Raw genomic sequence first — 55,838 nt, forward strand, 5'->3', positions numbered from 1 at the left:
GGATCGGAGTGCGGGTCGCATGACTCGCGCCATTGGTTCGGTGAGGGGCGCTTCCCCATCACTCGGCACGGGTACAGTGTTCGCGGGAATGAGTACGGGGAGCCCTCGCTGGCGCGGGGGCTCCCTTCTCTTGTTCCTGAGGTCACGCAGTGCGCAGCAGTGCGACCCATTCTGTCCCGGGGAAGGGCAGGTGACCGCGCTCCGGGTGCTTGGAGTCGCGGACCACGGCGCCCCCGGGGATGTCTGCGAAGGCGACGCAGTCACTCCGGTCGCTGTAGCTGGAGGTCCGGAAGTCGAGGACGTCAGGGTTGAAAACGAGGTTCACGGGTGCTCTTTCAGACTGCCTTGAAGATCTCGCGCAGGTAGGCGACGCTCTCGTCGACGCCGAGCGACCTGCTGACGAGGTGGTTGAACAGGTTGCGGTAGCGGATGACTTCGTCTGTTTCCTCCAGGAAGAGGCCGTCCTGGTCCATTTCGAGGTAGACCACGGGATCAGCGGCGTCGAAGTCCATCAGTACGAAGCTGCCCTTGGCCCCAGCGTGGATGCCAGCGCTGAACGGAACCACCTGGATCGTGACGCCGTCACCGTTGTCCGCCAGGTCGGCCAGGTGCCCGACTTGCTCGCGGCACACGTCGGGCGTTGCCCTCAGCCGCTCGATGGCCCCGGCGTCGATCACCGCCCATAGTTCAGTGCGGTCCTCGCCCCGGAGGATCTCCTGTCTGCGGCGTCGCGCATCGACCACACGTTGAATGTCGATGGGGTCACGTACGAGATTCCCTGATCGCGTCAGGAGCTCCACATAGCCCGGAGTCTGCAACAGCCCGGGGATGATCATCGGCTGATACGTGCTGATCGCCGTGGCGTCGGATTCCAAGACCGGGAACTCGTCCGGAAAGACGTCGCTGTACTTGGTCCACCAGCCTTTCTTCCCTGCCTGGCGCGTGATCGCGAACAGGGCTTCTCGCCGCCCTTCGTCGGTGACGTTGTACACGTCGAGCAGGGCGCGCACCTCAACGACGCTGGGGCGAAGTCTGACTCCGGTCTCGATGTTCGAGACTTTGCCGACGCTCCACTCGGTCGCTGTGGCGGTGCTCTCCAGAGTCATGCCAGCCGAGACTCGGAGACGGCGAAGCTCTTCTGAGAGGCGACGCCTGCGAACACTCGGACGTTGTGTGTCGGACATGGGCCCTCTCTTGGGGGTGGTGTCTCTCAGGATGTTACGGCTGGTCGGCTATTCGGGCATCCGGCTACAGAATGCATGAAATCCTCAGGATCTGATGATCAATTATTTCTGAATTCATTGATACTCTGAGGATTTCATGGTTCTCTGAGCTACTCATTCCCTGGCTGGGCTTCCCACCCGGCATCCGAGTACCAGGAGTTCGTCCATGGGTCGATACCTGAATCTGTCCGAGCTGGCGAGTGTGGGCTGGCTGGCTTCCGAAACCATCCGCCCCCGCCGCCCGCGCAGGGCTGGGCGCGTGCGGGGCTACGCCGCGTTCCTCCGCCCGCCGCTCATCCCCTCGCCCCGACGGCCGTTGGACACCGCACCCCTGGACGTCCTCCACGCCGTCCTGGCCGGGCTACGCCGACTGGGGGTGTCCCTCTGATGCTGGACACCTACACCGGGGACCTTCTCGCCGCCGTCGGGGACGCCCTGCTCCCTCCAGCCCGCCTCACCCCTCAGGAACTGGCCGAGTGGCACGCGCACACCCTGCGCAACCGGCTCCCACTGATCCACGAGGCCCTGCGCATAGCTCAGGAGGAAGACGACGCCGAGCTGGCAACCCAGACGATCGACCAGGCCATTACCGACCACCCCCACCTCACGGCCGGTCCCCGGGCTGAGCGACGGGCCCCGCGTGAAGACTCATCCGGCGGTGAGCTGCCCGTCCCGGAGCACGTCCTCTGTGATCTGCTCTACCGGCACTGGGCGCTGACCATCGAGGGGAAGCCACCGCACGAGAAGTACGTGGCGCGTCGACCCCTCGGCTGGGCGGGCGGGGGCGACCCCTTCGAGCGGATCACCGCACCCACCCGAACGGAGCTGCTGAGGCTGCTCGCCCACCGTCACCTCGGCGTGGGGAAGCCGGATCCGGGGCAGTCCACCACCTGATCCCAGCTGCTCGCGCGTCGGAGGGCGCGCGAGCGGCCTCAGTCCTTCGGGGTGCCCACACGCAGACGATTCCCATCGGGGTCGCGGAGTTCGATCTCGCGCGCCCAGGGTGCCTCCTCCACGGTGGTCCCGAACTCGGCCGCGATCGCGTCCACATCCCTCACCCGCAGGTACACCAGGGTGTCGGGGCGAGCATCACCCGTGTGCTCGGAAAGGAACAGCCGGATCGTCCCCCGAACGATCTCCACGAAGGCCGGGAACCCCGGCTCGAAGCGGTGCTCCCACTCCTGAGCGAACCCGAGCCTTCCGTACCAGCGCACGGCCACGGAGGCGTCGGCCACGCGCAGGATGGGGACGACCTCCTCAGGCGTCATCAACCCTGCTCCAGGTCCCACAGACAGCGTCGGGGACCAGGTCGAGCTGTTCCAGAAAGGCCTCCAGCAGCCCGTCGGTCTTGTCGCCGCACCCCGAGTCCGCCCAGGCCTGGAATCCGTTGTTGAGCGTGGCGTAGAACACCGCCGCCACCAGGGCGGGCCGGTGGTCGGTCGGGTCCACTCCGGCGCGTTCGGCGATCACGCGGGCGAGCCGGGACTGGCGGCGGGCGCAGTAGCGCATGTTCACCTCGATGAGCTCGGGGCTCCGTGAGATGAAGTTGGCCGCGCTGCCCTGGAGATGCAGCTCCTCGCGCTCCAGGACCTCCCAGTGGTCGCGCATCGCGTTGCGCAGCGCACGGAAGGGTGGCTCGTCGGCGGGACGGTCGCGCACGAACGCGCAGAGGAGCTCGTCGACCTCCTCGATCGCCTCCAGGACCACGTTCTCCTTGGAGGCGAAGTACCGGAAGAACGTCCGCTGGGAGACCCCCGCGCAGGCGGCGATCTCCTCGGTGGTGGTCGCCTCGTACCCCTTCTCGTGGAAGAGGCGCAGGCCGGACTCGATGAGGGTGTTGCGCAGTTCGGCCTTCTTGCGCTCGCGCAGTCCGACGTTCTCGGGGCTCGTCGTGCTCACGGACGTGCCTCCACTCCCGGGGTGACGCCTTCTTCCTGTCCCTGGAGGATACACGCGAGCAGAAGTGACGTCAGTCACTGACAAAAGTCAGCGATTGTCAAATGTCAGCCGCTGACATAATGTCGCCTGGTACGGGAAGCCAGAGAAGACACGGGGCACACATGACCACCCAGGCCGAGCAGAGTCCACGGGATCCGAGAGATCAGCAGCACCCTCAGGCCGCGACCGAGACCAATCCCCGCCCCCGCTTCACCGAGAGCCCCTGGGCCACCCTGGTCGCGATCGCCTTCGGCGTCATGATGGTCGCCCTCGACGGCACCATCGTGGCCGTGGCCAACCCCGCGATCGGCGCCAGCCTCGGTGCCTCCCTGGCCGAGCTCCAGTGGGTCACCCACGGCTACCTGCTCGGACTCGCGGTCTTCCTCATCACGGCGGGCAAGATCGGTGACCGCTTCGGCTACCGGAACACCTACCTCGTCGGCGTGGTCGGGTTCGTGTTGTCCTCGGTGGCGATCGCGCTGTCGTCCGGTGTCATCATGCTCATCGCCTTCCGGATCGTCCAGGGGATTTTCGGCGCCCTGCTGCTGCCCTCCGCGATGGGACTCCTGCGCGCCAGCTTCCCTCCCTCCAAGCTCGGCCGCGCCTTCGGCGTGTTCGGCAGCCTGATCGGCGCGGCCACGGCTGGCGGACCGATCCTCGGCGGACTCCTCGTCAGCGCTCTCAGCTGGGAGGCCGTGTTCTACATCAACGTCCCGGTCGGCGCCCTCGCCCTGGGTCTGGGCCTGTGGCTGCTGGCCGCCAACCGCGCCACCGACGCCGGGTCCCGCATGGACGTGCCCGGCATCGTCCTGGTGAGCGTCACGATCTTCGCGCTGGTCTGGGCGCTGGTCGAGGCGCCCAGCATCGGTTGGGCGCACCCGGTCACCCTGGCCTCCCTGGGTGTGGCCGTGCTCTTCGGTGCCGCCTTCCTCGTCTGGGAACGCCGCCCCGAACAGCCGCTCGTCCCGCTCGCCCTCTTCGCGCACCCCTCGCTGTCGATCGGCGTGGTCCTGACCGTGGCGATGGCGCTGGGCCTGATGGGCTCGCTGTTCTTCATCACCTTCTACCTCCAGGGTGTGCGCGGCCTGAGCCCCGCCCAGACCGGGCTCCAGCTCATCTCCATGACCGCGATGATGGCGATCACCTCACCCATCGCCGGTCGCCTCCTGGACCGGGTCGGTGCACGCCCGCCCACCACGGCCGGGCTGCTCTCCGCCTCGGCGGGCATGTTCCTGCTCTCCCGGCTGGAGGCCGACACCGGCGTCCCGTACGTCTCGATCGCCTTCGTGCTGCTGGGCGTGGGCCTGAGCCTGGTGATGACCGGCGCGACCGCCGCGATCATCGGCAACGCCCCAGTGCGCTACGCGGGGGTCGCCGCCGCGCTCCAACAGGCCGCCATGCAGCTCGGGGGATCGCTGGGAACGGCGGTCCTGGGTGCGGTGATGTCCGCGACCATCGTCTCCAGGCTGCCCGGGCACTACGCCGTCGCCGGTCTGGCCGAACCCTCCGCCGACGACCTCTCCGCCATGCAGAGCACCGTCGCGCAGGGCGGGGCGGTCCTGCCCGAGGGCGCGGACGCCGCCACCGCCGCCGCGATCACCCAGGCGAGCAACCTCGCCTTCCTGGACGGGCTCCAGCTGGCCTTCGGGATCGCCGCCGTGGTGATGCTGGTGGCGGCCGGACTCTCCCTCTTCATGAAGGCGGGCCGGATGACGGACGGCCCCGCCGTGCACATCTGATCGGATCAGGCCCATGGAACGTGTGAAGGCCCTGGCGGTGCTCCCACCAGGGCCTTCACACGTTCCCGAGTCGTCGTGGCTCAGGTCGTGTAGTCGGCGTTGATCCGGATGTAGCCCTCGGTCAGGTCGCAGCCGTAGACAGTGAAGGCGCCCTCGGCGATGCCCAGGTCGACGGTGATCACCACCTCGTCGCCCTTCATGTGCTGGGCGGCGCGCTCCAGCGTCTCCTCCGTGGCCTCGGTCGGGAAGGTCTCCACGTCCCCGAACACGATCCGCACGTTCTCGGGGAACACGTCGGTCTCGTCCGAGCACTTGCCCACGGCCATCGCGACCCGACCCCAGTTCGGGTCGGCACCGTGCACGGCCGTCTTGACCAGGGGTGAGTTCACCACGGCCTTGCCGATCCGCTTCGCCTGGGCGTCGTCGCGCGCACCGGTGATCCGCACCTCGATGAGCTTGCCCGCGCCCTCACCGTCGGAGGCGATCATCCGCACCAGGCTCAGCGCGACCTCGTACAGGGCGTCCTCGAACTCGGCGACGTCCACCGGACCGGCCAGCCCGTTGGCGAAGATCGCGGCGGAGTCGCTGGTGGAGGTGTCCGTGTCGATGCTCAGGGCGTTGAAGGTCCGGTCCACCACCCGCCGGAACACCGCGTCAAGGACGGGCTGCTCCAGTTCGGCGTCGGTGAAGAACCAGGTCAGCATGGTCGCCATGTTGGGTTCGATCATGCCGACGCCCTTGGCGATCCCGGTCAGGGTCGCGTCGCCGACCTTGGCGGTGGCGACCTTGGGGTGGGTGTCGGTGGTCATCATGGCCGCCGCGGAGCGGTCCAGGTCTGCCGGGGGGAACTCGGCAGGGAGGTCCTCCAGGTAGGAGCGGACCCTGTCCATGGGGTAGGGGCGGCCGATGACCCCGGTGGAGGCGATCAGGATTTGGTCGGGGTCGACCCCGGCGGCGCGGGCCACGCCCTCCTGGACCTCGCGAGCGTCGGCCGTCCCGATCTGGCCGGTCGCCACGTTGGCGTTGCGGGCGATCACGGTGACGCCTCGGGCCCGGCCGTCGGCGGCCGCCTCACGGCTGAGCTGGACGCTGGGCCCGGCGAACCGCGACTGGGTGAACACGGCGGAGACCGCCGTGGGGACCTGGGAGACCACTGTGAAGAAGTCGTCCTGCGGGTCCTTGATCCCGATGTTGCCGGCCACACCGACGAAACCGGCGGGAACGGGGGTCTTGCTGCTCATCGTCCTCCTCGGAACTTCGTGGGCGCCAGCCTACTTCTCCCCACCCGCGGAGTCCGAGGCCGGAGTGGTGCTCAGGAGCCCGTGCTCACCCTCTGTTCACCCCCTGCTCAGCCCCGAGCCCACCCCCCGTGCTCACCCCTCCGTACGGCCCTGGGCAACGCCACGCCACAGCGGTGTGGTTACGGCCATGACCTGCGAGGGTTTCGTACTGTTCGGAGACGGCACGGGTGTGACAAGCCGGAGTGAACGGGGTATCCGCCGAGAAGTGGGGGAGACCGCTCGGGGGGAGGCGTGTTGTGCGTGATGGTGACTGGCTCACGGAGACTGGGGCGCGGATACGTGGCGTCCTGAAGGTGATGGTGGACGCGGACTGGTTGCCAGGCGGGGCCGCCGTGGTCGGCACCGGCGGAATGTGGGAGTTCGTGGCCGTGGGCCGGACCGACGGAGAGCACGACACCGCTCCCGACGTCTCCTACGACGTCGCGAGCCTGACGAAGGTGATGGCCACCTGGCCGCTCGTGGGACGGGCGATCGCCGAGGGGGTTTTGGACATCAACGCCCCGATGTCCGAATACTTTCCCGGTGAGGACCTCCCCGGGGCCTGGGTGACCACCCGGCAGATCCTCACGCACACCAGCCGCCTCAACCCGGTGTCCTGGATGGAGCGGTACGTGGGCACCGACCAGGACCTCGCCGAGGCGATCCTGTCGGACCCGCTGGAGGAACCCGGCTACCAGTACATCGACCGCGGGTTCATCCTGCTCGGCCTGCTCCTGGAGCGCCTGTACGGCGGCACCCTGGATCGGCTGGCCGACGACCTGTGGACCGATCTCGGTCTGCGCTCCACCACCTACGGGCCGCTGGCGAGGTCGCCCAGTGTGGCGCCGACCGAGCGGCGCCTCGTCGGCGCGGCGCCCTCCTGGGGCGTGGTGCACGACGAGGCGGCCGCGCTGATGGGCGGAGTGTCCGGGCACGCCGGTGTGTTCAGCAACGCCATCGACCTCGGTTCCTTCGCCCGGGAGATGCTGCGCCTGCACGACGGCGGGAGTGGGATCATCCCGTCGTCGTTCATCCGGGAGAGCTGGTCACCACACGTGGACGCGGGGGCCCGGCTGTCGAGGGGGCTGGCCTGGCTGGTCACCCCGGAGGGCGTGGTCTACCACAACGGGTTCACCGGCACGAGCCTGTTCCTGCACCCCGAGAGCGGGCGCTACGTGGGTGTCCTCACCAACGCCGTGCACTACGGGCGCGACCGGACCGGTCTGGTGGACCTGCGCTCGGCCGCGCGTTCGGCGCTCACCCCGCAAGCCCACGAATCGTCGCCGTGAGCTGGCCGAGCAGGGTGGTCAGCCCGGCCGGTCCGGGGACGACCAGGTCGGCGGCGTCGGCGACCTCGGTCACCTCGTCGGAGGAGGAGCACACGGTGAGCCCGGGGATCCCGTGTCCGCGCAGGGCCGCCACGGCGGAGAAGGCGGGCAGGTCGCCGAGGTCGTCACCGGCGAAGAGCACGCTCCGGGCCGCTCTCTCCTCCACCAGGGAGGTGAGGGCGGCGCCCTTGTCCACACCCTGTGGACGGAGCTCGATCACCAGCCGACCGGGCTCCACCTGGAGTTCGGCCCGCTCGGCCAGCTCGGTGAGGGGACCGGCCAGTAGTTCCAGGGCCCGTTCGGGGTCGGTGGCCCGACGTGTGTGCACGGCCAGGGATCGGCCCTTGTCCTCGACCCACGTGCCCTCCGGCGCGCCGGAGGAGTCGATGAGGGCCGGGAGCTCCTCCCTGACCAGCGCCACTCCGGGCGGCGGGTCGGCGGCCACCACGCGGCCGTCCGTCCACCGTTCGGCGCCGTAGTGGCCGAGCACGACGATCCCGGGGACCCGCTCCAGGCCGCCGAGCCGCACGACGGTTTCCGCGGGGCGGCCGGTGATGACCGCGACGGTGCCCACCAGGGACGCCAGTTCGGCCAGCGCGGCCACGATCCCCGGTTGGGGAGCGGAGTCACGCGGATCGGCGACGATGGGCGCCAGGGTGCCGTCGAAGTCGAAGGCGACCAGCGCCCGGTCGGGGTCCGAGACCAGTGCGTCGAGCGCGCTGCGACCGGCGTCGGTGGTGGGCACGGGACGGTCGTCTGCTGTGGACGGGGGCATACGGGGACCTTGTCGCTGTCGGGGGCACTGTGGAGTTCCCAGGCGGGTGCGCTGCCCGGGTCGGTGGCCTGCTCCGCGGGTTCTCCGGAGCCCGTGGCCCGCTCGGTCGCCCTACAGGTGGATGCCCAGCTGGCGGGCGTTGCGCTGACGTCTGCGGTCGGCGCGCAGGCGGCGCAGGCGCTTGACGGTCATGGGGTCGAAGGCGAGCGCCTCGGGGCGCTCGACCAGACCGTTGAGCAGTTGGTAGTAGCGGGTCGCGGAGAACCCGAACTCGTCACGGATCGCCTGTTCCTTGGATCCCTCGAACTTCCACCACTGGCGTTCGAAGGCGAGGATGCGCTGTTCGCGCTCGGCGAGGGCCGACTGACCGTCGTCGGACGGACCGATGTTCGGCATGGGACACCCCCTGGACGGGTCATTGGTTTGTCCGGATCGGCGCGACTCATGCTAGCGACTCGCCATGCCGGATGAGGAGCGCGAAACCCAGGACTGGCACCAGGGATACAGTTACGTGTCCTACCCCCCGGGTCACTTGTCCAAGCCTGGATCCTGTGCGCATGACAGAATCGCGAGGGTCCGGGGAGGGCCCGGCGCAGCACCGACCGCAACGTTCGAGGGAGCCTGACGTGCTCGGGGGCAACAGCCGTAGCAGGACACACCAGCGCCACGTGTTGGGCGCCACGGCGGGCGCCTGCGCGGCGCTCACCGTACTGGGACTGACGGCGGTTCCAGCCGCCGCCGACGTACCCGACTTCCGCCCGGAGCAGTGGGCCCTGACCTCCATCGGAGCCCAGGAGGCCTGGGAGACCAGCCAGGGTCAGGGCGTGACCGTGGCCCTTCCGGGGGTCTCCGTGGACGAGGACCACCCCGACCTCCGGGACAACCTGGTGGTCGACACCGAGTTCGGGACGAACGGCAACGACACCGATCCCGGCACGGCGGCGGGCGCGCTGGTCGTCGGACACGGCCACGGCATGGACGCGGACGGCGGGGTGCTGGGCGTGGCCCCGGCCGCGAGGCTGCTGGTCCTGCCCACCGACGACGGCCCCGCGGACGTCATCGGCTACGCCGTGGAGCAGGGGGCCCAGGTCGTCCTGCTCCAGGACGAGGTCGAACAGGACGAGGACCTCCAGGCGGCGACCGCGTCGGCCGCGCGGAGCGGGACATTGGTTGTCGCCCCGGCGGGCGGCGAGGCGGACCCGAACGTCCTGGCGGTGGGCGGTGTGGACGAGGAGGGCGTGCTCCTGCCCGACTCGCCCCCGTCCGAGTCGATCGACCTCCTCGCGCCCGGCGCCGAGCTGTCCACGGCCGGCCCGGACATGGGTCAGACCGACGTGACCGGCACCCCGTACGCCGCCGCGGTGGCCGCGGGTGCGGCCGCGTTGCTGACCTCCGAGTACCCGCAGCTGGGCGCCGAGAAGCTCCGTGAGGCCCTGGTGCAGGGCTCCCAGCAGGGCGGGCAGGGGCTGGCGTCCCTGTACCTGCCCTCGGCCGTCGCGCAGGCCTCAGGGAACGCCCAGGACATGCCGCTCGTCGACGACAACCTGGTGCAGGACGACTCCCCGACCGTTCCGGTGTGGATGTGGTTCGCGCTGGTCGGCGTGGTGCTGGCGCTGATCGTGATCGTGCTGGTGCTGTGGGTGCGCCGGACCAGCAAGGACCCCTACGGGGTGGCGGCCGAGCGGCAGGAGGAGGACCAGCGGCTCGCCGCAGAGCGGGCCGAGCAGGCCCGGGCCGAGGAGCGCCCCTCCCGGCGCAAGGGCGGCCGCCGCCGCAAGAAGTAGGCGCGGCGTCGAGTCGGCTGAGGTCACACGCCCCCTGGCGGGGCGAGCCGTGGCGGATCGGGCGAAAAGCCCGTGACGCCACGGCTTTTCGTTGGTTAGGGTCCTTGCGGCACCACACTTAGCTCGGCTCGGCGACACCTCGACGGTGGGAGACAGCATGGTTCGGATGCGGGACGGCAGCGCGGGCGACGCGGACTACGGGGTCATCGCCCGCACGTACACGGACCACCGGCAACCGGAACCGAGGATCGCCGAACTCCTCCACGCCGCCCTGGGAGACGCCCGGACGGTGCTCAACGTCGGTGCCGGGGCCGGGTCCTACGAACCCGCCGACCGCGACGTCACTCCCGTGGAGCCCTCGGCCAGCATGCGGGCCCGGCGCCCCGGGCACCTGCCCGCGGCGGTCGACGGCACCGCCGAGTCGCTGCCGTTCCCCGACGACTCCTTCGACGCCGCCATGACCACCTTCAGCGTCCACCAGTGGTCCGACCTCGCCAGGGGCCTGGCGGAGGTCCGGCGAGTGACCACGGGCCCCGTCGTGGTGCTGACCTGCGACCCCGCCCTGGTACGCGACTTCTGGCTGTACGACTACTGCCCGGAGGTCCTGGACACCGAGGCGCGCCGCTACCCGGAGCCGTCGGTTCTGGCCGAGGGGCTGGGCGGCACGACCACCGTCACCCGGGTGCCCATCCCGCTCGACTGCTCGGACGGCTTCAACGAGGCCTACTACGCGCGCCCCGAGGTGCTGCTCGACCCCGGGGCCCGGCAGGCCTGTTCGGCGTGGAGCTTCGTCGACGAGGCCGCGCACACCCGCTTCCACGAGCACCTCTCCCGCGACCTCCGCGACGGCACGTGGGACGCGCGCCACGGCCACCTGCGCGAACTCCCCGAGTGGGAGGGCTCGCTCGTCCTGGTGGTCTCCACCCCCGAGGGGCGCTCCAAGGCCTGACCGTCGCGTTCGGTCATGCCGATCCGACGGTCGGTAGTGTCACGTATGCGCGTGCATATGTAAGGCACGTCGAAAGCCTTGACGCGGGTACGCCGGACGGCAAGGCTTTGTGGAATGTCGCCTCTCGAAACGCCCTCTCTGCCCTCACGAGGAGACAGGCGGGTCGCCTCCGACCCCATGGCACGCAACCTGGTGAACGGTCGCGTGCGCCTCTCCGAACCCGACCCCAAGTGGCCCTACCTGTTCCGCCAGGAGGAATCCCGTATCCGGGGTGCACTCGGGGACCGCGTGCTGTCCCTGGACCATGTCGGCTCCACCTCGGTGCCCGGCCTCGCGGCCAAACCCTGCGTGGACCTGGTCATGGCCGTCGCCGACCCCTCCGACGAGGCCGCCTACCTGAACGACCTGGAGAAGGTGGGATACACCCTGGTCATCGCCGAACCCGACTGGTACGAACACCGGGTCCTCAAGGGCCCCAGCGTCAACCTCAACCTCCACGTGTTCGGCCAGGGGTGCGAGGAGATCGACCGCATGCGGCTCTTCCGCGACTACCTCATCGCGGACGCCGGGGCCCGGGAACGCTACACCGCGGTCAAGCGCGAACTCTCCGAGCGCACCTGGAAGCGCATCCAGGACTACGCCGACGCCAAGTCCGGCATCGTCACCGAACTCCTCGCCGAGGCCGAGGCCTGGAAGGCGGCCACCTCCCGGAACCACTGACCGGATACCGGTCGGGCGCCCGGTGACTTACCGGATGACCGGAGTCCGACCGAGAGCCAGCCGGTCGTGGACCGGAACGCGACCCCGCCGAAGGGCGTGTCCAGCACGGGACACGCCCTCGCGTTGTTCCTGGCGTCCTGTCGCTCCTGGTGTTCCGGCGCGTCCCGACGCCCGGCACCCGCCCGGCCCCGCCGAGGCCGAGCGGCCCACGTCGAACCCCGTCAGCCGTCCAGGGAACGCAGCTGGTCCTGGAACCAGCGGCGCGGCGGCAGTGCCACGGCGGCCTCGGCCAGCCGTCCCCGGCGCTCCTTGCGCTCCCCCTCGGGCATCGACAGCGCCCGGTGCAGCGCCTCGGCGGTCTCCACGGTGTCGTAGGGGTTGACCAGCAGGGCGTCCCCGCCCAGCTCGTCCGCCGCCCCCGCCTCACGCGAGAGCACCAGCACCGAATCCCGCTCCGAGAGCACCGGGCCCTCCTTCGCGACCAGGTTCATACCGTCCCGGATCGGGTTCACCAGCAGCACGTCGGCCATCTGGAACGAGGCCAGCGACCGCGGGTAGTCGTCGTTGACCTCCAGTACCAGCGGCGTCCACTCGGGGGTGGAGAACTCCTCGTTGATCTCCTTCGCGATCCGTAGCACGGAGTCCGTGTACTCCCGGTACTCCGGCACGTCGCCCCTGCTCGGGTAGGCGAAGGCCAGGTGGGTGACCCGGCCCCGCCACTCCGGGTGCGCCGTCAGCAGCTCCCGGTACGCCTCCAGACCGCGCACGATGTTCTTGGACAGCTCCGTGCGGTCCACCCGGACGATCAGCCGGGTGTCGCCCACGGCCTCACCCAGCGTCCGCCTGCGGTCCGCCACGGCGGGCTCCGACGCGCTCTCCCGCAGCCCCTCCTCGTCCGCGCCCAGGGCGTGCACGCCCACCTCGACGATCCGGCCCCCGTGCTCCACGGTGCGCCGTTCGAGGTCGACGTCGGCGCGCAGGATCTCGGCGCAGCAGCGCAGGAACGCGTCGGCCCAGCGCGGGCTCAGGAACCCCAGCCGGTCGGCGCCGAGCATCCCCTCCAGCAGCTCCCGGGCCACCTGGGTGGGCAGCATCCGGAAGTACTCGGGCGGGGCCCACGGAGTGTGCGAGAAGTGGGCGATCCGCAGGTCCGGTCGGCGGGCGCGCAGGATGCGCGGCACCAGCGCCAGGTGGTAGTCCTGCACGGCCACGCGCGCGTTCTCGGCGGCACCGCTGACCAGCGCCTCCGCGAAGGCGTTGTTGTAGGCGGCGTAGTCCTCCCACTGGCTGCGGAACTCCGAGCCGAAGGAGGGCTTGTTCGGGGTGTCGTACAGCATGTGCTGCACGAACCACAGGGTCGAGTTGGCCACCCCGGTGTAGGCGCCCGAGAAGGTCGTCTCAGGGATGTCCAACATGTGGACTCGCATGCCGTCGAGGTCGTGCGCGAGGTCCAGACGGGCCCCCGGCGCCTCGGTGGCGGCGCGGCGGTCGGCGTCCGACAGGGCCGCGCACACCCACAGTCCGTCGATCTCGGTGGCCACGGAGATCATCCCCGAGACCAGTCCTCCGCCGCCCCGACGGTGCTCAAGCGAGCCGTCGTCGGCGGTGGAGAAGGAGACCGGGCCCCTGTTGGAGGCTATGAGGATCTGAGCCTTGTCCACGTGGTCGTCCTCTCGACGAAGGATGCTCTGGGGATCACGCACTCCTCCTAGGTCTCGCCTAGGGACAGTCGCCCCAAACCCCCTCGCGGGCAACGGTGGACACCGTCACAGGGGAGCCGGTTCCGTACTCGGGTCGCGCCGCACGTGGACGGTGTCGTCTCAGCATTCGAGCCGCTTTGTGTAATCCGGATCACCCGGCGTGGAAAATCGGTCAGCACCTCAGTTACAGTGACGGTGCGTTCTCGGAGAAGAACCGCCACAACTTCATATTGCTCATCCAGAGGGGTGGAGGGACCGGCCCTGCGAAGCCCCGGCAACCATCTCGGCATGTGGAACCGCGATCAACGCGACCCGTCGAGGCAGGTGCCAACTCCGGCCTGGGGTCAAGGTGGCCACCAGGGAAGATGAGGGGAGACGCCTCGCCATGGCGATTGCCGCCGCTGAACCCACCTCCGTTCGCGCCTTCGGTCCCGGGACCGCGCTGTCCTGTCGGGAGTGCGGTGAGCGCTACGAACTCTCGCCGAGCTTCGCCTGCCAGTTCTGTTTCGGCCCCCTGGAGATCGCCTACGACTTCGGGCCCGTCACCCGCGAGCAGATCGAGAGCGGCCCCAAGAACATCTGGCGCTACCGCTCCCTCCTCCCGGTCCCCGACAACGTGGCCGACCTGCCCAACATGAACCCCGGCCTCACCCCCCTCGTCCGGGCCGACCGCCTCGCCGCCGAACTCGGCCTGCGCTCCCTGCACGTCAAGGACGACTCCGCCAACCCCACGCACTCCTTCAAGGACCGCGTGGTCGCGATCGCCGTCGAGGCCGCCCGCACCTTCGGGTTCACCACCCTCTCCTGCTCCTCCACCGGCAACCTCGCCGGTGCCGTGGGTGCCGCCGCCGCGCGTGCCGGATTCGACTCGTGCGTGTTCATCCCGGCCGGCCTGGAGGAGGGCAAGGTCGTGATGGCCGCCGTCTACGGCGGGAAGGTCGTGGCCATCGACGGCAACTACGACGACGTCAACCGCTTCTGCTCCGAGCTCATCGGCGACGAGGCGGGCGAGAGCTGGGGCTTCACCAACGTCAACCTGCGGCCGTACTACGCCGAGGGCTCCAAGACGCTGGCCTACGAGATCGCCGAGCAGCTCGGCTGGCGCCTGCCCGAGCAGATCGTCATTCCGATCGCCTCCGGATCGCAGCTCACCAAGATCGACAAGGGCTTCCAGGAACTGATCAGGGTCGGCCTCGTCGAGGACCGCCCCTACAAGGTGTTCGGCGCGCAGGCCACGGGCTGCTCGCCGGTCGCCCGCGCCTGGGCCGACGGGCACGACGTCATCCAGCCGGTCAAGCCGGACACCATCGCCAAGTCGCTGGCGATCGGCAACCCCGCAGACGGCCCGTACGTGCTGGACATCGCCAACCGCACCGGCGGGGCGATCGAACACGTGGGTGACGACGAGATCGTCGACGCCATCAAGCTGCTGGCCCGCACGGAGGGGATCTTCGCGGAGACGGCGGGCGGCGTGACCACCGGTGTCCTGCGCAAGCTGGTCCGCGAGGGCAGGCTCGACCCCGAGGCGGAGACGGTCATCGTCAACACCGGCGACGGGCTCAAGACCCTCAACGCCGTCGACTCGGGTGTCACCGCCACCATCAAGCCGTCCCTGGAGGCCTTCAAGGCCGAGGGCCTGGCCTGATCCGGGCCCGCCCCACGTTCACCACCCCGCGCAGCACCCACGTCCCAGGAGTACGAACACCATGAGCGTCAGCGTCCGCGTGCCCACCATCCTGCGCACCTACACCAACGACGCGTCCGAGGTGACCGCCGAGGGCGGCACCCTGGCAGAGGTCCTGGACCACCTGGAGGCCAACCACCCGGGCATCCTCGCCCGCGTGCTCGACGACGGCGGCAAGGTCCGCCGCTTCGTCAACGTCTACGTCGGCGACGAGGACGTCCGCTTCGAGAAGGGCCTACAGACCGAGGTCCGGGACGGCCAGCAGATCTCGATCATCCCCGCCGTCGCCGGGGGCTGCTGACGCACGGGCAGTGGCGAACCACGGGGCGGGCGCCGGTCGGTGCCCGCCCCGCCGCGTGCCCGGACCCTCGTAACCTGGGAGGGAGATTCTCCAGGGGACGAGGGTGGCGATGTCGGCGACGCGGTTGTTGGTGCGGAGAGAGAAGAGATGAATCACGTGGGTCCTTTGGGGTCTCTTGTCTTCGGTGTCCAACTTCTGAGAAGTTGGAAAAACAACCCCTTGCCGCTGGTAAGTTTCCTGTTCAAATAGTCTGCTCCCCGCGCACGCGGGGATGGACCCGACCAGCCCCCCAGGTACGCCCGCCGTCCACCCTGCTCCCCGCGCACGCGGGGATGGACCCGGGTCTCGGGTCAAACGCTCCCCGCGCACGCGGGGATGGACCCGGGTCTCGGGTCAAACTGGCGTACTCGGTGGCCTGCTCCCCGCGCACGCGGGGATGGACCCAGCATCATCCCCGACCTGGTCAACGGCGTGATCTGCTCCCCGCGTGCGCGGGGATGGACCCACCGCGTGGATGTTCTCCAACATGGCCCCGGCCTGCTCCCCGCGTGCGCGGGGATGGACCCAGGGTCACCCTGCGGCCGCGCCGGGAGGCCTGCTGCCCCCCGCGCACGCGGGGATGGGCCCGCTTGCGCGCCAACGTTCAACCAGATGGTGGGCGGGCCCTTGGTTACCGGGCTGGCGGGACCTGGCCACCCGGTTCCACCAGGGGTTCGTCCGTTGTTCGCCGAGCGCTCAAACCGCCCTGTGGAGGGAAGTCCGCGCTGTTCAGGGCTGTTTCCGAAGCTGGGGAAATCGTGACCACATCGTTTGCACTCTCCATGGCCGAGTGCTAAAAAAGGGAGTGGTTAGCACTCACCTATACCGAGTGCTAACCGGATCGAGGCTGCGAGATCGTGGTCCTCCGGCAGCAGGGTTGCCGGTGCGAACGCGGTCGTCCGTCGCGGGCGCACGCCTCGTCCCATCGCGTATCAGCCCGGTCACGGGAGGACAAGAACTCAATGGCAGCCAAACTGATCGCGTTCGACGAGGAGGCCCGTCGCGGCCTCGAGCGCGGCATGAACCAGCTCGCTGACGCCGTGAAGGTCACGCTCGGCCCGAAGGGTCGCAACGTCGTCCTGGAGAAGAAGTGGGGCGCCCCCACTATCACCAACGACGGTGTCTCCATCGCCAAGGAGATCGAGCTCGAGGACCCCTGGGAGAAGATCGGGGCCGAGCTGGTCAAGGAGGTCGCCAAGAAGACGGACGACGTCGCCGGTGACGGTACGACCACCGCCACCGTCCTGGCCCAGGCTCTCGTCCGCGAGGGTCTGCGCAACGTCGCCGCCGGCGCCAACCCGATCGGCCTCAAGCGCGGCATCGAGGCCGCCGTGGCCCGCATCAACGAGGAGCTCGGCAACCTCTCGAAGGACGTCGAGACCAAGGAGCAGATCGCCTCCACCGCCTCCATCTCCGCTGGTGACACCCAGATCGGTGAGACCATCGCCGAGGCGATGGACAAGGTCGGCAAGGAAGGCGTCATCACCGTCGAGGAGGGGCAGACCTTCGGGCTCGAGCTTGAGCTCGCCGAGGGCATGCGCTTCGACAAGGGCTACATCTCGCCCTACTTCGCCACCGACCTTGAGCGCATGGAGACGGTCCTCGAGGACCCCTACATCCTCATCGTCAACTCGAAGATCTCCAACAACAACGAGTTCCTGCCCGTTGTCGAGAAGGTCCTCCAGTCCGGCCGTCCGCTGATGGTCATCGCCGAGGACGTCGCCGACGGCGCCCTGCAGACCCTCGTGGTCAACAAGATCCGCGGCACCTTCAAGTCCGTCGCCGTCAAGGCTCCGGGCTTCGGTGACCGCCGCAAGGCCCAGCTCGGCGACATCGCCGTGCTGACCGGCGGCCAGGTCATCACCGAGGAGGTCGGCCTCAAGCTCGAGAACACCGAGCTCGACCTGCTGGGCCGCGCCCGCAAGGTCGTCGTCACCAAGGACGAGACCACCATCGTCGACGGTGCCGGTGACGCCACCGCCATCGCCGGTCGCGTGAACGAGATCCGCAACGAGATCGAGCGCACCGACTCCGACTACGACCGCGAGAAGCTCCAGGAGCGCCTCGCGCGTCTGGCCGGCGGCGTGGCCGTCATCAAGGCCGGTGCCGCCACCGAGGTGGAGCTCAAGGAGCGCAAGCACCGCATCGAGGACGCCGTCCGCAACGCCAAGGCCGCGGTCGAAGAGGGCATCCTGCCCGGCGGTGGCGTCGCGCTGCTGCAGGCCAGCGTCCCCGCGTTCGAGAAGCTGGACCTCGAGGGTGACGAGGCCATCGGCGCCGACATCGTGCGTCGCGCCATCGCCGAGCCGCTCAAGATGATCGCGGTCAACGCCGGCCTCGAAGGCGGAGTCGTGGCGGACAAGGTCAAGCACCTGGAGCCCGGTTTCGGCCTCAACGCCGCCACCGGCGAGTACACCGACCTGTTCAAGGACGGCGTCATCGACCCGACCAAGGTCACCCGTTCCGCTCTGCAGAACGCGTCGTCCATCGCTGGTCTGTTCCTGACCACCGAGGCCGTCATCGCCGACAAGCCGGAGAAGGCCTCGGCTCCCGCCGGCGACCCGACCGGTGGCATGGGCGGCATGGACTTCTAGCAGGTCCGTGACACCGGGCGTGAGCCCGTAGGCGCCTGAGGTCCGGATACGCGACCTCGCCCGCGACGACCGGGCGGTCCCCATGGGGACCGCCCGGTTTCGCTCTTTCCGGGACCCCCGGGGGTCAATCCTGGGCGGGCCCGTGCGGACGGATCGCGTCGGCCAGTTGGTGCCAGCCCTGCGGTCCCGGGAGCACCTGCGCCGACTCCGGTCCGTAGGAGCCCGCAAGGTAAGGTTCGGGCTCCGTCGCCGAGTCCATCAGCGGGTCGACGATCCGCCACGACTCCTCGACCACGTCGAAGCGCACGAACTGCTCCGGGCTGCCCACCACGGCGCCGTGCAGCACGTGGTCGTAGGCCTCGTGCCCCCGGCCCAGTTGGCGTTCCACGTCGGCCGCGAGCACGAGGCGCGCCGCCGAGTCGCTCTCCGCGCCGGGTTCGTTGAGCAGCATCTCGAAGGTCACCCCGGACCACGGTTCCAGCTGGAACCGGACCAGGTTGGCTGGCCCCGGGTAGAGGTCGGCGGCGGGGCGCTTCAGCTCGGCCACCACCTCCCATGAGGTGAGGGGCATGTGCTTGCCCGAGCGAACGTAGAAGGGCACGCCCGCCCAGCGGCGGTTGTCCACCCACATGCGCAGCGCGAAGAAGGTCTCCGTGGTGGAGCCGGGGCCGACCCCCTCCGTGCTGAGGTAGCCGTCGTAGCGGCCCCGGATCGCGTCGGCCGGTTCGATGGTGCGCACGGCGCGCAGCAGGCGCAGCGTCTCGTCCTTGACCACCGAGGGGTCGGTGGAGACCGGCGCGTCCATCGTGAGCAGCGCGAACAGCTGGAGCAGGTGGTTCTGGAACACGTCCCGGACCGCCCCTGCGGCGTCATAGAACGACCCCCGGTCGTCCACCCCGAAGTCCTCGGCCATGGTGATCTGCACGTTGTCCACGAACGTCCGGTTCCACACGGGCTCCAGCAGGGTGTTGCCGAACCGGGTCACCGGCAGCCCCCGGACGGGTTCCTCGCCCAGGAAGTGGTCGACGAGGTAGAGGCTCTCCGAGGGGAAGCACTCCAGGAGCGCGCGGTGGAGTTCGCGGGCCGAGGCGAGGTCGTGGCCGAAGGGCTTCTCCACCACCAGGCGGGCGTCACGGTTGAGCCCGGCGTCCGCCAGGGCGCGGGCCACCGTGGTGAACAGCGCGGGTGGCACCGCCAGGTAGTGGGCGGTGTGGGAACCGTCGGGCAGGGTCGCGGCGAGGTCCGCGTAGGTGCGGGGGTCGTTGAGGTCGCCGGTGACCAGCGTCATCCGGTCGGTCAGGGACCGCATGACGGACTCGTCCAGGGTGGTGGAGGCCTCGGAACCGGTCTCGGCGAGGTGCTCGGTGACGGCCTCGCGGGTCCGCCGCCGCAACTCCTCTGTGTCCCAGTCGGACTTGGCCACCCCCACGATCCGGGTGCGCAGCTCCTCCCGTTCCGCCAGGTGGTAGAGGGCGGGCATGAGGTACTTCCGGGCGAGGTCACCGGTCACTCCGAAGATCACCAGGGTGTCGGCGTTGGGTCCTGTGGTCATGCTGTCCCCTCGTCGGCGGCCGGTGCGCGGCGGCGCACGTTGGCGGGGGTACCCGGTCCGGGCCGCTGACGTGCCCAAGGAAGGGCCAAGAAAGGGTGACCGGGCCGACCTGGGGCGTCCGCGCCGGGGGCTCCTGCCAGCGTCCAGGAGCCCTGGGCGATCCGGTGCAGGTGGGCCAGCTGATGCCGCAGCCCTCGTCCAGGACGTCGCGCGCCCCGCGGGCCGCCGTCCGGCGCACCACCCAGGGGGAGGGGCGGTCGTCGTGGCTCCACGGATGCCGCAGGTGGGCGGTGCGGGTCCGTGCCGTGGGCGTCCTCGGACCGGCTAAAGAGGGGCTGACCCCGCGTCCCGGCCGTCGAGCCAGGCGCGGACCGCCGCCTTCACCTGCGGGGTGAGGTCGCTGTCCGCGTACTCCTCGGCCGGTATCCAGCGCAGGTCCGTGTGCTCCTCGGAGAGCACCGCCTCCGCGCCGTCGTGGGGGAGCGCGAAGGTGAACTGGCGCTTGCGCACCCCGTGCCGGGAGACGTAGTCGAACCAGGTCACGAACGGTTCGAGGGGCAGCGCGCCGGGTGCCCGGCCGATCTCCTCCCGCAGTTCCCGCGCGAGGCCTTCCAGGATGGCCTCCCCGGGGTCCACCCCGCCCGAGGGGAGGCTCTCCGCGCCGGGGAAGGAGGTGTCGTCGTCGCGGCGGCGCAGCAGCAGGATCTCCCGCCCCGAGTCCCGGTGGACGATCGCGCCCGCCGCGTACCGTTCGACGCCCGCCGCTCGGGCCTGGTCGGCCAGGTCATCGAAGGCCGTCGGTTCCGTGGTGTCCATGGGGTGACCGTACCGAGCGGCGGGGCGGGCCGTCGGTGTCCGGCTCCGGTCGACACCGGAACCGGACACCCGTGCTCTACCGTGGGCCGGTAATGCGCAGGGCCACCAGGGTGGCGAGCATCCACGCGACCCCGGCCACGATCAGCGTGACGGCCGCGGGGGCTCCGACGACGTGGGCCAGGCCGCCGAGCGCGAGAGGGGGAAGGACGGTTCCGCTCAGGGCGAGGAACGAGGCCGAGGCCCGCTCGGCGGGGGAACCGGCTCGGGCTTTGCCCTTGAAGCGGGCCGAGAGCCCCTCCGAGCTGAGACGCGCCTCCATCCCGTAGGTGAAGGGGGTCCGGTCGATGTCGACGTCCGCTCGCGAGCGCGGGGACTCGGCGTCCAGACGGAGTTCCCTCACGTGTGGTTCTTCCCGAGTCTCCCGCTGCTGCGGGGGCTGCCCCGGGGGATCTCCCATGAACGAACCTCCAGCCGTTGGCGTACAGGGGGGGTGGTGCCGCTCCCTGGTTCGATGGGGGCCAGGCCGGCACCTGGTGACGCCGAAGCGCCGAGTGTCCACGCTCCGTAGCCTACCATGTGGGTGTCTTTTGGTGCATGTGATGTGATGACGAATGATGCCTTGACCGCATCTCATATCAGTCTGTTAAGCTTTCCCTAGCCTTACCAAAGTCGCGGAAGTGCTGGGGGGAGATGCCGATGGCCGGGTTCAGCTCATGGACGTGCCCCGGCCCGTGCCGCTGTCGGAGGGATCTCCGCGTCGAGGCGTTCGACCCTCCGTGCGAGCCCCGTCGTTTCCCCGTGCCGACCGCGCCGTCCCGCGTGCGGTGTCTCCGGCACGCTCCGAGTTCGTGTTTCCCGCGGCTCCTCGCGGATCGAGCCCACCGCAGTCAAGCCAGAGAACGAGGTCGCGCCATGTCACCCAAGGGCACAGGAACAGAACTCACCGACGCCTCCCAGGGGCGGGGCCGCCCTGCCGGGAGAAGGGTCGCCGGATCCCCGGCGCGGGTCACCGTCAACCTCACCGCGCGCTCCACGAAGGCGATGGAGGAGGCCGTCGCCGCGACGGGTGACACCCAGACCGACGTCATCAACCGCGCCCTTCAGGTGTACGCCTACCTTGAGTCCGTCATGGCCGAGGGCGACCGCGTCTACGTCGAGAACGCCGAGACCCAGGAGCGGGAGCGCCTGCGCTTCTTCTGAACCCTCCCCTTCGGCGTGCCCGGCAAGCCACGGGTGCCGTGCCAGTGCCCCGACCGTGAGCGCCGAGTGTCCACACCACCGCCGCCCGGTCGGGCGCACGAACGCCGGGAGCAGCCGAACGTCATCCCGGTGTCGTGCGCGGTCGACTCGCCTCAGACCCGTAGCAGGGTGAGGTAGGCGAACCCTTGCGTCTCCCGCTGGGCGTGCACGCGCGCGTGGCGGTGCCGGTCGGCGCGGTCGCGGACCTCGTCGAAGTCGGGGGAGTCGGGATTCTCCCGCAGCCAGTCCTCCCAGCCCAGGCAGTGCCGGTTCTCGAACTCGTCCCACTCGTCCACGGTGGTCTCCGCCAGCGCGATCAGCCGGAAGCCGTGGGAGAGAGCGAAGTCCACCAGCTCTGGCATGGAACGGTACTGGTCGCGCGGGATGAACGGCATGGCCGCCATCTCGGCGTCGGTCGGCGGCCGCTTCCAGAAGCACTCGGCGAACGCCGCCCGGCCGCCCGGTCTGGTCAGGTCGGCCAGGGCCGCCAGGGCGTTGGCCGTGTGCACCACAGGGTCACCGCCCCACACGTGGCTGGCGCCGATGTTGAGCATGACGTCCGCGGGTTCGCCCCGCCACGCGCCGACGTTCCCGGCCACCAGTTCGACCCGGTCGGCCAGCCCGCGCTCCTTGGCGTTGGCCCGGCCGAGCCGGACGTAGTCCTCGCTGAGGTCGATGCCGAACCCGGTCGCGGTGGGTTCGGTCGCCAGTGTGCGGAGCAGCAGTTCGGCCCAGCCGCAGCCGACGTCCACCACGTGGCGATCCGTCAGGGGACCCAGTGAACGGATCAGACGAACGGCCCGCTCGTCGTTGAGCGGGCCGTTGAAGTCGACGTCGCGGTACAGCGGGGGAACCTCGGGGGTGGTCATCGGAGGAGGATCACTCGTGCGAGGGTGGTCTGTCAACGCTTTTCCGGCGCCCGCTTCCCGCGCCCCGTTTCCTACGCCCCGTTTCCGGCCCCTGCCCCGGGCTCAGCCCTCCCCGTGCCAGGCGTTCCACAGTGCCGCGTAGGAGCCGCCCCGGGCGATGAGTTCATCGTGGGTGCCGAGCTCGACGATCCGGCCGCCGTCCACCACGGCCACGCGGTCCGCGTCGTGCGCGGTGTACAGGCGGTGGGCGATCGCGACGACGGTGCGGCCCGCCAGGACTCCGGCGAGCGAGCCCTCCAGTCGGCGGGCCGAACGGGGGTCGATCATCGAGGTGGCCTCGTCCAGCACCAGGACCTGGGGGTCGGCCAGCACGACCCGGGCCAGGGCCAGCTGCTGCACGTGGGCGGGGTCCAGGGCGTCGCGCCCGGAGCCCACCAGGGTGTCCAGGCCGTCCGGCAGCGCGCGCACCCAGGCGTCGGCGTCCACCGCCTCCAACGCCCGCCACAGCCGGTCCCGGTCCACGCTCTCGTCGTCCAGCGCCAGGGCCAGGTTCTCGGCGATCGTGCCCCGGAACACGTGGCTTTCCTGGCTGAGCAGGATCGCCCGTTCCCGGCGCTCCTCGGGGGACAGCGAGGTCAGGTCCGCGCCGCCGACGCGCACGGTTCCGGTGCCGGGCAGGTACACCCCGGCGAGGAGCTTTCCGAGGGTGGACTTTCCGGCTCCGCTCGGCCCGACCATGGCGAGCCGTTCCCCGGGGCGCAGGTCGAGGTCCACCCCGCGCAGCACCTCCGTGCCGGGGGAGTAGCCGAACCGCACACCGTGGACGGCCACGGTGCCGGGCTCACCTGCCTGGGCCTCGGGTTCGGCACCGGGGAACGCGGGCCCGTCTGGTTCCTGGACCCCCAGGAGGCGTCGCATCGCGGTGAAGCCGACCATCATGTTGTCGATCTGGTCGATCATGCGCTCCAACGGCCTGGACATCTGCACGGTCAGGAACACCGCCGTGGCGATCTGTCCCAGGGAGAGCTCGCCCTGGACGTGCAGCACTCCCGCGACGAGGAAGGTCGTGGCCGAGGCGAACATGTACGAGAACTCCAGCGGCGGATACCAGACGGTCCGCAGCCACAGCGTGTACCGCTCGGCCAGGTACGCGCGGCGCACGTCGGCGTCCGTGCGCAGGTCCTGCCACCGCTGGCGGCCCAGCGCCTCCAGCGTGTGCGCACCCTCCACCGTGTCGGACACACCCTGGGTGAGCCTGGAGTAGGTGCCCATCTCGGCCAGGTACCCGTCCGGGGCCCGCCGCGCGTACCAACGCGTACTCACCCAGATGACCAGCGCGGACGGCACCCACGCGAGCAACAGCGCCGGGTGCAGGAAGGCCTGGGCCGCCATGATGACCAGCACCGTGGCCACACCGGTGGCGAACACCGGCAGCGACTCACGCACCATCACGCTCAGCGAGTTGATGTCGCGGCCGGTCCGCGAGACCAGGTCGCCGGTGCCCGCGCGCTCCACGGTGCCCAGGGGCAGCCGCAGCACCGACCGGACGAACTCCTCGCGCAGCTCGGACAGCAGCCCCTCGCCGAAGCGGATGGACTGGGCCACGGCCGCCAGCAGAAGGGCGGCGTTGACCAGCAGGGACGCCACGATGACCAGGGCCATGGCGTCCACGCGCCCCGGCGCGGCGCCGTCACGGACGGCGTCGATGACCGTCCCGAGCACCCACGGGGCGACCAGCGCCGACCCCGTGGCCAGCGCGTACAGCGCGACGACCTGGATCAGGAGCGGTCCGTGGTCGCGGCCCGCGCGGCGCATCCGCCGCCACACCACGGGGACGGGTGCCACCGGGAGGGCCGTCGGGTCGACCGCGACGGTGGGCGGACCCCCGGAAACGGAGGGCGGCGGCGCGGGTTCCTCGGCAGGGTGCCGGGGGTCGGCTGTCTGGGTCATACCCTCTCCTCCTCCAGCGTCGTGCGCAGGACGGTGGCGGCGTAGGCTTCCTCGGTGCGCAGAAGGTCCCGGTGGGCACCCTCTGCGGCCACCCGGCCCTCCACCACGAACTGGACGTGGTCGGTGCGGTCCAGCAGCAGCGGGCTGGTGGTGACCACCCCGGTGGTGCGGTCGGCGCGGACCCCTCGGAGCCGTTCGGCGACGGCGGCCTCAGAGTGGGCGTCCACCGCCGAGGTGGGTTCGACGAGGACCAGCACGTCGGGGTCCCTGAGCAGGGCACGGGCCAGGCGCAGGCGCTGCTGCTGTCCGCCGGAGTACTCGCGGGCGCGTTCGGTGAGTTCGACCTCCAGCCCCAGGGGGGACTGGGCGAGCACGTCCTCAGCCGACGCGGCTCGGAGCATGGCGGTGACGTGCTCGTCCGTGCCGGTGCCGTCGGGGTCGAGTTCGTCGCGCAACCGGCCGGAGAACAGGTGGGCGTCGTTTCCCGCGACCAGCACGCGGCGGCGGACCTCCCGCAGCGGCAGATCGTCCAAGGGGACGGCGGACAGCTCGGCGGCGCCGTTCCGGTAGCGGCCCAGCCGCTCGACCAGCGGGCCCACGTCGGCCTGGTCGGCGCAGACCACGCCGGTCACCCTCCCGTGGTGCAGGAGCACCCCGCTCGTCGGGTCGTGCAGGTCGTGCGGCCCGGTGAGCGCCTGGGCCGGGGCAGCGGATTCCGTGAGGTCGTGCTCCAATCCCAGCACACGCACCACGCGGCTGGCCGCGACCCGGGCGGTCACCAGGTCGGAGGAGAAGAGCATGAAGTAGCGGACGGAGCTCGCCAGCGCGCCCGTGTAGCCGTAGAAGGAGACCAGCTGGCCCACGGTGATCTCGCCGACCAGAGCCAGCCGCGCGCCGTACCAGACGATCCCGACCAGGAGCAGTCCCGGGTAGAGGGTGCGGACGGCCTCCAGCGCGGCGTCCATCCAGCCCACCCGGACGCCCGCGGCCCGTACCCTCTGGGACTCGGCTCGGTACCGTTCGCCGGTCGACCGCTCACCGCCCACCCCGCGCAGGACCCGCAGCCCGGCCACGAGGTCGGTGGCGCGGGTGGTGAGCTCGGCCTGCCGGTCGCGGTGGGCGTGCGTGCGGCGGTTGAGCGGACGCAGCAGCGGGACCATGCCGACGACGATCAGCGGTACCGCCACCAGGACGATCAGACCGAAGGTGACGTGGGAGGTCAGCATCAGGAAGGCGACCATCAGGACCGCGACCATGGAGGAGACGGCCAGGTTGGAGCGTTCGTAGAAAGCGCCGAGCCGGTCGATGTCGTCGGTGCCGACCGCCACGACCTCGCCGGTGGGCAGCCGACGGGTGAGCGTCGGCCCCAGCCGTGAGGAGTGGCGGGTGATGAGCTGCATCGTTCGGTACGCGGACGCGTACCAGTTGAAGCAGCTCGCGCGTTCGAACAGGGGCGTCAGGGCCGCGCCCGCCACGGCGCACAGTCCGATGAGCGCGAACCAGTACATCAGGGTGCCGTATCCGCCGCCGTCCAGCCCGGAGTCGAGCGCCGCGCCGAGCACGAACGACACCAGGATCGTGCTCAGGTAGTACGCGGAGGCGACCAGAGAGGCCCACAGCAGTGAGCGCCACTCCTTGCGGACGAGCCAGAGGAGGTAGCGGTTGGCGGAGCGGTGGTCCGGAATGCCCGGGGGCTGGGGAAGTACGCGCACAGTTACCGCACCCTAACCAGGTCCTCCGGAGGAGACCACTGGTTTTTCCGGCAGGCGGAGAACCCGTCGGCGGTCGTGTTCAGGGGGTTCTCCGGGTGTTCCCGGATGGTGCGAGGCGGCCCCGGAGCGGGAGGCTGGTGCCATGAACGACACAACCCTCCGTGAGGTCGGGCCCGCCCGGCCTGGTCTCCCCCTGCGGATCGCGGTCGTCACCGTCGGCGCCGTGCTGATCTGGGTCGCCATCACCCTGGCCAACGACCTGCTGTTCGTGGAACCCGGGGGCCGGGGCAACCTCACCCACTGGACGAACGCCGGGATCGCCGTCGTCCTGGGGACGGCGTTGGTCTGGGCGGCCCGCCGCCACCTGGATCGCCGCCCGTGGTCCGGTCTGGGGCTGACCGGCCCGCGCGAGGCCTGGTGGCCGCTGCTCGTGGGCGCGCTCGCCTGGCTGCTCCCGGCCGCGCTCGGGCTGGGGTTCGCCCTCGCCCTCGGGGCCTCGATCACCCCGAGCGTTCCCGCGAGCCGGATCGTGCTCTCCCTGGTGCTGCTCACGGTGCTGGTGCTGCTCTACGAGGCCCTGCCGGAGGAGCTGATCTTCCGGGGGTACCTCTTCCGCAACCTCAACACCGCGATGTCCGCCTGGTTGGCGGTGTTCGCGCAGGCGGCGCTGTTCACCCTGTGGGGGACCGGCCTGTGGGTCCTCACCGGCGGGTGGGAGGTCGTCGCCGAGAGGGTGCCGCTGTTCCTCGGTATGAGCGTGGTGCTGGGCTGCCTGCGGGTGGTCACCGGGAACCTCTGGGCCTGCGTGGGCTTCCACCTGGCCTTCCAGGTGGCGGCGCAGGCCGTGCTGAGCTGGGACCTGTTCGAGGTGAACGGGGTCGACACCGTCATGGCGACCGTGTTCCTGCTCCCGTTCGCACTCGGGGTCACCGTCGCCATGCTGATCCTGCGAGACACCGGCAGCTGGACCGGGCGGGTCCCCGACCCGTCGTCCTGAACGCGGCACGGCTCATTGGGGAGGGCGCAACGGCCTGCCTCATTCATGGGCGGTGGAACGGTGTCCGACGCGCACCACCCAGATGATGAGCCGATCGTTCTCCAAGGTGTGGATGACCCGGTGGTCCCCCACACGGAGTCGCCGCACTTCGGGACTACCGGCCAGGGCTGTGGTTCCGTGTCCCAGGGGGTCGCTCACATCGAATAGCGGCTCCGCCACCAGCGAAGCATCCAGGAAGCGCGTCCTAGGGAAGCTCACCGCGCTGGTGGAGGAGCTCGACCAGCTCGCGCACGGCCGGGGCGCACAGGTCGCGCTCGGCGTGGGAGACCCACACCGCCTCCTGGATCTCGTTGTCCGGCACGATCTCCCCGTCGTGCTCGGCGGCGTAGCAGACCAACCGCACCCGGGTCCCGGGCGCCTGTGCGTGCGCCTCCTGGTCGATCTCCGCGACCGGGCGGAAGGTGCCGGGGCGCAGGACCACGCTGACCTCCTCCAGGGTCTCGCGGGCCACCGCCTCCTCGTCGCTCTCGCCGGGCTCACGCTTGCCGCCGGGGATGTACAGGAGGTCCCTGCCTTTGGGGCGCACGCACAGCAGGCGGCCGTCACGCACGTGGACCCAGGCCAGGGCCTCGATGACGGTGGGGGGTGAGGGAAGTGAGTTCGCGGACATGTGGCCACTTTAGGTCGCGGCGTGCTGGGGCGAACGGCCGCTTCCGGGTGACCTGAGACACTAACCTCGTCGGGTAGGCGGTTGCGTACACCCACGGCCCCGCGCACCGGCCGGGCCACGGCGAGAGCGGACGAACATGGCACCCTCCCCCTCCGGAACCGGCCCCGGCATGGGCCCCGACCCCTCGGCCGATCGCGCCGGGGCGGAGGTCATTCCCCTCCTCGCGGAGAGCTCCAGCGGCGGGGTCCCGCCCCAGACGACGGAGCAGCGCCAGGAGCGCGAACGCACCTACAACCTGTACAGCGCGGCGATCGGCGCCTGTACGGCACGTCTGGAGAAGGACCCCGAGCTGTCCGAACGCGCCGCGCGACTGCTCTCCGAGGAGGCGCGGCTGCCCTTCATGACCCCCGACGAGGTCGCCCGCGCGAACGCCGAACTGCCCCGGACCATCGGAGAACTCCGGGCGGACCCCGCGCAGCCGACAGCCGGTGCCACCCCCGGTGAACTGGGACGTCAGCTCACCGATGCCGAACTGGACTCGCTCTTCGACCTCGCCCTGCGGGACCGGCTCACCGGCGCCCCGCGTGAACGCCCCCGGCTTCTGCTCCTCGGAGGCCAGCCCGGCTCCGGCAAGTCCACCCTCCAGCGACTCCTGCTGCCGGTCCTGCCGCCGGGGACGGTCAGCTACGACGGCGACGACCTGCTGAGGCTTTCGCCCGACTACGAGTGGTCCATGACCGCCGACGACAGGGCCGCCTCCACCTCGGTGTCCATGCAGGTCGGCGGATTACACGGGCGAGCCATGGAGCACGTGCGCCGGGGCCGCCACGACGTCGTGTGCAGCCACCCGTTGGGCCGCGCGGACTGGGCCGCCTCATGGGTGCTGGGCTTCAGGGAGGCCGGGTACAGGGTGGAGGTCGCCTTCATGGCCACGCACACCACCAACAGCCGGTTCTCGATCTTCGACCGCCACGAGCGCGCCACCCGGGACCAGGGGTTCGGCCGCTGGCTGCCGGAGATCCACCACGACCGCTTCTACCTGGGGGTGCCCAACACCGTCGAGTTCCTGGAGACCCACCACCTCGCGGACTCGGTGTACGTGCTCTCACGGGAGGGCGAGGTCCTGTACGCCAACCACCAGCGGGACGGGGCCTGGCGGTCCGAGCCCTTCGGCCGGATCGCGCTGGAGGCCGAGAGGGGCAGACGCGAGCTGTGGCGCCGCGAGGACACGCCCTAGGGTCGTGCCCCATGGACCTCCTCACCGCGAACCCCCTCCTGGTACGCCAACCCAGGCGCTTCATGGTCGACGTCTCCGACTACGAGATCCACGACCAGTCCGGTCGGCGGATCGCCTGGGCGCGTGAGCAGGGCGCGGGCGGGGGCGTGCAGGTGTTGCGGCAGCTGTCCGGCAGCACCGAAGGGTTCGAGAGACGGGTGCACGTCACCGACCCGAACGGGGCGCTCCGGCTCGTCATCCGCAAGCACTGGTCCTGGATGACCGCGACCACCAGCGTGAGCCTGCCCGACGGCCAGCCGGTGGGCACCATCGAGCAGGACCTGACGTTCTTCCGGGCCAGCTTCACCCTGGTGGACGCGTGGAAGCGCCGGCTCGGCACGATCGAGGGCGACCTCGTCGGCCGGGACTTCAGGATCAGCGACCACAACGGCCACGAGGTCGCCAGGGTCGATCGGCGCCTGCCCGACCTCGGGGAGTTCCTCACGGCGGCGGACAGCTACGCGCTGCACCACCGTTACCCCTCCCTTCCGGAGCCGTTGCGCACCCTGGTGGTGGCCTGCGCGATCGCCATCGACCTCGTGCTGCGTGAGGGGAAGTGACCCCCGGAGCGTGCCGGGCCGCGCGCTCAGGTCTGCAACCGGGCGAAGCCTTGGGGTGTCCTGGATCACCCGAATTCCGAACGTGGTTCGGTTTGGCTGGAAGGCCCGGTCACGACCTGGATGCGGTCGTGACCCGGGGCGATCCGGCACCGCCGAAACGGTACGGTCTTGGGAGTACGACCGCTTGAACGATCCGATCGGGGGACGACGTGTTCTGTGGTGATCCCGGCAGTCCCGGCTACACCGCGTGCGCCGCCCAGTCCCAGCTGTTCGCGCTGGCCTCGGTGATCCCCGCGCTGCTCGGCCTCGCCCTGTTGGTGGCCGCCTTCACGGCGCCCTCGGTCCGGGGCGACCGGTTGCTGCGCACCCGGACCCTCAGCTACTCCCTCATCGCCTGGGGCATCGCCGCAGGGACCTACGTGATCGGCGTCCTGCCCTCGCTCTGACCGGCGTGGTGGCACACCGCTCCGGTCAGATCTCCTCACCGGCGAGCAGGTCGCCCGCGTCGGCGATGCGGTACGCGTATCCCTGCTCGGCCAGGAACCGCTGCCGGTGCGCGGCGTAGTCCTGGTCCAGGGTGTCCCGGGCGACCACGGCGTAGAACCGCGCGGTGCGGCCGTCCGCCTTGGGCCGCAGCACACGGCCCAGCCGCTGCGCCTCCTCCTGTCGCGAACCGAAGGATCCCGACACCTGGACCGCCACCCCCGCCTCGGGGAGGTCGATCGAGAAGTTGGCGACCTTGGACACCACCAGGGTGCGCAGCTCACCCGAGCGGAAGGCGTCGAAGAGGCGCTCACGCTCCTTGTTGCGGGTCTCGCCCTTGATCACCGGTGCGCCGAGCCGCTCGCCGAGTTCGTCGAGCTGGTCGATGTAGGAGCCGATCACCAGGACCTGCTCCTTAGGGTGACGCTCCACGATCCGCCGCACCACGTCGGTCTTGGTCTCCGAGGACGCGCAGAACCGGTACCGGTCCTCGGGCTCGGCGGTCGCGTACGCCAGCCGCTCTGAGTCGGTCAGGTCCACCCGGACCTCCACGCAGTCGGCCGGGGCGATCCACCCCTGGTTCTCCATGTCCTTCCACGGGGCGTCGTAGCGCTTCGGCCCGATCAGCGAGAACACGTCGCCCTCCCGGCCGTCCTCACGGACCAGGGTGGCGGTCAGACCGAGCCGACGACGGGCCTGGAGGTCGGCGGTCATCCGGAAGATCGGCGCGGGCAGCAGGTGCACCTCGTCGTAGACGACCAGGCCCCAGTCCTTGGCGTCGAACAGTTCCAGGTGCGTGTACACGCCCTTCCGGCGCGCCGCCATCACCTGGTAGGTCGCGATGGTGACCGGACGGATCTCCTTGCGGGTCCCCGAGTACTCGCCGATCTCGTCCTCGGTGAGGGAGGTCCGCTTCAGCAGTTCGGTCTTCCACTGGTGCACGGACACGGTGTTGGTCACCAGGATGAGGGTCGTCGCCCCGGTCATGGCCATCGCGGCCGCGCCGACGATGGTCTTCCCGGCGCCGCAGGGCAGCACGACCACGCCGGAGCCTCCCGCGTGGAAGCTCTCGGCGGCCTCCTGCTGGTAGCCGCGCAGTTCCCAGTCGCCGTCGGCGAGGTCGATGCTGTGGGCCTCGCCGTCCACGTACCCGGCCAGGTCCTCGGCGGGCCAGCCGATCTTCAGCAGGGCCTGCTTGAGGTTGCCGCGCTCGCTGGGGTGGACGGAGACCGAGTCCTCACTGATCCGCTCGCCCAGCATGCCCTTGACCTTCTTGGCCCGGACGACCTCCTCCAGGACGGCGCGGTCCGAGGACTCCAGGACCAGGCCGTGCCGGGGGTCGCCGACCAGCCGGAGCCGCCCGTAGCGGTCCATGGTCTCGGCGATGTCCACGAGCAGCGAGTGCGGCACCGGGAACTTCGAGAAGCGCAGGAGCGAGTCCACGACCTGCTCGGCGTCGTGCCCGGCCGCGCGCGCGTTCCACAGGGCCAGCGGCGTGATCCGGTAGGTGTGCACGTGTTCGGGGGCGCGTTCGAGCTCGGCGAACGGCGCGATGGATCGGCGGCACTCCGGGGCGAGTTCGTGGTCGATCTCTAGCAGGAGCGTCTTGTCGGACTGGACGATCAGGCAGGACACACGGGGCCTTCCGGCGGGTACGGGCACTGACACGGGGACGAGGGTCGCCCCAGGTGCAACACGGGAACCCCTCTGATCATGCCCGTACCCGGGTGGGGTTCGTTACGGTCGCGGGTGTCAGACCCCCAGATAGAGGATCAGGGACGCGATCACCATCACCGGGAGCAGAAAGACCACCGAGAACGCCGTGTAGGCGAAGGTGGCCGTCCATGTGTAGCGGATGTACCGCTCCACCGCGTTGGTGTCCGGGACCTTCGTCAGGGCCAGGACGCCGAGGACGATCCCGGGGACGTTGGCGAACAGCACGACGAACCACAGGCCCAGGGAGACGCCGAGGACCTGGACCAGCAGCGTGCTCACGGCCACGATCAGAGCCGCGACCGCCCCGCCCACACGGGGCGGCGGACCGGAGGGTGGCGGCGGTCCCGTCCAGGGCCGGTGGGCCGGAGCGACGGGCTGGTACGCCTGTGGCGCCGGTCCGGGAGGCGGCGGTGGCGCCGGACGCGCGACGGGGGTTCGCGCGGGCACGCCGGACCGGGGGACGGAGGTCCGTCCCCGCTCCCAGAAGGCCCTGGGGTCGCTCCGGTCGCCGTTCACCGCTGGTCCGTGCCCCCTTACGCCGAACACCGTCTGTGGTCGCATACCCGCCGCACCCGGGTGGGACGCGGACGATCCCGTACTCGTTGCCCCAAACCGGGGTCAGAAGTTCACCACGGGAACGATCTGCTGGATCCAGTTTCCCGCCTGGGTGAACATCACGAAGGTCAGCACCAGCATCACGAAGAACATCACTCCCGCGGCGCCCAGGCAGTACCAGGAGTACCGGGTGAGGACCTCGGCCTGGTCCGGGCGCCCACGGTCCCGGGCGTGCGCGGCCCGCACCGCGAAGGTGATCCCGGCGATCCCGAAGATCCAGTTCATGCAGCACAGCGCTGTCACCGCGTGCAGGATGAGCGCCATGGTGGAGCTGTTGGCCCCACCCGTCGACCCCGCGGGGCCGGGCGTGCGGCGGTCGTCGTCGAGATCCCGCTCGGGCGCCCGGTCCCGCCCCTCGACGGTGCGGTCCTCGCGCGCCCGGTCGCGGGGGGAGGAGGCTCCGGGGGGCAGCGGTGCGTTGCTCATGGGGTGTCTCTCGCCGTCGTTGATCGACCTACGCCACTCTAGCCCGCCCGCCCCGTCGGTGTTCTCCGCGCCGGGCGTCAACTGAGCCGGGCGTCAGCCGAGCCGCCAGTCGAGGGCCCGGGCGCCATGCGGTCTCCGACCATGCCCGGGCGGGTCAGTCGGAGGGGGCCAGCTCGGCGACACCGGTGATGCGGTGGATGGCGAAGCGGTGCACGGCGTCGCGGGTGGTGTCGTAGGCGGTGAGGAAGCCACCGTCCACACGGGAGGGCTCGACGATCCGGCTGACCTGGCGGCCGTCGGTGTCGGTGTACCCGATCCACACCCTGCGCTCGGCCGTGGCGGCTTCCGCGAGGACCTCCATGACGGCGGAGGCGCGGGACCCGGCGGTGCCTCCCTCCGGCAGCGACACCGGCACACGGGCCACGGTGGCGGCCTCGTCCCCGGCGCGCAGCGCGCGTACGGCGGCCCGGGTGAGCTCCGGAGTCGGCGCGCCCTCGACGGCCGTGGAGGGCTCCGGGTCGGCGCGGCGCACCTCGGGGCGGCCCAGCCGCATCGTGCCGTCACCGCTCTCGGGCACCGGGTGGTACCCCAGCTGGCGCAGACGCTCGGTGAGCGCCGCGCGGTTCAGCCCGCTCACCAGCACGGTGGGAGCCAGGAGCAGGAGTTCGAGGTCGGCGGCGCGGCGGTCGGAGACCAGCTCGGTGAGCAGCGCGGGTTCGTCGCAGCGCAGGTAGCTGGAGGCCGTTCCGGTGCGCAGTCTGCCGTGTCTGCGACCCGCGTCCGACACCAGGTAGCGCAGGGCCTGCGGCAGAGGGGTGCGCGAGTGGCGCTCCAGCAGCCCGGTGATGTCGGCGACCCCGCGTCCGGCGTCAAGCGCCCGGCGCACGGAGTCCTCGGTGAAGCGGTACACGGTGGCGCCGCCGGTGGACTCCACGTCAGCGACCAGCGCCAGCTCCCGGGCGAGGTCGGTGACGAGCGGACCCGGCGCGACGGCGGTCAGGTCGCCCTGCACGAGGACGTAGTCCAGCGGTTGCGGGAGTTCGGTGGACAGCACGCGGGCGGCGGTCTCGTCGGCGTCCTCGTCGAGGGTGAGCAGGGGCCGCGTGTGCTCGGCCAGCGCCCCCATCCCGGTGAGTCCCAGCGCCGCGGCCTCGATCAGGGCGGCCCCGACCAGTTCCGAGTACACGGGGGACTGGCGGCGAGGGCGGCCCCACGCCAGCCGTGCCATGAGTGAGTCCTCGTCGGGAGCCAGGCCGGGTTCGGCCTCGCCCAGCTCGGTGAGGAGATCGCGGCGGGACTGCGGGGCCGCGGGCCGCACCAGCCCGGGGCCGAGCACGTTGCGCACGCGTCCGCCCGCGTCGCGCGAACCGGTCAGCGCGGCCACCCGGTCCGAGCCGAGCCAGGCCCGGGCCAGGAGCAGCCACCGGCGCTCCGGCGCGCGCTCGCGCCACAGGTCGTACTCGCGGGTCGGCAGCCACTCACCGGCGACCCGGTGGTCGGTCCCGATCAGCCCGGCGGCGCGGACCACCTCCAGGTACAGGGCGGCGGTGTCCTCGTCAGTGTCCATGGCCTGCGCGGCCCGGCGCAGGTCGCGCACGCCCAGGCCGCCGTTGCGCAGCACGGCGGCGGGTTCCTGGGTCCAGCGCTCCAGCAGCTCCTCCACCGCGCGCAGCACGGTGAAGGCCTGCCCGGCGGCGGCGCGGGCGACGGCCTCGGGAGGGACCGGGCGCCCCTCGAAGGCGGGCGGCGCGGTGTCGACCTCGCGGAACAGCACGCCGGAGCGCAGGTGCAGTCCGACCTCGCGGGGCATGGTCAGGGTGTCGTCGCTCGTGGCCACCAGCAGACCCCGGGCGATGAGCTCCTCGACCGGTGAGGCCGCCGTGGCCAGGCTGACCTCCCGGCGGGCGTCGGTGACGGTGCCGTTGGGCGGCCCCCACGCGAGGTTGTCCAGCAGACGCCGCGCGGGTGCCTCCACCTGGGCGGTCAGGGTGGAGAGCCGCGCGGGGTCGGACAGCGCGGTGGCGACCGTCTCCACCGGGGTACTGGCGGTGCTGTGCGGGACGAGGTCGCGGGCCAGCCGACGGACGGCCTCGTGGGGGAGCGCAGCCAGGAGGGCCCGTGCGGGCGGTCCAAGCTGGGCCGGGTGGGGCAGGAGTTCACGCAGGACCTGGACGGGGCGCAGCCGCCCGTGGTCCGGCCAGACCAGCGCGAGGGAGAGCAGGGTGTCCAGGGCCGCGTCCAGTGCTTCCGTGCCCCGGCCACCGGCAGGGGTCAGGTCCAGCCCGTGGGCGAGCTCCGCGGGCTGGGCGCCCACCGGTTCCGAGAGCCGGTCGTCGCCCAGCGCGACCACGGCCTCCAGGACCTGGAGGGTGAACCGGTCGAGCCGTTCCAGGGCGCGCAGCGCCGCGTTGCGCGAGGTCGCGCGGTGGGCCAGGGCGCCGATGTCGGCGGGGACCGGCTGCGCCAGGTCCGGGCGCGCGTCCAGGAGGGCGGTCAGCTCCTCGTCGGAGCGCGAGCGCAGCCAGGAGGTGAACGTGGGGGGCCGCCCCGGCGGGTCGCCGGGGTCGCCCGTGCCCCGGCCGGACCCGGGTGGCGCGTAGTCGGTCATCGGATCAACGCTAAGTGATGGACCGGGGCGGAGCACACCCGCTCCCGGTGCCTCCCCCTTCACGGCGAGCCGAACCGTATCGGAGGAGAAGTCTGCGACCGAAAAGGAGGGGGAGGGGTTAAAAGGCAGGTCAATGTGGGCCAATATGGGGCCATGACCCAGCGCTCCGAACAACTCGTACTCGACTATCTCTCCGAGGTCGGACTCGCGCTGTACGGTCGTGTGACGGCCAGGGAACGGACCGCCTATCTCAGCAGCCTGCGGGCGCGCATCGACGAGCGCCGCGAGGCCGAGGGCGACGACGTCGACACCGTGCGGCGCGTCCTCCGTGGCTTCGGCTCCCCCGAGCACATCGTGCAGGAGGAGCTCACCGGCCGGGCGGTCGACCTCGAGGACGACGAGATGATCCCGCCCAAGCCACGTCACGCCGACCGTCCGGCACCGCCCTGGCGCGGCGGCCCCAACCAGGGGTTCATGTCCCTGTTGGAGGGTCCCAGCCAGACCGACCTGCGCATGGACGGCCGGGTCGCCCGCAAGCCCGGGGTGACCCGCAACAGCCTCATGCTGGTCCGGCACCACGCGCCCGAGGCCGTGGCCCTGGTGATGCTCGTCCTGACCGGCGTGTGGTGGGACGTGGCCTTCCTGTGGGTCCTCGGCGCCGCCCTCGTCTTGCTCAGCCAGGTGTGGAGCACCCTGGACAAGTGGGTCGGCGTGGGACTCCCCCTGCTGGCCTGCGTGGTCGGCACGGCCCTGTGGACCGGGGAGGCGAAGTTCGTCGACCAGTACATCCAGCAGGCACTGCCGGCCACCGGGGTCCCCGCCCTCGCTCTCACCTCGCTGGCGTGCGTGGTGTACCTCTTCCCGAAGGCCGCCCGCGCGGCCCGGGTCGCGGACCGGGCGGCGCGGAGCTGACCCCGTCGGGGTGCCCGATCACCCCGAACCGGTCCGTTTCGTCATTGGTTGGCAAACCCTGGGGAATAACCTCTTCCGGCCCGCCCGTTGCCGCGTATCCGCCTGGGGTGCGTCGGGTATTCATGTCGGTACACCGCCGCTGTCGCTTCTGGGCGGTGCACGATGGGTGGTCCGGCCTCCAGCCCGGGCGCCGACTCGTCGACGGCGTCCCTGACTCCGCCGAGTCCCGTCCCACACTCCGCACCCAGCGGTGACGGGGACGACGTCGACCGCGAGGCCCGGGTGAGCCGTATCCGGGCCTCGTTCCGTGCCCCCTGCGCCCCTGGTCGCACAGGTGGCGCGCGGGAATCGGTCCCGCACATAACCCCTCGCCTTGGCCGGGCCTCGGGCACTAACCTGGGGGACCACCCATGGAAACCAGGGGCCGCCCGGGGCGGGGGAACAGGTGGACGGCACCGTTTCCGACGTCGCGCGCGCCCGTCAGTGAAAGCATGAGGTCTCTACGTGCCCACCGGCAAGGTCAAGTGGTACGACGGCGACAAGGGTTTCGGCTTTCTCACCCAGGACGACGGGGGTGAGGTCTTCGTGCACTCCACCTCGCTGCCGGCCGGAACCACCACCCTGAAGCCCGGCCAACGGGTCGAGTTCGGCGTGGCCGACGGGCGCAAGGGCGCCCAGGCGCTCCAGGTCAGGCTCCTGGACACGCAGCACTCGGTGGCCAGGGCGCGGCGCAAGAAGCCCGACGAGATGGTGCTCATCACCGAGGACCTCATCAAACTCCTGGAGAACGTCTCCAACGGCTACCGCCGGGGCCACCACCCCGACAAGCGCGAGGCGGCCAGAGTCGCCGCCGTGCTGCGCGTGGTCGCCGACGACCTGGAGGCCTGACTCTCCGGGGATCGACCCGTGAGGCCTGGTCAGGGCCGTGGTGTACGTGTTCGGCGTGCGCCACGGCCTTCCCTCCTTCTCGGAGCCCTTCGTTCGCGTTGGGGGTGGGCTGGCCGAAAAAACGTGTGACTTCCTGTCCTGAACCCCCGGAATCACGGCGGGTGAGTGCCCAGATCGCCCGTATCCGCCGTCTCCGGTGGCACAAGACTCCGTCAAGAGGTCGTATCGGGCGAACCTTGACCCGCGTTATGGTCAAATCGGTGCCCGCGATCAGTGAGAATGGTGAACGTGAGCCCTTCTCGACGTTCTCCTGTACCAGACAAAGCATGTGTCGACGCGGTGGATCTGGCCCGCTCGGTGGCGGCGGAGGTCGGGCGACCCGAATGGGTCGGTGAGCACCTCATCGCCCAGGTCGAGGACACGCGCCTGGTCACCCACTACTTCCAGTGCCTGGACCCCTCCTACCCGGGATGGACCTACTCGGTCACCGTCGTCCGCGCCTCGCGCGCCAAGGACGTCACGGTCAACGAGGTCGTCCTGCTGCCCGGCGAGGGTGCCCTGGTCGCTCCCAACTGGGTGCCCTGGAAGGAACGGCTGCGCCCCGGCGACGTCGGTGTGGGGGACCTGCTCCCCACCGAAGAGGACGACGAACGTCTCGTCCCCGGCTACGCGCAGGTGCCCGACAGCGAACTCGACGCCGAGGGCATGGACAAGCAGATGGTGTGGGAGCTGGGCCTGGGCCGACGCCAGGTGCTCTCCGAGGTCGGCCGCGAGCAGGCCGCGGAGCGCTGGTACAACGGCGATCCCGGACCGCGCAGCCCCATCGCCACGGCCGCCCCGGCGGCCTGCGCCACCTGTGGGTTCCTGACCCCGCTCGCGGGTGAGCTGCGCCAGATGTTCGGCGTGTGCACCAACGAGTACGCCCCCGACGACGGCAGGGTCGTGTCACTCGACCACGGTTGCGGAGCCCACTCCGAGGTCCGTCGCCCCGGCCCGCAGAACGAGCCGGTCGCACCGGTCGTCGACGAGATGGGGTACGACCACATCGTCTTCGACGACACCACGGAACTGGAACTGGTCTCCAGCGACTCCTGACGACACCCGTCGCGGAGCCCGCCACACGGGCCGATCCACCTGATCAACGGGTCCCGTCGCACACGCGGCGGGGCCCGTTCCCGTGCGTGCCCCCACCCCCGCGCCACGCGAGCCGCCCGGACCCGAACCGCCGCGCTCGTGGGCTAGGGTCGACCTACCATCAAGCTCGCCCTGTCGCTCCCGTCCCGTGGCCGCGTACACGTGTCGGGCTGATCGGACCGCGCGCAGCGCAGGAGGAGACCCACCATGGCCGATCCGGTGACCGCTTCGGTGGCTGACACCTTCCACACGGCCGAACTGCGCCGTCGCGTGCTGTCGGCCTGGGCCGACGCACCCGCCCGGTTCCGTGAGGACGCCAACGCGGAGGAGGACTTCGCCCTCGGCGGCTACCGCGACCGGGTGGTGGTCGAGCTCGCGCAGAACGCCGCAGACGCGGCCCGCCGCGCGGGGGTGCCCGGCCGTCTGCTCCTGGCCCTGGAAGGTGACCGCCTCACCGCCGCCAACACCGGTGCGCCGCTGACCTCGGACGGCGTCGAGTCGCTGGCCACGCTGCGGGCCTCCAGCAAACGCGACGACCACGGTTCGGCGGGTCGGTTCGGGGTCGGGTTCTCCGCCGTGGTGGCGCTCAGCGGCGACGTCACCGTGGTCTCCGGCGGCACGGCCGTGCACTTCTCCGCCGAGCGGGCCCGTGCCGTGGTGACGGACCTGCTCGACGCCGACGGCACCCACGCCGACCTCGCCGACGAGGTGGGCCGCCGCGCCGGGCACGTGCCCATGCTGCGCCTGCCCTTCCCCGCCGACGTCGTGCCGGACCGCCCCGAGGGCGACTACGACACCTACGTCACGCTGTCCCTGCGCGAGGGGACCCGTGACCGCGTCGTGGAGCTGTTGGACCGCACCGGCGAGGCGCTGCTCCTCGCCCTGGACGGGCTCTCCGAGGTTCGCGTGGTCGTCGACGGCGAGGAGCGCACGCTCACCCGCTCGGGCGGTGACGAGGAGGCCGGGACCGACCTGGTCACCACCCACTCCGACGCCGGTGGCAGCCGGGTCACGCCCTGGCGCGTCCTGCGCCGCTCGGGTGAGTTCGCCCCGCACCTGCTCGCGGACCGCCCCACCGAGGAACGCGAACGCTCCGCGTGGTCGCTGACCTGGGCCGCGCCGGTCTCCGCCGACGGCGGAGTGGGCGCGCTGCCCGCCGACGTCGAACACGTCGTGCACGCCCCCACCCCCACTGACACCGAGCTCGACCTGCCCGCCGTGCTCATCGGCACGTTCCCCCTGGGGGCGGACCGGCGCTCCGTGCAGCCGGGCGCCGCCACGGACCTGCTGCTCATGGAGGCGGCCGACGCCTACTGCGCGCTCCTGCGCCGCTTCACACCCGCGGCCGCCCTCGACCTCGTGCCCGCCACCCGGGTGGGCGGCGGCGCCGTGGACGCGGTCTTCCGCACCCGAGTGGCCGAGCCGCTCCAGGACACCCCGTTCCTGGTCACGGCGGCCGGTCATCCCCTCGCCCCGCGTGACGCCGTCCTCCTGGACAGCGGTGGAGCCAGCGGCGCGGCCGACCTCGTCGACCTGCTCGCCGAACTCGTCCCCCCGCTGCTGCCCGGCTCCTGGAGCCCACGGCACCCGGCCCTGGCCGCCCTGCGCGTGCGCCGTCTGGGCCTGGCCGACCTCGCCGACCTGCTCGGGGACACGCAGCGCCCGCCGGAGTGGTGGCGCGGGCTCTACGCGGCCCTGGGCAGCGCCGGGAACGGCGGCGCCGACCTCGACGAACTCGGATCCCTTCCGGTCCCCCTGGCCGACGACCGCCTGGTCCGGGGGCCGCGCTCGCTGCTGGTGCCCACCGAGGACTGGGCGAGGGTCACCGACGTCGACGGACACCGGCTCGACCCCGCCGCCCTGGCCACCCTGGGAGTGCGCGTGGTGCACCCCGAGGCGGCCCACCCGCTGCTGCTGCGCCTGGGCGCCGTGGAGGCCGGGGCCGCCACAGTCCTGGCCGACCCCAACACCGAGGCCGCGGTCCGGGAGTCGTTGGACGCCGAGGACCCCGAACCCGTCGCCGAGGCGGTCCTGGACCTGGTCGCCGCCTCCGGCACGACGGTCCGGGACGCTCCCTGGCTGTCCGAACTCGCCCTGCGCGACGACGAGGACGGCTACTCGATCGCCGCCGAACTCCTCGTGCCCGGCGCGCCCTTGGCCGACCTGCTTGTGGACGACGCGCCCTTCGGCACCGTGCACGACGACCTCGTCCGACGGCACGGCACCGACGCCCTGCGCGCCGTAGGAGCCCTGTGGGAACTCACCGTGGTGCGCACGCAGGAGGCCGCCCTCGGCGATGCGTCGCTGGCCTTCGACGGCGCCGGTGACGAGGGACCGGACGGTCTGGACGACTGGACCGACGAGGTCCTGGAGCGCGTGGGTGACCCCGAACTCCCGCCGGTGGTCCCCGAACTGGTGTGCGTGGCCGACCTCGACTACGTCGCCGACGACGCCTGGCCGCAGGCCCTGGCGATGCTCTCCCGGGAGCCGCTGCGCGAGGCCGTCACCGAACCCGCCCGGCTGGTCATGCCGGACGGTCGGGTGATCGACGTTCCCTCCTACACCGCCTGGTGGCTGCGCACCCGGGCGCTCCTGGACGGCCGCGCCCCGGTCGAGCTGCGCACGGCCGACGCCGATCCGGCGCTGGCCGGGCTCTACGACGAGGTGCCCGCCGACGTCGACCCCGAGTTCGCCCGCGCGCTCGGTGTGCGCACGACCCTCGCCGAGCTGTTGACGGACCCGGACGGCGCGGACGACCTGCTCAACCGGTTGGCCGACCCCGCCCGGCACGCGAGCCGCTCCTCCCTGCGCCGCCTGTGGACCGTGCTGGCCGAGGCCGACGCGGACCTCGTCACCCCGCCCTCACTGGTGCGCGCGGTCAAGGACGGGTCGATCGTGGTGGCCGACGCCGAGGACGCCGTGGTGGTGGACTCCCCGGACCTGCTGCCCCTGGTGGCGGACCGGCCGTTGGTGCTGGCCGAGGCGGTGGCCGCCGAGCGGCTGGCCGACGTGCTGGACCTGGACCTGGCCTCGGAGAGCGTGACCGGCAAGGTGAACTCGGCCGGTCGTATCCGCGCGGTCCCGGACGAGGCCGCCCTGTTCCTCGCCGGTGACCGGGAGCCGGACCGCACGTACCTGCACCACCAGCAGCTCACCGTGGACGGTGTGGAGGTGGACTGGTACACGGGCGACGGCTCGGTGCACGCCTCCGGAACCGAGGGGCTGGCCCGGGCCCTGTGCTGGCGGGCCGGCCAGTGGTCCCGCCGCCACCTGCTCGCGGCCGTGCTCCGTGACCCGTCCTCCGCCGCGCACCTGCTGGCCGAAGCCGACCTGGAGTAGCCCCAGGGGGTCATACGCCGTAGTGACCCGCATCTCAGCAGTTCCCGTGCCGCGTTGAGCGACACCCCGCGCCCCCGCGAGGGTTTGGCACGCGCTGTCGTGAGGCACAGACGCGCAGCGCGCACCCCAGGGAGTCAGAAGCGCACCCACGAGAAGCGCCCCCCGAAGGGGGCGAAGAGGTACAGACGCGCAGCGCCCCGCACCCCTGGGGGTTCGAAGCGAGCCGCAAAGAGGAACGCCCCACACCCCCCGGGGTCAACCACGCGCTGTTGCGAGGTACAGACGCGCAGCGCCCCGCACCCCTTGGGGGTTGGAAGCTCCGCCGTGCGCTGTAGTAGCCCGCACGGCGCAGTTCCCCTCAGACTCTGGGGGTCTAGAAACGGACACGTGTGTGCCCTGGTTGGGGTGTGCGGGTTGGCGGGAGTGCGGTGGGGCGGCGCTGGGGCGGCGGGGGTTTTCGCCGGTGCTGGGGACACGTTCTTCTAGAGCGCGTCGGTTGTCCTGGGGGGTGGGCCGGCTGCGTTCCTCGCGCTTTTTCATACTGCCGGTGGTAGAGGCCGAGGGCACGTCCAGCGAGGTGCGTAGCGGCCACTGATGGCTGCCACAGCAACCTCCATCTGGCTCAGTTGGATGAATACCGGGCTCCCGCCAGTACCGGGGGGTGGCCCGAACCCTCATCACAGACGCTCGAACGAAGAACCCACGCAGACCCCTTCACCCCGCACCCGACCACCAGATCCAAGCGCACCCGACCCAGCCCCCCAGACCCACCCACCCCTATGGCGAGTTCTTGGACCCTTCCTCCCACCCCTCGCGCGCCACCACCCTCAACCGAACTAACCCCTGCGCCCCGATGTCCCCGCGTTACCACCAGGCTGCCTCTGTCCGCGCCGATCAAGCCCCGACACCCAACCCCGGACGCCCGCTGCGCGACCTGCGCACCTGCCCGACCTGCGCACCTGCCGGACCTGCGCGACGCGCGTGACCTGAGCGACCTGAGCGACCTGTGCGACACAGCGAAACCCCCTTCCCCGGACACTAGGGAAGACAGGCCCGCTCACATGGATGGCAGCTCTCCCGCTCTCCCACCAACAGCGAAAGCATCCACAACACCCCCTACGCCTCGGGAGCTTCGGCCCACTCCGTGACGTCCAGGGCGTCACCCACCGACACCACACCCGGGCCGGTCACCGCGAACTTGGTGCAGAAGGCCACGCCGCCGTCGGCGACGCGGCGGTAGGCGGCGAGGGCTCGCAGCGGCTCGGGCCCGCGCCTGTCCCCGGTCTCCTGGTCGACGGTGGTGACCGCACAGCGGGTGCACATCTTCGCGTAACTCAGTTCGGTGGTGCCCACGCGGACCCGGCGGATCAGGTCCTCCGTGTGCGGCTCCGCCCACCCGGTGACGACGACGTTCGGCCGGAACCGGGCCATCGGCACGGCCTGGGCGCCGTTGGCAACGATGTGCTCGTTGAGCTGCTCCAATGAGCGCGTCGACCCGATCACGGCGGCGTGGCCGTCGGCGAACCCGGCGGTGCCGGGGGTGACACCGTTGGTCACCCGCCGGTTGTCGTCGGGGACCCGCACCAGACGGCTGGTGCGGCCGAACAACTCGCTCAGCCACCCGGCCACCTCGTCGCCCTGGTCCACTCCGACGAGCGGGTTGTTGTGCACCGTCACGTCCACTCGGGGACCTTCGGGGTCCACGTCGACCTTGACGGGTGAGAGGCCCTCGGTGCTCAGGACCAGCCGGGAGCCGTCCCGGGTGAGGTCGGGCACGATCCGAGCCATGCGCGGGTCCCTGCGCTGGCTGCGGAAGTCACCTGAGTCGTCGACCACCATGAACGAGCGGTCGTGGGTGATCCCGGCGGGGGTGAACTCTGCGGTGCTCAGGGGGAGACCGGCGCATCCCTTGACGGGATAGACGACGAGGGAGGACACGCGGGCGGTCGGAGTAGGGCTCATGTCGAAGACGCTACCGGCCCGTCACCGCATCCGTCCGCCAGACCCTTCCGACGGGACCCCGACTGGTGCACCCGTTCAACGGGACTTATTCGTGTCGACCGCCCCGACCACCTGACCGCCCCAACCCACTTGACCGCCCCAACCCACCCGACCGACCCGGTCCATCCGACCCACCAGACCCTTCCGTCGGGACCCGATTGGCGCACCCGTTCAACGGGACTTATTCGTGTCGACCGCCCCGACCCACCTGACCGCCCCGACCCACCCGACCGCCCCGACCCACCCACCCGACCCACCCGACCGCCCCGACCCACCTGACCGCCCTGACCCACCCACAGTGCTTGCGCCCGGGTCCGTGAAGGCGCGCTGGCTCTGGGCGGGAGCTGACCGATCGACCCACCCCCCACCCACAACCTTGCGGCCCCACGAAGCGACGTGGTTAGCCTCACAGCTAGTAACTGTACCTTCCGGAAGGTACAGTTACTCGTATGCGACCCAGTTCGAGAACCCTCATCCTCGATGCCGCCGTCCGGGTGACCGACCGGCAGGGCATCACCGCGCTGACCCTCGAGGCCACCGCGGAGGAGGCCGGGCTGACCAAGGGCGGCCTCCTCTACCACTTCCGGACCAGGGAGGACCTGCTCCTGGCGATCCAGCGCCACCTCGTCCAGGGCTGGGAGGAACGGCTCCTCGCCGAGCTCGGCCGACCCTGGACGCAGGCCAGTCCCACCGAGCGCGGCGCCGCCTACGTGCGCGTCATGATGCGCGGGGAGGTCCGCCACGCCGACCTCGCCTTCATGGTGGAGGCCGAGTCCAACCCTGACCTGGCCCAGATTTGGAACGAGCTGATGGAGCGCTGGGCCCCCACCCCGCAGTCGCCCGATCCGCAGGGGCTCGATCTCTTCCTCGCCCGCCTGGCCGTCGACGGGCTCTGGCTCTTCAACGCCACCTCGGGCAACGCACTCCCCGAGGAGGTGGCGCGAGCTCTGCGGGCGCGCGTTGCCGAACTGACAGTCGGAGGGCCGCAGGCTCCCGAGACCAAGGGGGCGAACTCTCCCGTGACTGTGACCGAGGGGGCGAACACTCCCGTGACCGAGACCGAGGGAGAGAACACTCCCGTGACCGAGACCAAGGGGGAGAACCGATGAGCGGCGTGCACGATGACGCGCACGAAGACCCGCACGAGCGCACGCACCAGGACGCCCACGAGGACGCCCACGCCCCCGGATCCCCCGGATCCCCCGGAACCCAGCCGGTCTCCCGGGCCAGACGCTGGTTGGTGCTGGCCGCCGTCTCCGCCGGGCTGCTGCTCATCTCGGTGGACATGACCGTGCTGTACACGGCGCTGCCCACCCTCAGCTCGGAACTCCAGGCCACCGCCTCGGAACGGCTCTGGATCATCAACGCGTACCCGCTGGTGATGGCGGGCCTGCTGCTGGGCGCCGGAACCCTCGGGGACCGGGTCGGACACAAGCGGATGTACCTGGTGGGGCTCGTGCTGTTCGGAGTGGCCTCGCTGGTCGCCGCCTACGCCGTCAACCCCGCCATGCTGATCACCGGGCGTGCCTTCCTCGCGGTGGGCGCCGCCGCGATGATGCCCGCGACGCTGTCCCTGATCCGCATCACCTTCGTGGACGAGCGCGAACGCGGGATCGCGATCGGTGTCTGGGGCACCATGGCCATGGTGGGCGCGGCGGTCGGGCCCATCGTCGGCGGAGCGCTGCTGGAGTTCTTCTGGTGGGGCTCGGTGTTCCTGGTGAACGTGCCGATCGTCCTGGTGGCGCTCGTGCTGGCCGCCGTGGTCGCGCCGGGCGGATCGGGCAGCTCCGAACGCCCCTGGGACCTGCTGGCCTCCGTGCAGGTCATGGTCGGCCTGGTGGGGACGGTCTACGCGATCAAGGAGCTCACCAGCCCCGATCCCTCCGTCCTGGCCGTGGCGGTGGCCGTGGTCGCCGCCGCGTTGGGCTTCTGGAGCTTCGTGCGGCGCCAGCGCGGCCAGACCTACCCGCTGATCGACTTCTCGCTCTTCCGCGACCCCCGGATCCTCGTCGGCGTGCTCGCGGCCGGAATGGCGATGTTCGCGCTGGCCGGAGTGCAGCTGGTGCTCACCCAGCGCCTCCAGCTGGTCCTGGGGTTCACCCCTTTGCAGGCGGGGACGACCGTCGCCGCCATGGCCCTGGGCGCCCTGCCCGTGGGCGTGGCCGTAGGAGCGCTGCTCTACCGGGTGGGCACGCGACCGATGATCGTCGCCGGTCTGCTGACCTCCGCCGTCGGAACCGTGGTGGTGGTGCTGGCCGCCTCGGCGCCGCTGGCCTGGACCGTCGCCGGGCTGTTGGTGATCGGTGCGGGTACCGGTGCGGCGATGACAGCAGCCTCCGCCGCGATCGTTGGCAACGCCCCCGCGCACCGCGCGGGCATGGCCGCCTCCGTGGAGGAGGTCTCCTACGAGCTGGGCAGCCTCACCGGGGTCGCGGTGCTGGGCAGCCTCATGGCCGCTGTGTTCACACGGACCGTCTCCCTGCCCGACCAGGTGCCCCCGGCCGCGGCCGAGGGCATGGACGAGGCACTCGCCGTAGCCCGGGACCTGGACCCCGCGGGCTCCGCCGAACTCCTGGCGGCCGCCGCCAGGGCCTTCGACAACGGGTTCCTGGTCACCCTGGTCATCGCGGCCGGTGTGCTGTTCGCCGCGGCCGCGTTCGCCTTCCTCCACAAGCGCGGTTGGAACGCCGAGGAGGCCCGCGCCACCTCCACTCAGGAGGCCCGTGCCACCTCCGCTCAGGAGGCCCGCGCCACTCCCGGTCAGGGGGTGAGGGGTGAGGTGAACAGCGAGATCAGGTCGAGTGAGTAGACCAGGGGGAAGACGGCCGACACGAGCGCGGTGACCGCCACCGCCGCCAGCGCGGACGGAAGGCGGGGGAACCGCCGGACCACGGCCCAGACCAGCAGGGCCGCGCCGACGGTGATCGACCCCCACCAGTACCCGGCGGGCGTGGTGGTGGCGACGATGGTGAGGCCGTACAGGCCCTCACCGACCAGGAGACCGCTCACCGCGCCCATCGCGAGGGGCGCGAACCGGGTACCTGCTCTGAGGGCGTGGCCTCCCCAGCCCAGGAACGGGCCGACCACGACCGCGGCCGTGCACCAGAAGAGTGATCCGCCGAGCGAGGGGGAGAAGCCCCGCAGAGCCGCGGCCAGGTCGTACCCGCCGACCATCGCGAACAGCGCGAGCACACCGGTCGCGACCGCGAAGCCCCGCCGGGGGGAGTGGTACGCGAGCAGGAAGGCGACCAGGCTCCAGGATCCCGACGAGTTGGCCAGGGGGCTCAGGACCTCGGGGAGCAGGCCCTGCCCGAACGAGGTCAGTACCCCCACCAGCAGCCCCGCCCCGACGGCGGCGGCCAGGGAGAACCACGGGGACCGGCCCGAAGCGGGCGCGGACCGCACCCCGGGTACGGGTTCGGGTTCGGGCGCAGGCCCGGGTTCAGGTCCGCGTCCGGGTCCTGGTTCAAGTCCGCGTCCAGGCCCGGGTTCAGGTCTGAGTCCTGGTTCGGGTTCGGGCACAAGCCCGGGTCCAGGCCCGGGTCCAGGCCCGGGTCCAGGCCCGGGTCCAGGCGCAGGCCCGGGTTGAGGCCCGGGTCCAGGCCAGGGCCCCAGTCCTGGTTCGGGAGGTCGCTGGTCTGCGCCGGTGCAGTTCGTGGTCACGGCGGGGTCCTCGGGGCGTGGTCGACGGGACGCGTCGGCCCCCGCGGAGAGGTCTCCAGCGGGGGCCGTTCCCTGCGTCCTATCGCCGCCGCCCGTCACGGCGGTTCGTCAGCGGGCGACGCGGAAGAACCCCTCGGAGATCAGCGTGCGCAGCGCCTCCGGAGTACGCTCGCGGATCATCACCGGGTCCTCGCCCATGAGGTCGGCGATCGCGTCCAGCAGCGGACCGACCGGCATGGTGCCGTCGCAGACACTGGCCAGCGCCGCCTCCACGGTGCCGATCCGCGCCACACGGCGCAGGCCGTCGCGCTGGCGCAGCAGGATCTTCTCCGGGTCGGGTGCCCCCGGCACCGCCACGCGCTCCTCCACCACGTTCGGCGCCAGCGCAACGTGCGCCGCCAGGAGCGCCGCGTCGGTGAGGCGGTGCGCCGTCATCGCGCCGTCCACCACGTCCGGCAGGTAGGGGCCCACCGGCTGCTGGACGTCGTGCCGCAGCTCCTCCACCCGCACGGTGGCGTCCTGGGCGACGTCGTTGCGCAGGCTGATCCAGCCGAAGCCGATGCCCTTGATGCCCTCGCGGTCGAAGTAGTCCAGCCAGGCGTCGTAGCGGCGCGTGTACTCGGGGGTGCCGTGCTCGCAGGAGTCGCGCAGCCACAGTTCCACGTACTCGGCGGGGTCCTGGACGTCGCGCTGCACGACCCAGCCGGAACAGCCGGTGCCGGTGATCCAGCCGCCCACCCGGTCCTGCCAGTCGTCGGTGTCGGTGTGCGTCCAGTTGGCGAGGAACTGTCCCCAGCCGCCCTCGGTGAGGTGGGCGGGGGCCTGCCGGACCAGCTCCGCGCACACCGTGTCGCCGGGCAGGTCCGACTCCCGGTAGGTGAAGCGGGCCGCCTCGGGGGTGATCACGAACGGCGGGTTGGACACGATCAGGTCGAAACGCTCGTCGCGGACCGGTTCGTACAGCGAGCCCTGGGCCAGCCGGGCCCCGGTGATCCCGGACAGGGCGAGGCTGATCCCGGCCAGCCGCACCGCGCGGGGGTTGAGGTCAGTGGCCACCACCTCGCGGGCCCGGGACGCCAGGTGCAGGGCCTGCACGCCGCAGCCCGTGCCCAGGTCCAGGGCGCGTTCGTAGGGGCCGTCGACGATCAGCCGGGAGAGGTTGGCGGAGGCGCCGCCCGCGCCGACCACGTGGTCGACGCGTGGGACGTCCCCGCTGCCCGGGCGGACCTTCGGATCGGAGACGACGAAGCCGGGGCGGCCGTCCTCCAGTTCCCAGGGGCCCAGGTGGACGAGGGCACGCACGACGGTGCCGTGGGCCCCCTCCTCGACGGTGACCAGTCCGGCGTCGGCGAGCTCGTCGACGGGGAGGATGGCACGGGCCGCGCGCGCCGGGATGGGGGTTTGGAGCCACCACAGGCGCAGGAGCAGTCCGAGGCGTTCCTCCCCGCCCGTGGCGCGGAGTGCGGGCACGAGCTGCTCGCGGGCCAGGGCCTTGGCGGCGGCGTCGCCGAGGCGGTCGCGGACCCCGGACACCGTGTAGTCGGCGTCGATCAGGGTGCCACGGAGCCGGTCGGCGAGTCCTCGCGGGAATTCTGTCTCAGACACTCGCCCATTATCGGTCAGGTGACGAGGTGCCCCGGTGGGGAGGTGGCGCAGTTCAGGGGGTCCCGGGTTCCCGGGTGTCCGGTTCCGTGAACCGTTCGGCCGCCCGATCCGCCGCTTCGTCGCGTCTGCGGAGCAGGCGGGGGATGTAGAGGAACCCGAAGACGCCCAGGGCGATCCCGGTCACACAGACGCCGATCCACCACTGCTCCGAGGCGGGGAGGCCGTCTCCCATGGCGAGGAGAACGACGAGCGCGATCGTCCAGGCGCCCGTGCCGATGGCGGCCGGGACTCGGTAGTCGCTCTCGTGGACTTCGGGATCGGGCTGGCGAGGTTTGGGCACGGCCCCAGGCTATCCGCTGGTGTCCGGAGCACGGGGGAGCGGTGCGGTGGGCCGAGGTCAGCGGGGAGATGCCTTGGTCACACCCAAAGATCCGATGTCCCCATCATGTGGTGGTTTCTATGAAAATCATGTGAATCAGGTGTCTGGTGTTGTACGAAGATGCAACTAACCTGGCGCAGAATCCTTGTTGTCCAGTAACACGACCAGGTCAGGCTGACGACGTGAACGCACCGACACCATCCCCCACTGACGAGCAGAGACAACCCAGGAACGCGGTGGACCGCTACTTCCGCGTCACCGAACGCGGCTCCACCATCGGCACCGAGATCCGCGGTGGCATGGCGACCTTCTTCGCCATGGCGTACATCGTCGTCCTCAACCCGCTGATCATCGGCACCGCCGAGGACGTCAACGGCGACACCCTGGGCATCCCCGGCGTCGCCGCGATGACGGCCCTGGTCGCCGCCCTCTCCTGCGTCCTCATGGGCGTGGTGAGCCGCTACCCGTTCGCCATCGCGGCGGGCATGGGCCTGAACGCCGTGGTCGCCTACGGCATCGCGCCGCTCATGTCGTGGGCCGACGTCTTCCTGCTGATCATCATCGAGGGCGTCCTGCTCCTCATCCTGGTGCTCACCGGGTTCCGTACCGCGGTCTTCGCCGCGATCCCGCCCGGTCTCAAGGTGGCCATCGCGGTCGGTGTGGGTCTGTTCCTGGCGTTCATCGGCCTGGTCAACGCCGGGTTCGTGCAGGCGGGCGAGGGCACCCCGGTGCAGCTCGGCGACGGCGGCCTCAACGGCTGGCCGATCCTCATCTTCGTCATCGGCCTGCTGCTGAGCATCGCCCTCTACGTACGCAACGTGCGCGGCGCCCTGCTCATCGGCATCGTGGCCACCACGTTCGTCGCGATCGGGGTCGAGACGCTCCTCGGTGACGGTGCCGACGGCCTCGGGTGGGGTCTGACCGTCCCGAGCCTGCCCAACAGCCCGGCCGACCTGGTCGCGCTCCCCGACGTCTCGCTCCTGGGCCTGTTCCTCGACGGCGGGCTCGCCGGTCGCTTCTCCGACGTGGGCGTCGCCACCGTCGTCATGCTGATCTTCACCCTGCTGCTGGCCGACTTCTTCGACACCATGGGCACCATGGTCGGCGTCGCGCACCAGGGCGGCCTGGCCGACGAGGACGGCAACATCGAGGGCACCCGTGAGGTCCTGGTCGCCGACTCCCTCGGCACGGTCCTGGGCGGCCTCGGTTCCGCGTCGGTCGCCACGCTCTACGCGGAGTCCGCCGCCGGTGTCGGTGAGGGCGCCCGCACGGGTATCGCCCCGATCGTCACCGGTGCGATGTTCCTGGTCGCGACCCTGTTCACGCCGCTGGTCACCCTGGTGCCGTTCGAGGCGGCCACCCCGGTCCTGGTGATCGTCGGCTTCATGATGATGACCCAGGTGACCAACATCGACTTCAGGGACCCGGCCATCGGCATCGGTTCCTTCCTGGCGATCATCATGATGCCGTTCACCTACTCGATCGCCAACGGGATCGGGTTCGGCCTGCTCGCCTTCGCCTTCGTCATGCTGGTCACGGGCCGCGGCCGCCGGGTGCACCCGCTCCTGTGGCTGATCTCGGTGATCTTCCTGATCCACTTCGCGGAGGCGCCGATCTACGCGCTGATCGGGTGACCTCCTGATGCGCTGAACCGCTTCCGACACGGGTCGGCCTCCCCTCCACGGGGACGTCGGCCCCTGTCATGGGCGGGTCGTGGGGAATGCGCGGCGGGGTGGACGGCGTTGCGTCAGTTGATGAGTCAACGCCGTTTACTTCTCCGCCCCCGAAACCACGTACCAGTGGTCGTCTCCGTCCCTTCCCGCCGTCCGACGGGGAGGGACTGATGCGCCGCATCGCGATGTTCCGTTCGCTGGCCGTGCGCAACTACCGCATCTACGCCCTCGGCCAGCTGGTCTCCAACCCCGGCACCTGGATGCAGCGCATCGCCCAGGACTGGCTGGTCCTCCAGCTCAGCGGAGGCAGCGGGATCGCGCTGGGGATGACCACGGCGCTCCAGTTCCTGCCCATGCTCTTCCTCGGTCTCTGGGGCGGCGCCATGGTCGACCGCTTCGACAAGCGCAAGCTCCTGGTCATCACCCAGGCAAGCATGGGCGTGCTCGCCGTCGGCCTGGGCGTCCTGGCCACGCTCGGCGCCGCCGAGGTCTGGCACGTCTACCTGTTCGCCTTCGGCCTCGGCATGATCACCGTGCTCGACAACCCGGGACGCCAGGCCTTCGTCCCGGAGATCGTCGACCGCGATCTGCTGCCCAACGCCATCGCCCTGAACAGCGCCAGTTTCCAGCTCGGCCGCGTCACCGGCCCCGCCGTCGCCGGTGTGCTGATCGGCCTGGTCGGCAGTGGACCGGTGTTCATGATCAACGGGCTGTCGTTCGCCTTCACGATCGTGGCGCTGCTGCTGATCCGCGCCGCCGAGCTCAACCCCACCGAACGCGTGCCGCGCGGCAAGGGGCAGATCCGCGAGGGCCTGCGCTACATCGGGGGCAGACGCGACCTGGTCCTGCTGCTGGTCCTCGCCGGTTCCGTGCAGTTCTTCGGCGCCAACGCGCAGAACCAGATCGCCCTCATGGTCAACAACGTCTTCGAGGCCGGTGCCACCGCCTTCGGTGTGGCCGCTGCGGCGCTCGCCGTGGGCGCGCTGGCCGGTGCCCTGCTGGCCGCGCGCCGCGAGCACCCGCGCCTGAAGCTGGTGCTCGTCGGTGCGATGGGGTTCGGCGTCGCCCAGCTCGTGGCGGGGCTGATGCCGGGCTACGTGGCCTTCGTGGTCATCCTGGTCCCGATGGGCGTGCTCTTCATGACCTTCGTGACCACGCTCAACGCCACCTTCCAGCTGAGCGTCGACCCCCAGATGCGCGGCCGGGTCATGAGCATGTTCCTGCTGGTGTTCATGGGTGTGGCCCCGATCGGCGCGCCCGTGGTGGGCCTGATCGCCGACGCCTTCGGGCCGCAGGCCAGCCTGTTGACGGGCGGAGCCGTGACCACCGTGGTGGTCGGCGTGCTCACCCTGCTGCTGATGCGCACCAGGGGCGTGGCCGTCCGCGACCTGCTGCCCCGACGCGGGCGCGCGCCCGAGCCGGTGGCCTCAGGCGGTGACCACCCGGGTGACCATGGAGACGGAGCTGACCGCGAGCAGGACCAGCACGGTGCGGCGGAAGAGCTCGGCGTTCAGTCTGCGGAAGAGGTTCTCACCCACGAGGGTTCCGATCAGCAGGGCGGGGGCCCCGACCACCAGCAAGCCGCCGACCTGCGGCGTTAGCTGGCCGCCGAACCCGAACCCCACCAGCGTCGCCACGCTCGTCGCGGAGAACGTCACGGCGAGTGTGGCCCGCTGGACCCTGGGTTCCAGCTCGGCCAGCCGCGAACCCTGGAGCCCGGCCACCATGAGTGGGCCGTCGATCGCGGTGGAGGCGAACGCGGCGCCCGAGAGCGCGCTCATCCCGGCCACCGCCCCCATCCCGCCCGGGATGCGTACCCGGCGCCACACCAGGACCGTGCCGAGGACGACCGTCGCCGCGATCAACACCAACAGCACCTGCTCTGACAGCACGTTGAGCGCCCACAGCCCGAACGGCACCCCCGCCAGGGCGCACACGAGCAGCAGCAGCGCGGCGCGCCGGTCCACATAGGCGCGGTCGCGCAGCGCGACCCACAGGTTCAACGGGACCGCCAGGGTCGCTGCCACCACCACCGCCGTCACCGGGTCCAGGAGCAGGGCCAGCGGTGGCACCGCCGCCAGAGCGAACCCGAACCCGGCGGTGATGCGGATCAGGGCCGCGAGGGTCAGGACCACGAAAACACAGGCGAGGACGTACACGGAGGCGACTCACAGGACGAGGGCGGGTGGGGCCGGCGCTCCTCCGGAAGGTGGCGGGCGGCGGGTGTCGAAGGGAAGATGATGTCATGACGCTGTTCGTCGCGCTCTGGCCGCCCGACCAGGTCCGGGAGCCCTTGGAGCGGGCCGTGCGAGCCGCCCGCCCCACCGCGCCGGAGCTGCGCTGGAGCCCGCCGGAGAGGTGGCACCTCACCGTGGTCTTCCTGGGAGGGCCCGCCGTACCGCTCCCCGGCCTGGCCGCCGCGCTGGAGCGCGCCCTCGAGGGACGCCCGCCCCTGGACCTGGCACTCGACGGCTGGGGCGTCTTCCCCCAGACGGACCAGCCGGGTTCGGGTGCCTCCGTCGTGTGGGCCGGGGTGACGGGTGACGGACTCCCCGAACTCGCCGAAGCCCTGGCCGACGCCGCCCGGGACGCCGGGGTGCCCATCTCGTCACGCCCCTTCGTGCCGCACGTCACCCTCGCCCGCGCCCGCCGACGCCACGACGTCTCCCGGACCCTGCGTGCCCTGGGCCCGGCGCTCACCACCGGCTGGCGGGCCGACCGGGTCGACCTTGTCGAGAGCCGCCCGAAGGGGCCGGACCGCTACCGAACCGTCCGGAGCTGGGGACTACCCTGGGGTAGCGAATCCCAACGAACACCGGAGCGGGGCACGTCATGAGCATGCTCACCAACAACCGCAAGCAGCGCTGGCTCCTGCCGGTGGTGCTCGGTTCGATCATGCTCATCGTGATCCTCGGCGCCCTCGTGGGCTGAGCCCGTCGGGCTTGACCCTGACGCCTGTGTCAGGGTCCTAGCGTGCGGCGCATGTCCACTCACACGCTCCGTTCCGGCTGGCTACCGCGAGTACGGGCCAGGGGCGGTGGAGCGGCTGCGCAACATCCGCCTGCTCCTCGAGTCCGGGCTGACCTCGGAGGACGTCCAGGAACTCCAGGACTGCCCGGAGATCGACCTGATCCGCGAACCCGCCTGCGCCGAGGCCGTGGCCCTCTTCGCTTGTGTCAGGCGGGGTGGGTGTTCCTAACCTCTCAGGTCAGTACACCTAGGCCGAGGCACCGGCCAGCGAGACCGCGTGCGCCACGAGGGCCGCGTTGTCGTGCGCCTCCTCTCCGTCCGGCAGGCGCATCGTGTCCTCCAAACCGATCCGGACGTCCAGACCGTCCTCCAGCGCCTGCCCCAGCATCGGCCAGGCCGTCGCGTCCACACCGTGCAGCATCCGGGGGACGTTCACCCGGCCGCGGTCCAGCACCCGGGTGATCGCCTCCGTGTTGCGGCGGGCGTCCTCCACCGCCACCTGGGTCGGCTCCACCAGCACCGCCGCCACGTCCACCCTGGTCGCGACCAGGATGCGGGCCGCGTCCACCGTCCACACACCCGCCTCCACCGCCACGCGGCGGTCGCCCAGGAGCTGGATCAGGTCCACCGAGCCCGGTTCGTGCAGGTTCACCGACACGGAGTCGGGCAACGCGAGGGAGGCCCACCTGTGCACGAGGTCGTAGCGCCGCCAGGGGTCGGACTCCGCCGACAGGGACGTGGTCAGCGACACCGGAACGTCGGGCCCCTCAGCGCGCATTCGCTCCATCAGCGGCCCCACCACCTGGGGCTCCAGGGACTCCGCCCCCCGGGAGTCACGGGGGTGCACGTGCACGGCGGTGGCGCCCGCCGCCACCACGGCGTGCGCGTCGGCGACGAGTTGGTCCACGGAGACGGGCAACGCCGGGTGCGCACCCGGACGGCGGTCACCGTTGAGACAGGCGACGATCCTCATGAGGTCTCTCCTTGCGGCGCTCTCTATGCCGAATGTGCCCGCTCGTACCCGGGTGCAAGCCCCCGGCGGCTCGCCCTGGCAGGATGGCGGGCATGAGAAGATCCCTGCCCCTCGTCGCGGCCGCCCTGTTCGCGTTGGCCCCGACGGCCCCCGCCACGGCCGCCCCCGTGGACCCGGGGGAGGGGGCGGGCGGGATCGACCACCCGCGCGGAGGCGAGGGCCCCGAGGGTTCGGAGATCGCCTTCGAGTTCCAGGACGACCGCATCTCCGAGTCCAGCGGGCTGGCCCCCTCACTGCTGCACGAGGGTGTGTGGTGGACGCACAACGACAGCGGCGACCACCCCTCGGAGGTCTACGCGGTCGACGAGGACGGCCAGACGCTCGCGACCGTCACCCTGAACGTCGAGCGCCGCGACTGGGAGGCGATCAGCCTCGCCCAGGGCCCCGAGGGGGTGCCCACGGTCTTCGTGGGGGACATCGGCGACAACTTCGGCGGAGGGTGGCCGAACATCCGCGTCTACCACTTCACCGAACCCGAGGTCCTCGGCGACTCCGCCCTGGACCCGTCGGTGTTCACCTTCACCTACGAGGACGGCGGACGCGACGCGGAGGGCATGATGATCGACCCGCGCGACGGCCGCCTCTACGTGGTGTCCAAGGAGTTCGCGGGCAGTGTGTACGCCGCACCCGAGAACCTCGACCCCTTCGGGGAGAACGTCCTGACCAGGGTGGACTCCGCGCCGCTTTTCGCGACCGAC

The 55,838-nt window shown here is 71.1% G+C and carries 51 protein-coding genes, 2 pseudogenes and 1 riboswitch (2 of these 54 cut by a window edge); of the genes and pseudogenes, 27 read left to right on the forward strand and 26 right to left on the reverse strand.

What is annotated here, in order from left to right:
* Positions 1-23 carry the 3' end of a hypothetical protein gene (locus KBX21_RS07645; protein WP_210841467.1) on the forward strand. The gene continues 217 nt to the left of window position 1, outside the view, so only the last 23 of its 240 coding nucleotides appear in the window; the start codon falls outside the window, past its left edge; it ends in the stop codon at positions 21-23.
* Positions 24-142: 119 nt separating this feature from the next.
* On the opposite strand, the gene KBX21_RS07650 is transcribed toward KBX21_RS07645, so the two are convergent.
* A complete protein-coding gene (locus KBX21_RS07650) occupies positions 143-325 on the reverse strand; it encodes a DUF397 domain-containing protein (protein WP_210841468.1) in 183 nt (60 codons plus the stop codon).
* Between the two features lie 10 nt (positions 326-335).
* Positions 336-1,184 carry a helix-turn-helix transcriptional regulator gene (locus tag KBX21_RS07655; protein ID WP_210841470.1) on the reverse strand — a complete coding sequence of 283 codons (849 nt, stop codon included), beginning with the start codon at positions 1,182-1,184 and terminating at the stop codon, positions 336-338.
* A 205-nt stretch (positions 1,185-1,389) separates the two neighbouring features.
* On the opposite strand from KBX21_RS07655, the gene KBX21_RS07660 reads away from it, so the two are divergent.
* Positions 1,390-1,611 (forward strand): hypothetical protein, encoded by a 222-nt coding sequence (locus tag KBX21_RS07660; protein ID WP_210841471.1) that lies wholly within the window; start codon positions 1,390-1,392, stop codon positions 1,609-1,611.
* Positions 1,611-2,117 carry a hypothetical protein gene (locus tag KBX21_RS07665; protein WP_210841472.1) on the forward strand — a complete coding sequence of 169 codons (507 nt, stop codon included), beginning with the start codon at positions 1,611-1,613 and terminating at the stop codon, positions 2,115-2,117. The genes KBX21_RS07660 and KBX21_RS07665 overlap by 1 nt, the downstream gene beginning before the upstream one ends.
* A 38-nt stretch (positions 2,118-2,155) precedes the next feature.
* Here KBX21_RS07665 and KBX21_RS07670 read toward each other — a convergent pair whose 3' ends face one another.
* Positions 2,156-2,491, reverse strand: coding sequence for a glyoxalase superfamily protein (locus KBX21_RS07670; RefSeq protein WP_049569545.1), 336 nt, complete (start codon positions 2,489-2,491; stop codon positions 2,156-2,158).
* Positions 2,481-3,122 (reverse strand): TetR/AcrR family transcriptional regulator, encoded by a 642-nt coding sequence (locus KBX21_RS07675; RefSeq protein WP_210841473.1) that lies wholly within the window; start codon positions 3,120-3,122, stop codon positions 2,481-2,483. Before KBX21_RS07675 ends, KBX21_RS07670 begins: the two co-directional genes overlap by 11 nt.
* A gap of 161 nt (positions 3,123-3,283) precedes the next feature.
* Between KBX21_RS07675 and KBX21_RS07680 the strand changes: the two genes are divergently transcribed.
* Positions 3,284-4,900: an MFS transporter gene (locus tag KBX21_RS07680; protein WP_049569539.1), complete on the forward strand. Its 1,617-nt coding sequence runs from the start codon at positions 3,284-3,286 to the stop codon at positions 4,898-4,900.
* An 80-nt stretch (positions 4,901-4,980) separates the two neighbouring features.
* Here KBX21_RS07680 and argJ read toward each other — a convergent pair whose 3' ends face one another.
* A complete protein-coding gene (gene argJ, locus KBX21_RS07685) occupies positions 4,981-6,141 on the reverse strand; it encodes a bifunctional glutamate N-acetyltransferase/amino-acid acetyltransferase ArgJ (protein WP_049569536.1) in 1,161 nt (386 codons plus the stop codon).
* A 296-nt stretch (positions 6,142-6,437) separates the two neighbouring features.
* Here argJ and KBX21_RS07690 point away from each other — a divergent pair, with 296 nt between their 5' ends.
* Positions 6,438-7,469 carry a serine hydrolase gene (locus KBX21_RS07690; RefSeq protein ID WP_026129167.1) on the forward strand — a complete coding sequence of 344 codons (1,032 nt, stop codon included), beginning with the start codon at positions 6,438-6,440 and terminating at the stop codon, positions 7,467-7,469.
* Here KBX21_RS07690 and otsB read toward each other — a convergent pair.
* Entirely contained in the window at positions 7,438-8,283 is an 846-nt protein-coding gene (gene otsB / locus KBX21_RS07695) for a trehalose-phosphatase (protein WP_210841474.1), read from the reverse strand. The two genes, KBX21_RS07690 and otsB, sit on opposite strands and share 32 nt — an antisense overlap.
* A 111-nt stretch (positions 8,284-8,394) precedes the next feature.
* Positions 8,395-8,679, reverse strand: coding sequence for a DUF3263 domain-containing protein (locus KBX21_RS07700; protein ID WP_017544090.1), 285 nt, complete (start codon positions 8,677-8,679; stop codon positions 8,395-8,397).
* A gap of 230 nt (positions 8,680-8,909) precedes the next feature.
* Here KBX21_RS07700 and KBX21_RS07705 point away from each other — a divergent pair, with 230 nt between their 5' ends.
* From KBX21_RS07705 to KBX21_RS07715, 3 genes are all read left to right on the forward strand, one after another.
* A complete protein-coding gene (locus KBX21_RS07705) occupies positions 8,910-10,067 on the forward strand; it encodes a S8 family serine peptidase (protein ID WP_210841475.1) in 1,158 nt (385 codons plus the stop codon).
* 157 nt (positions 10,068-10,224) lie between these two features.
* On the forward strand, positions 10,225-11,016 hold the full coding sequence (locus tag KBX21_RS07710; protein WP_210841476.1) for a class I SAM-dependent methyltransferase: 792 nt from the start codon (positions 10,225-10,227) through the stop codon (positions 11,014-11,016).
* 114 nt (positions 11,017-11,130) lie between these two features.
* The gene (locus KBX21_RS07715) at positions 11,131-11,736 is read left to right on the forward strand and encodes a GrpB family protein (RefSeq protein ID WP_210841477.1); all 606 of its coding nucleotides are present in this window, start codon (positions 11,131-11,133) and stop codon (positions 11,734-11,736) included.
* 221 nt (positions 11,737-11,957) lie between these two features.
* On the opposite strand, the gene KBX21_RS07720 is transcribed toward KBX21_RS07715, so the two are convergent.
* Positions 11,958-13,397 carry a trehalose-6-phosphate synthase gene (locus KBX21_RS07720; RefSeq protein ID WP_210841589.1) on the reverse strand — a complete coding sequence of 480 codons (1,440 nt, stop codon included), beginning with the start codon at positions 13,395-13,397 and terminating at the stop codon, positions 11,958-11,960.
* Positions 13,398-13,667: 270 nt separating this feature from the next.
* A riboswitch (SAM riboswitch) is annotated at positions 13,668-13,808 on the forward strand.
* Positions 13,809-13,821: 13 nt separating this feature from the next.
* Between KBX21_RS07720 and thrC the strand changes: the two genes are divergently transcribed.
* The 3 genes from thrC (at position 13,822) to groL (ending at position 18,054) form a co-directional block, all read left to right on the forward strand.
* The gene (gene thrC, locus KBX21_RS07725; protein ID WP_017544085.1) at positions 13,822-15,081 is read left to right on the forward strand and encodes a threonine synthase; all 1,260 of its coding nucleotides are present in this window, start codon (positions 13,822-13,824) and stop codon (positions 15,079-15,081) included.
* Positions 15,082-15,142: 61 nt separating this feature from the next.
* Complete coding sequence (locus tag KBX21_RS07730; RefSeq protein ID WP_017544084.1) at positions 15,143-15,421, forward strand: ubiquitin-like small modifier protein 1; 279 nt, start codon at positions 15,143-15,145, stop codon at positions 15,419-15,421.
* Between the two features lie 1,001 nt (positions 15,422-16,422).
* Positions 16,423-18,054, forward strand: coding sequence for a chaperonin GroEL (groL, locus tag KBX21_RS07735; RefSeq protein ID WP_049569508.1), 1,632 nt, complete (start codon positions 16,423-16,425; stop codon positions 18,052-18,054).
* Between the two features lie 124 nt (positions 18,055-18,178).
* On the opposite strand, the gene zwf is transcribed toward groL, so the two are convergent.
* The 3 genes from zwf to KBX21_RS07750 all read right to left on the reverse strand — a co-directional run bounded on the left by zwf (position 18,179) and on the right by KBX21_RS07750 (position 20,822).
* Complete coding sequence (gene zwf, locus KBX21_RS07740; RefSeq protein WP_210841478.1) at positions 18,179-19,606, reverse strand: glucose-6-phosphate dehydrogenase; 1,428 nt, start codon at positions 19,604-19,606, stop codon at positions 18,179-18,181.
* A 324-nt stretch (positions 19,607-19,930) separates the two neighbouring features.
* On the reverse strand, positions 19,931-20,422 hold the full coding sequence (locus KBX21_RS07745) for an NUDIX hydrolase (protein WP_210841479.1): 492 nt from the start codon (positions 20,420-20,422) through the stop codon (positions 19,931-19,933).
* A 76-nt stretch (positions 20,423-20,498) separates the two neighbouring features.
* On the reverse strand, positions 20,499-20,822 hold the full coding sequence (locus KBX21_RS07750; RefSeq protein WP_199776502.1) for a hypothetical protein: 324 nt from the start codon (positions 20,820-20,822) through the stop codon (positions 20,499-20,501).
* 512 nt (positions 20,823-21,334) lie between these two features.
* Here KBX21_RS07750 and KBX21_RS07755 point away from each other — a divergent pair.
* On the forward strand, positions 21,335-21,622 hold the full coding sequence (locus KBX21_RS07755; protein WP_017544075.1) for a hypothetical protein: 288 nt from the start codon (positions 21,335-21,337) through the stop codon (positions 21,620-21,622).
* A 152-nt stretch (positions 21,623-21,774) separates the two neighbouring features.
* Here KBX21_RS07755 and KBX21_RS07760 read toward each other — a convergent pair whose 3' ends face one another.
* The 3 genes from KBX21_RS07760 to KBX21_RS07770 all read right to left on the reverse strand — a co-directional run bounded on the left by KBX21_RS07760 (position 21,775) and on the right by KBX21_RS07770 (position 26,192).
* Positions 21,775-22,530: a cyclopropane-fatty-acyl-phospholipid synthase family protein gene (locus KBX21_RS07760; protein ID WP_210841480.1), complete on the reverse strand. Its 756-nt coding sequence runs from the start codon at positions 22,528-22,530 to the stop codon at positions 21,775-21,777.
* A gap of 102 nt (positions 22,531-22,632) precedes the next feature.
* A complete protein-coding gene (locus tag KBX21_RS07765) occupies positions 22,633-24,480 on the reverse strand; it encodes an ABC transporter ATP-binding protein (protein WP_210841481.1) in 1,848 nt (615 codons plus the stop codon).
* Entirely contained in the window at positions 24,477-26,192 is a 1,716-nt protein-coding gene (locus tag KBX21_RS07770; protein ID WP_210841482.1) for an ABC transporter ATP-binding protein, read from the reverse strand. Before KBX21_RS07770 ends, KBX21_RS07765 begins: the two co-directional genes overlap by 4 nt.
* Before the next feature lie 142 nt (positions 26,193-26,334).
* On the opposite strand from KBX21_RS07770, the gene KBX21_RS07775 reads away from it, so the two are divergent.
* Entirely contained in the window at positions 26,335-27,189 is an 855-nt protein-coding gene (locus tag KBX21_RS07775; protein WP_049569483.1) for a CPBP family intramembrane glutamic endopeptidase, read from the forward strand.
* A gap of 39 nt (positions 27,190-27,228) precedes the next feature.
* Here KBX21_RS07775 and KBX21_RS27085 read toward each other — a convergent pair whose 3' ends face one another.
* Positions 27,229-27,447 carry a type II toxin-antitoxin system RelE/ParE family toxin gene (locus KBX21_RS27085; protein WP_210841483.1) on the reverse strand — a complete coding sequence of 73 codons (219 nt, stop codon included), beginning with the start codon at positions 27,445-27,447 and terminating at the stop codon, positions 27,229-27,231.
* Positions 27,434-27,859: an NUDIX domain-containing protein gene (locus tag KBX21_RS07785; RefSeq protein WP_210841484.1), complete on the reverse strand. Its 426-nt coding sequence runs from the start codon at positions 27,857-27,859 to the stop codon at positions 27,434-27,436. The genes KBX21_RS27085 and KBX21_RS07785 overlap by 14 nt, the downstream gene beginning before the upstream one ends.
* 136 nt (positions 27,860-27,995) lie before the next feature.
* Here KBX21_RS07785 and KBX21_RS07790 point away from each other — a divergent pair, with 136 nt between their 5' ends.
* The 3 genes from KBX21_RS07790 (at position 27,996) to KBX21_RS07800 (ending at position 30,141) form a co-directional block, all read left to right on the forward strand.
* The gene (locus tag KBX21_RS07790) at positions 27,996-29,096 is read left to right on the forward strand and encodes a zeta toxin family protein (protein WP_247665409.1); all 1,101 of its coding nucleotides are present in this window, start codon (positions 27,996-27,998) and stop codon (positions 29,094-29,096) included.
* Between the two features lie 11 nt (positions 29,097-29,107).
* Entirely contained in the window at positions 29,108-29,695 is a 588-nt protein-coding gene (locus KBX21_RS07795) for an LURP-one-related/scramblase family protein (RefSeq protein WP_210841485.1), read from the forward strand.
* Positions 29,696-29,904: 209 nt separating this feature from the next.
* Complete coding sequence (locus tag KBX21_RS07800) at positions 29,905-30,141, forward strand: hypothetical protein (RefSeq protein ID WP_017544066.1); 237 nt, start codon at positions 29,905-29,907, stop codon at positions 30,139-30,141.
* Between the two features lie 25 nt (positions 30,142-30,166).
* On the opposite strand, the gene KBX21_RS07805 is transcribed toward KBX21_RS07800, so the two are convergent.
* From KBX21_RS07805 to KBX21_RS07820, 4 genes are all read right to left on the reverse strand, one after another.
* Positions 30,167-31,813 carry a DNA repair helicase XPB gene (locus KBX21_RS07805; protein ID WP_210841591.1) on the reverse strand — a complete coding sequence of 549 codons (1,647 nt, stop codon included), beginning with the start codon at positions 31,811-31,813 and terminating at the stop codon, positions 30,167-30,169.
* Positions 31,814-31,930: 117 nt separating this feature from the next.
* Positions 31,931-32,173, reverse strand: a complete 243-nt coding sequence (locus KBX21_RS07810; protein ID WP_307869173.1) for a hypothetical protein — start codon at positions 32,171-32,173, stop codon at positions 31,931-31,933.
* A gap of 339 nt (positions 32,174-32,512) precedes the next feature.
* On the reverse strand, positions 32,513-32,935 hold the full coding sequence (locus KBX21_RS07815) for a hypothetical protein (RefSeq protein WP_049569462.1): 423 nt from the start codon (positions 32,933-32,935) through the stop codon (positions 32,513-32,515).
* 154 nt (positions 32,936-33,089) lie between these two features.
* Positions 33,090-35,543, reverse strand: coding sequence for a helicase-associated domain-containing protein (locus KBX21_RS07820; RefSeq protein WP_210841487.1), 2,454 nt, complete (start codon positions 35,541-35,543; stop codon positions 33,090-33,092).
* Between the two features lie 153 nt (positions 35,544-35,696).
* Between KBX21_RS07820 and KBX21_RS07825 the strand changes: the two genes are divergently transcribed.
* The 4 genes from KBX21_RS07825 (at position 35,697) to KBX21_RS07840 (ending at position 41,816) form a co-directional block, all read left to right on the forward strand.
* Complete coding sequence (locus KBX21_RS07825) at positions 35,697-36,455, forward strand: hypothetical protein (protein ID WP_210841488.1); 759 nt, start codon at positions 35,697-35,699, stop codon at positions 36,453-36,455.
* Between the two features lie 504 nt (positions 36,456-36,959).
* A complete protein-coding gene (locus tag KBX21_RS07830; protein WP_049569450.1) occupies positions 36,960-37,343 on the forward strand; it encodes a cold-shock protein in 384 nt (127 codons plus the stop codon).
* A 339-nt stretch (positions 37,344-37,682) separates the two neighbouring features.
* Positions 37,683-38,438 carry a DUF3027 domain-containing protein gene (locus KBX21_RS07835; RefSeq protein ID WP_049569448.1) on the forward strand — a complete coding sequence of 252 codons (756 nt, stop codon included), beginning with the start codon at positions 37,683-37,685 and terminating at the stop codon, positions 38,436-38,438.
* 246 nt (positions 38,439-38,684) lie between these two features.
* Complete coding sequence (locus tag KBX21_RS07840) at positions 38,685-41,816, forward strand: sacsin N-terminal ATP-binding-like domain-containing protein (protein WP_210841489.1); 3,132 nt, start codon at positions 38,685-38,687, stop codon at positions 41,814-41,816.
* 1,116 nt (positions 41,817-42,932) lie between these two features.
* Here the strand turns inward: KBX21_RS07840 and KBX21_RS07845 are convergent.
* On the reverse strand, positions 42,933-43,778 hold the full coding sequence (locus KBX21_RS07845) for an MOSC domain-containing protein (RefSeq protein WP_210841490.1): 846 nt from the start codon (positions 43,776-43,778) through the stop codon (positions 42,933-42,935).
* A 488-nt stretch (positions 43,779-44,266) separates the two neighbouring features.
* On the opposite strand from KBX21_RS07845, the gene KBX21_RS07850 reads away from it, so the two are divergent.
* Positions 44,267-44,926: a TetR/AcrR family transcriptional regulator gene (locus tag KBX21_RS07850; RefSeq protein WP_210841491.1), complete on the forward strand. Its 660-nt coding sequence runs from the start codon at positions 44,267-44,269 to the stop codon at positions 44,924-44,926.
* Positions 44,923-46,626 carry an MFS transporter gene (locus KBX21_RS07855; protein WP_247665411.1) on the forward strand — a complete coding sequence of 568 codons (1,704 nt, stop codon included), beginning with the start codon at positions 44,923-44,925 and terminating at the stop codon, positions 46,624-46,626. The genes KBX21_RS07850 and KBX21_RS07855 overlap by 4 nt, the downstream gene beginning before the upstream one ends.
* Here the strand turns inward: KBX21_RS07855 and KBX21_RS07860 are convergent.
* The 3 genes from KBX21_RS07860 to KBX21_RS07870 form a co-directional block, all read right to left on the reverse strand.
* Positions 46,578-47,222 carry a DUF6518 family protein gene (locus KBX21_RS07860; protein ID WP_049576858.1) on the reverse strand — a complete coding sequence of 215 codons (645 nt, stop codon included), beginning with the start codon at positions 47,220-47,222 and terminating at the stop codon, positions 46,578-46,580. The two genes, KBX21_RS07855 and KBX21_RS07860, sit on opposite strands and share 49 nt — an antisense overlap.
* A 366-nt stretch (positions 47,223-47,588) precedes the next feature.
* On the reverse strand, positions 47,589-49,085 hold the full coding sequence (locus KBX21_RS07865) for a methyltransferase (protein ID WP_049576855.1): 1,497 nt from the start codon (positions 49,083-49,085) through the stop codon (positions 47,589-47,591).
* 52 nt (positions 49,086-49,137) lie between these two features.
* The gene (locus KBX21_RS07870; RefSeq protein ID WP_049576852.1) at positions 49,138-49,425 is read right to left on the reverse strand and encodes a DUF2530 domain-containing protein; all 288 of its coding nucleotides are present in this window, start codon (positions 49,423-49,425) and stop codon (positions 49,138-49,140) included.
* A gap of 221 nt (positions 49,426-49,646) precedes the next feature.
* Here KBX21_RS07870 and KBX21_RS07875 point away from each other — a divergent pair, with 221 nt between their 5' ends.
* Together KBX21_RS07875 and KBX21_RS07880 are read left to right on the forward strand one after the other, a co-directional pair.
* The gene (locus tag KBX21_RS07875) at positions 49,647-51,098 is read left to right on the forward strand and encodes an NCS2 family permease (protein ID WP_210841492.1); all 1,452 of its coding nucleotides are present in this window, start codon (positions 49,647-49,649) and stop codon (positions 51,096-51,098) included.
* A 209-nt stretch (positions 51,099-51,307) separates the two neighbouring features.
* Entirely contained in the window at positions 51,308-52,738 is a 1,431-nt protein-coding gene (locus tag KBX21_RS07880; protein WP_210841493.1) for an MFS transporter, read from the forward strand.
* Here the strand turns inward: KBX21_RS07880 and KBX21_RS26565 are convergent.
* Positions 52,649-53,296: pseudogene (locus tag KBX21_RS26565) on the reverse strand (sulfite exporter TauE/SafE family protein); the annotation flags it as partial. The gene KBX21_RS07880 and the pseudogene KBX21_RS26565 sit on opposite strands and share 90 nt — an antisense overlap.
* A gap of 86 nt (positions 53,297-53,382) precedes the next feature.
* Between KBX21_RS26565 and thpR the strand changes: the two are divergent.
* Both thpR and KBX21_RS07890 read left to right on the forward strand, forming a co-directional pair.
* The gene (thpR, locus tag KBX21_RS07885) at positions 53,383-53,973 is read left to right on the forward strand and encodes an RNA 2',3'-cyclic phosphodiesterase (RefSeq protein WP_210841494.1); all 591 of its coding nucleotides are present in this window, start codon (positions 53,383-53,385) and stop codon (positions 53,971-53,973) included.
* A gap of 162 nt (positions 53,974-54,135) precedes the next feature.
* Positions 54,136-54,336, forward strand: a pseudogene (locus tag KBX21_RS07890) (MerR family transcriptional regulator); the annotation flags it as partial.
* 18 nt (positions 54,337-54,354) lie between these two features.
* Here the strand turns inward: KBX21_RS07890 and KBX21_RS07895 are convergent.
* Entirely contained in the window at positions 54,355-55,080 is a 726-nt protein-coding gene (locus tag KBX21_RS07895; RefSeq protein ID WP_210841496.1) for a 3-keto-5-aminohexanoate cleavage protein, read from the reverse strand.
* 92 nt (positions 55,081-55,172) lie between these two features.
* Between KBX21_RS07895 and KBX21_RS07900 the strand changes: the two genes are divergently transcribed.
* Positions 55,173-55,838, forward strand: partial view of a hypothetical protein gene (locus KBX21_RS07900; RefSeq protein WP_210841497.1) — the 5' portion only. Its footprint extends 405 nt past the window's final position; 666 of the gene's 1,071 nt are visible here — the first part of the coding sequence; its start codon is at positions 55,173-55,175; its stop codon lies off the right edge, out of view.

It is taken from the genome of Nocardiopsis sp. B62 (assembly GCF_018070675.1).
GTDB lineage: Bacteria > Actinomycetota > Actinomycetes > Streptosporangiales > Streptosporangiaceae > Nocardiopsis > Nocardiopsis prasina.

Excerpts from the sequence above, each read along its gene's own strand:
- KBX21_RS07655 (WP_210841470.1), bottom strand. The coding sequence starts at position 1,184 with ATGTCCGACACACAACGTCCGAGTGTTCGCAGGCGTCGCCTCTCAGAA.
- KBX21_RS07765 (WP_210841481.1), bottom strand. The coding sequence starts at position 24,480 with ATGACCCAGACAGCCGACCCCCGGCACCCTGCCGAGGAACCCGCGCCG.
- KBX21_RS07815 (WP_049569462.1), bottom strand. The coding sequence starts at position 32,935 with ATGAGCAACGCACCGCTGCCCCCCGGAGCCTCCTCCCCCCGCGACCGG.
- KBX21_RS07850 (WP_210841491.1), top strand. The coding sequence starts at position 44,267 with ATGCGACCCAGTTCGAGAACCCTCATCCTCGATGCCGCCGTCCGGGTG.
- KBX21_RS07840 (WP_210841489.1), top strand. The coding sequence starts at position 38,685 with ATGGCCGATCCGGTGACCGCTTCGGTGGCTGACACCTTCCACACGGCC.
- KBX21_RS07760 (WP_210841480.1), bottom strand. The coding sequence starts at position 22,530 with ATGACCACCCCCGAGGTTCCCCCGCTGTACCGCGACGTCGACTTCAAC.
- groL (WP_049569508.1), top strand. The coding sequence starts at position 16,423 with ATGGCAGCCAAACTGATCGCGTTCGACGAGGAGGCCCGTCGCGGCCTC.
- KBX21_RS07730 (WP_017544084.1), top strand. The coding sequence starts at position 15,143 with ATGAGCGTCAGCGTCCGCGTGCCCACCATCCTGCGCACCTACACCAAC.
- KBX21_RS07795 (WP_210841485.1), top strand. The coding sequence starts at position 29,108 with ATGGACCTCCTCACCGCGAACCCCCTCCTGGTACGCCAACCCAGGCGC.
- KBX21_RS07665 (WP_210841472.1), top strand. The coding sequence starts at position 1,611 with ATGCTGGACACCTACACCGGGGACCTTCTCGCCGCCGTCGGGGACGCC.
- KBX21_RS07710 (WP_210841476.1), top strand. The coding sequence starts at position 10,225 with ATGGTTCGGATGCGGGACGGCAGCGCGGGCGACGCGGACTACGGGGTC.
- KBX21_RS07700 (WP_017544090.1), bottom strand. The coding sequence starts at position 8,679 with ATGCCGAACATCGGTCCGTCCGACGACGGTCAGTCGGCCCTCGCCGAG.
- KBX21_RS07880 (WP_210841493.1), top strand. The coding sequence starts at position 51,308 with ATGCGCCGCATCGCGATGTTCCGTTCGCTGGCCGTGCGCAACTACCGC.
- thrC (WP_017544085.1), top strand. The coding sequence starts at position 13,822 with ATGGCGATTGCCGCCGCTGAACCCACCTCCGTTCGCGCCTTCGGTCCC.
- KBX21_RS07825 (WP_210841488.1), top strand. The coding sequence starts at position 35,697 with ATGACCCAGCGCTCCGAACAACTCGTACTCGACTATCTCTCCGAGGTC.
- KBX21_RS07895 (WP_210841496.1), bottom strand. The coding sequence starts at position 55,080 with ATGAGGATCGTCGCCTGTCTCAACGGTGACCGCCGTCCGGGTGCGCAC.
- KBX21_RS07715 (WP_210841477.1), top strand. The coding sequence starts at position 11,131 with ATGTCGCCTCTCGAAACGCCCTCTCTGCCCTCACGAGGAGACAGGCGG.
- KBX21_RS07785 (WP_210841484.1), bottom strand. The coding sequence starts at position 27,859 with ATGTCCGCGAACTCACTTCCCTCACCCCCCACCGTCATCGAGGCCCTG.
- KBX21_RS07820 (WP_210841487.1), bottom strand. The coding sequence starts at position 35,543 with ATGACCGACTACGCGCCACCCGGGTCCGGCCGGGGCACGGGCGACCCC.
- zwf (WP_210841478.1), bottom strand. The coding sequence starts at position 19,606 with ATGACCACAGGACCCAACGCCGACACCCTGGTGATCTTCGGAGTGACC.
- KBX21_RS07755 (WP_017544075.1), top strand. The coding sequence starts at position 21,335 with ATGTCACCCAAGGGCACAGGAACAGAACTCACCGACGCCTCCCAGGGG.
- argJ (WP_049569536.1), bottom strand. The coding sequence starts at position 6,141 with ATGAGCAGCAAGACCCCCGTTCCCGCCGGTTTCGTCGGTGTGGCCGGC.
- thpR (WP_210841494.1), top strand. The coding sequence starts at position 53,383 with ATGACGCTGTTCGTCGCGCTCTGGCCGCCCGACCAGGTCCGGGAGCCC.
- KBX21_RS07845 (WP_210841490.1), bottom strand. The coding sequence starts at position 43,778 with ATGAGCCCTACTCCGACCGCCCGCGTGTCCTCCCTCGTCGTCTATCCC.
- KBX21_RS07660 (WP_210841471.1), top strand. The coding sequence starts at position 1,390 with ATGGGTCGATACCTGAATCTGTCCGAGCTGGCGAGTGTGGGCTGGCTG.
- KBX21_RS07680 (WP_049569539.1), top strand. The coding sequence starts at position 3,284 with ATGACCACCCAGGCCGAGCAGAGTCCACGGGATCCGAGAGATCAGCAG.
- KBX21_RS07855 (WP_247665411.1), top strand. The coding sequence starts at position 44,923 with ATGAGCGGCGTGCACGATGACGCGCACGAAGACCCGCACGAGCGCACG.
- KBX21_RS07775 (WP_049569483.1), top strand. The coding sequence starts at position 26,335 with ATGAACGACACAACCCTCCGTGAGGTCGGGCCCGCCCGGCCTGGTCTC.
- KBX21_RS07745 (WP_210841479.1), bottom strand. The coding sequence starts at position 20,422 with ATGGACACCACGGAACCGACGGCCTTCGATGACCTGGCCGACCAGGCC.
- KBX21_RS07790 (WP_247665409.1), top strand. The coding sequence starts at position 27,996 with ATGGCACCCTCCCCCTCCGGAACCGGCCCCGGCATGGGCCCCGACCCC.
- KBX21_RS07670 (WP_049569545.1), bottom strand. The coding sequence starts at position 2,491 with ATGACGCCTGAGGAGGTCGTCCCCATCCTGCGCGTGGCCGACGCCTCC.
- otsB (WP_210841474.1), bottom strand. The coding sequence starts at position 8,283 with ATGCCCCCGTCCACAGCAGACGACCGTCCCGTGCCCACCACCGACGCC.